The sequence below is a fragment of the Streptomyces sp. SID12501 genome, from assembly GCF_010550245.1.
Taxonomy (GTDB): Bacteria; Actinomycetota; Actinomycetes; order Streptomycetales; family Streptomycetaceae; genus Streptomyces.
In genome coordinates, this window is sequence record NZ_JAAGLU010000052.1 from 1 (window position 1) to 47,525 (window position 47,525).

Below are 47,525 nucleotides of genomic sequence, written 5' to 3' on the forward strand. Positions count from 1 at the left end.
CCCAGCCCTTCCGTGAGCGCCGCCAACTCCTCGGCCCAGCCATCGACTTGCTCAAGACTCACATCAACCAGCATGTCCAGACAACGTCAGCAACGATCAGAAGTCACATGATCTGAGGCTGTAGTACTAGTCCAACCGCAGTACGGCAGTCGGGTGGCTCACCGGCCGAAAGTGTGCAACTGCCAGAATACCGCCATGTCCAACTCGTATGCGCAACCCATCCTTAGAACAACGGACCTCTCAGAAGGATTGCGAATTGTCGAGCGGTTGCTCAGGATCGCCAACCTCAGAGAACTTGAAGTCGATTTCGAGGCACAAGTCTCCTCGACGCAAACCCTTTCAGCACTGCTGGAGTTGCTGCCGGATGTCGAGTGGGGGACACAAGGAGACGCGGGAGGCTCATCCAGGAAGGGGGACGATCCGTCGGAGCATCTCCCGATCTGGCTGCGGGCCTGGGCCATGCCACCAGAGACTGTGGAGCCGTTCATCAAGGCGGTGGGCGACAGCCCAGCCACGGTGCGGTGGGACTTCGCGGGCTGGCCCGAGGCCCCTGAAGTGGGGCTGAATGCGGGCGGCACCAGGGGCGCGTTCGTAACGCTTTGCGCAAATGTCCGCGACCTCGAACTGGAGGAGCCCGCGACCGATCACACGGTTTTCGTCCACGTCAAACAGGTCGAGGCCGAACGCGCACCGTGGCTCGCGACTCAGGTCGGCCTGACGGTGATCGGCGATCTGGTGGAGGCTCCGTACTGAGCTCCTGCCCGTGCACACGCACGCAGCAGTCGGGGGGCCCACCGGTCGAAGACGCGCGAGTGGCAGAATACCGCCATGTCCAACTCGTATGCGCAACCCATCCTTAGAACAGCGGACCTCTCAGAAGGATTGCGAATTGTCGAGCAGTTGCTCAGGATCGCCGACCTGCGGGCTCTCGAGGTCGATTTCGATGTTCGAGTTTCTTCGACGGAGGTTCTTTCACCGTTGCTGGAACTGATGCCGGACGCCGATTGGTGGGCTGAAGGGGGCCGGGACGGCTCTTCGGACGAAGGGGCCGATCCAGCGGCGTGTCTCCCCATCCGCCTGCGCGGCTGGGCCATGCCGCCCGAGGCGGTGGAGCCGTTCCTCAGAGCGGTGGGGGACAACCCTGCCTCGGTTCGATGGGATTTCAACGCCTGACCCGAGGCTCCTGAAGTGGGTCTGGATATCGGCGGCACAAGAGGTGCTTTCATGACGTTGTGCACAAACGTCCGCGATCTCGATCTGAAGGAGCCCGCGACCGACCACACGGTCTTCGTCCACGTCAAACAGATCGAGGCCGAACGCGCTCCATGGTTGGCGGCTCAGGTCGGCCTGACAGTGATTGGCGATCGGGTGATGGCTCCGTACTGAGGTACCGGGAATCAAGCCGGTGGATCCGGGCTCAGCCAGACCGAACTTGATTATCTGACACCCTGCCCAAACTGACCGGCATCTTCCGAAACGAACCGGACCGCGGGATTTGCCGGATCGAACCGCGGAAGGCCAGGAGGTAGGACCGGGGCCAGGACATCGAACGTCCTGCGCATTGCCTCGTCCGAGTACCCCGAGATCGTCTCGGTCGCCTGCAGGACGGCTCCACCCGACCCTAGAGGGACGACTCGGTAGAAGGCGCCGGTCCGCTCCAAGGAGTCAGCCCCGCCCAACTCTTCAGTCAGCTCTTCGGGGCACACCGTGACCCAAGCGTAGCCGCGAAGGAAATGCCGCGCATCGGCAACAGACCTCCAGATTTTTTTCCTCAAGACTGCATCGAGGTTCGTCTTTTGCTTCATCGGTTCACCTACGCAGACCCGACCGAATGCGGGGTTGACCGAGTTCAACGCCGAGACAAGGAAGTTGACGATGGAGGTGCAGAATACTACGTCGTGGACTCTCGACGTATTGTCTCCGCCCAGCAAAAGCTGGATTTCGACGTTAGGCTGCCTCACCAGAATACTCGAACTATGTACATGCACCGCCGGCCGCTCCGAGTCCGAGAGCGTGATCAGTACATCCGCGACTTCAGGGGCACGCATCAACTCCTGGCGCATCGAGCCCCATTCACCCAAGGAAAGCGAGAACTCCTTAAACTTCTCACTTTCCCGCATCTGCGACGTCGCCAGTGATGTGGCGGAGTCTCTGCGCTCAAGTTCCAGGAATTCCGCCAGCGGCCCGGCGAGAGCCGCCTCGAACCAGGACGCGATTCCCTTTCCCACCCCGCCTTCCGCCCTGGAATCGAGGGTCACACTCACTAGCAAGCTCACCGAAGACCTCCTTGTTCACACCGTATGCCGTCAGTGCACACCCGATCCATCTGCCAATGGACACCTCTGATGCGATTCGGGCAGCTCTTGCACCCGTCTCTCAGCTGGCCCAACGGCCCATGCAAGTGTGCACGTCCGTACGAGGCGGCTCCCGAGGCGCCCGATGTCCAACGGCCGACCAAGAGCCATCAGAAACGTTCTAAGCAGCGAGTTCATAGAGGATAGTGGCCCCGGCACCAATGCCACGGCCCGCTGGCGTCATCAGCACAAACCCCCCAAGAGCAGACAGAACCTGAGCAGTCTCCGTGCCCCAGAACGATCCCTGTCCCGGCGGAAGCGTCTCGTAGAAACCCGTGGTTGATGGCGAAGGGCCAGCAGTCGGCTGACTCGACGAGCGAGGGATTGCCTCCGCGTTCGGGCTGGCCCCGGGCGTGGGACTCGGAACTGCGGACCTCTGCTTCCTCCTGTCGCTGTCGGTTCCGTAGTAGCGCATCCCCTCGTAGCTCTGATCGGACCACACTCTCCCTTTTTTGTTCGCCCCATACATGAAACTCCCGGAGGTGAGCGCCGGGCCCACATCGACCTCTCGATCGTCCCCCTGCCCCTCCAAAAGCTCCTGCAGCTTGTTGACGTAGCGCTCAAGCTGCTGCGGGCCCTTCACAAACGAGTACTGGTGTTCCTTGGACTTCGCCGCGGTCTTGCTGGCGTTCGGCTTCACTTCCCAGATGTAGACCTCCCCCTTCGCCCAGAAGATCACATCCGCATGGCCCTTACCCCCCAAGCCATCGGCCTTGGCGCCCGGAATCAGGTTGGCATCCCTCCCGCCAAGGCCGACATCAACGGTCACATATCCCTCGATGCCATTCGTCTGCGCCCAGCTCGCAGCGGCGAACCCAGTCGTGCAAACCGCCGCGTCATGCGCGCTCGACTGCATCGACAGGCAGTTTCCGAGGTTCGTCCTGCCTCCATTACGTTCGACCCCGGTGGTGTTGCCGTCCCCGCCAGATACAGTCTCCCCAGCAGGACCACCAGGGGTCGCGCTCTCGGAGCCAGAAGATCCGTTGGAACGTGGTTCGCTGTGACCGCTTCCGTCGTCGATCCACAGACCCGTCGGGTCTGAGTGGGAGACCGGGCTGTTGTTGGAGTATGCGTACCCGTTCATCTGGAGCGGGTCGGCGAGATCGATGACCGGGTCGGCCGAGAGGAAGCGCCCCGATTTCTGGTCGTACTCCCGAGCCCCGATGTGCGTCAGACCAGTTGCCGCGTCGTCGATGCCGACGCCCAGGTAGCTGCGCTTGTTGGGCCACGTCGTCGGTTGAGCGCCCCGCACCTCGCCATACGGCTTGAACGCCCGCCTCGTGACCGCCTGGCCGCTCGACAGTTCTACCGACGTGTTCGCCGTACCCAGATGGTCCGCGAGAAGCAGGTTCAGCTTGTGGCCCGTCGTCGCGCCGTTGCTCGTCGTGCGGACCACCGTCGGGGCACCCGGGTGGGCATAGGAGCGGGAGGCTCGTGTGATCGTGCCGGTGGAGTCCGTCGTCACCTCGGTCTCGCCCAGATGGAGGGTCGAGCCCGTCGGGGAGTTCTCCAGGACGCGGTTGCCGTCGGCGTCGTAGACGTAAGTCATCTTCTTGCCATCGTCCGTGATCGTCTGAAGCCTGTTCTCGGACGTCCAGGTCAGATCCTGGGTCGTGGAGGCGAGGTCACGGACGGTGGTGTTGCCCGTCGCGTCGTACTGGTAACTGCTGCCCTGGCCTGTCGGGTTGGAGACGACGTAGCCCAACGTGTGTGGCTGCTTGCCCCCGTCGTGGCCGTAGCCGTACTGAAAGGTGACGGTCTTGCTCGCGTCCGCCGGGTCGTGTTCCGTCAGCGTGGTCCGGTTGCCGAGCCAGTCGAAGGTGAACGACTGGCGGTAGGACGCGCCGCCCGTGGCGACCGTGCCCTCGGCCGGAGCCGCCGCGGCCAGAGTCGAGGTCAGCGAGGCATCCGGGTTCGATGCGTCCGCCAACGCGTCGGGGGCATCCGCCACCGGGCCCGACGACAGCGCATAGTCGTCGCGGGGGCCCCACGTCGTGCCGCCCGCCGACTTGCAGCCGATACCGGTCGTTCCGTCGGGCCTAATGTTCGACGTCCAGGCGTTGACCATCTCGCCCAGCGCGTCGTACGTGTAGCACTGGGTGTCCCAGGTCTCGCCCGAAGAGTCCTGCATCAGGCGAGCGTTGGACGTGATCGTGCCGGAGGCATCGTAGGAGTAGGCGGCGTCCGTGATGCGGTGCGGGCCTGTGGTCTCCCGGTCCGCGATCGTGCGCTGGAGACGGCCGGTGTGCGGGTCTACGAAGTTCGTCGTCCAGACACGGTAGGGCTGCGCCCCGGACACCGTGCGCAGGGGCTCGCCATACGGCGAGTAGGTCACATCCGACGTGTACCAGGCCAGACCGGACGTCGACTCCGCCAGACCATCGCCGTTGTAACGGGTGACCACCTTCTCCCTCGGCAGCCCGCCCACCGCCGGCAGCGTCACCGACGACAGCTTCCCCGTGGGGGTGTAGCTGAACGAATACGCGTAAGTGCCAGCCAGTCCCGTCGTCATGCTGCTGGGAGGAACGACCGTTTCGTGGCCGGTTGGCCGGTAGCCCACGTCGTAGCCAGTGACGCGGTTTATGTAACTGCCGTTCTCAGTGCGCCGGGTCGAGGATGCCTGCTGACCGAGCCCACCGGGCAGGGAGTCGTAGGTGAACTCCTTAACAGGCGTGGCGGTTTCGGAGCCCTCACGGATCTTGGTGATTCGGTTCAGGACGTCGTACTCCATGTACGCCGTCTGCTGGCGGGCGTTGGTCAGCTTCTTGGTTCGGTCCGCCTCGTCGTACTCAGTGCGGGTGGTGCCGGTATCCGGGTCGGTGGTGGACATGAGCCTGCCGCGGGCGTCGTACATGTAGGTCCAGGCGTTGCCCGCCGGGTCAGTGACCTGATCACGGTTGCCCCGGGCGTCGTACTCGTACGACGTCGTGCGCCACTGACTGGAGTTGGTCTTCGTGAACTGCTGGACAGAGGCGACCCGGCCGAGCGCGTCGGTGAACGTCTTGTACGACGGTGCGGTCTGTCCGGGCGGGTCGACGAAGGTGCTGGTGTCGCCGTGCGTCGTGTATGTCCCGTACTTGAAATTGCCGTCATGGTACGTCGACTGGCGGACCTGGCGCTCCAGCCCGTCGTAGCGCAGTTTGACCCAACTGGGGATCAGCGTCTTGGACTTGGGGGCAAAGAGTGCGGCGGCCGGTTCGCCCTTGGCGAGGTAGGCGCCCGTCTGCTCGTCGGGCAGGCCATGGTCGTTATAAGTTACGTCGGTGACGATCCGGCCTGGGCCGTGGGCCTCGGACTGAGTCTGGACCTGACGCATCAGACCGTCATAGATCGTCACCTGGCGGCTGTAGGAACCGTCGTCCTTCAACGTGCTGGTCATGATCGTGGCGGGGCGTGTCGTCTCGGACGTCGCGATCGCGGCCTGGTACTCGATCTCGACATCCGGTGTCTGTGTCCCTGTAGATCGTGCCGTCGACCAGCCCTTCACCAGACGTCCGAGAGCGTCGTACGCATTGCGCGTGACATGGCCGTTGGGGTCGGTGACCGTGAGCGCCAGGCCGCGCCCCGGGTCGAAGGCCATCGTTGTCGCGTGATCCTTGGCATTGATCGTCTTGATCTGCGTAACAGGACCACCCGCATCAGCAGGGGTGTACTGGGTCTCGCTGGTACCCACGCCCGGGCTGGTCACGGTGCGGAGCCGCCCCAGCGGGTCGTAGGTGTTTCTCGTGATGACCGAGTGGGATGTCCCTGTCCCATCGATCTCGGCCACCGAGGTGGGCATGCCTTGAGTCGGAGTCGCTCCGTGGGCCAGGTTGTCGTAGTCGGCCTGTACCGAACTGATCAGCTGAGTGACAGGGTCGCCCGTGTCGTAGCCCGAGCATGGCGTGGCGGTAGTGCGGCGCTCCTTGGCCAGGCCGATCAGCCAGGCGGATGTGTTGTGAACGTAGAAAGTCTTGGAGCAGGTCCGTTCGGAGAGAGTCTCGGCCGTCCCGTTCGGCTTGACCACGGCCGTCTCCACCTGGACCGGCAGGCCGTACGTGTCCTCGACCGACGTCAGCGTCCGCACGGCCTGCCAGTCCGTGCTGGTCGGCTGCGCCTTGTTCCCGACCGTCTGGATGGCGTCGGTGCGCTTGATGCCGCTGCGGTGGGCGAGCAGCGGGTCCATGTCCACGCCGGTCTCGGCCTCCCGTGGTCGGGACGCGGTCTGTTTCGACCACGGGTAGTTCAGGGTGCGCTTGAGGATCCGTTTGTCGGAGCTCGCGTACTTGATGGTCTCCGCAGTCATCCCCGCGTACTGCCGTGCGTCGTCCGCGAGGAGCGTGTATGTGCCGGTCGAGTCCTTCACCTCACCTCCGGTGCCTTGGAAGTACCTGGTCACTCCGTACGACTGGGACTGCGGATCTCCGATCTGGGAGGTCGACTTGCTCCCCTTGGTGACCGCGACCTGGCGGTAGCCGCGCCAGTCGCTGAACGTGCGCAGGGCGGGGCGCGTGAACTCGTCGTCCGACTTTGACCAGGCCGGGTCCGTGTAGGTGTACCTGGTGTGGACCGGCTTGCCGTGAGACGTGACCTTGTCCGTTTCCGTCACGGAGTGGACCACATATTTGTTGAACCACGACTTCGCGGGGGTCTTCTCGTCGCCGTCGGGGGACCAACGGACCGGGTAACAGGTGCCGTTGTCCTTGCCCTTGTCCGTGGACGGTTCGGTTCCGCAGCCGCCCTTGTACTCGACCTCGATGTCGCCGCCGTACTCCGTGGCGACCGTGCCGATCCGAGGCCGGGTGAAGCCGGGACGCTGGTCGTTCGAGCCGCTGGGGACCAGGTTCGGAAGCTGGCGGTCTTTCAGACGGCCACGCAGGGGCGAGGTCGAACCGACGGTGTACTGGGCGAAGCTGATGCCGGCCTCGGACTGGAGGGTGCCGGTGGTGTCGCCGGGGGCGAAACCACGGCGAGTGATCGAGTTGAGCCAGAGGCCGGGGGACGTGTCGTACCAGTCCTCCGGGAAAGACTGGTGGAGCGTGTACGTGTCAACCTTGCCCAGGCCACTCTGGGCAGCGCGAGCTGCCTTCGTCGTCACCGTGTCCAGGCGCCACTGCGTCCAGAAGGACGGGAAGGCGGGGCACAGCTTCGACGTGGACTTACAGTTGAGGTTGCCGGGAGTGTCCCACCAGGGGCGGTACGCACCCGGGTCGTCCGTCTTGGCGAAGTTGGTGGCCGTACAGACCGTCTCCGACTTGAGGCAGCGCTGCTTGACGCCGAAATCAACCGTTGCGGACGGCTTCGTCAGGTCGGCGCGCATGCCGTACTCGATGGTCGTGGGGTAAGCGTAACGGTCGTACTGCTCAGGTACCGTGAACTTCTTCTTCACGGCGTAGTAGTTCTTCTCCTGGTTCCAGCTGACGACCAGGGCGTTGCCGTGGACGTCGACGACCTTGTCCAGGCCCCAGCGCCAGGCCTGCTTCTTGCCCGCGCCGCAGCGGGAGTCGGCGAAGGCGGCGGACATGGCAGGGTTCACCCAGGTGGTTGCCGAAGACAGGAACGGTGGAGACAGAGTTGGTGTCGGCGTGGCCGCCGCCGACTGCGTTGAGGCCGTAGTAGTAGTTCGTGCCGTCCGTGGTGGTGACGATCCAGTACTCGCCGTTGTTGTCGCCGTTGCTGCCGCCGCTCCGGTGCTCGACCCGGGTGCCGTCGTCCTGCTGCGGGCGGTAGATCTCGGTGTCTTCTTCCGGTTTGCTGCCCAGGTCCAGGGGGGCGACACGCACCAGTTCCGTGGTCTTGCCCATCAGCGACATCACCGCGTTGAACGACACCCAGCACAGGTCGGACGTCTTGTCCTTCTTGGCCGTGTTGTTTGGCGTGCCGGAGTTCAACGTCTTGCGGTCGTCCTGGCAGGCCCGGTAGCGGCGCTCGATGTGGCCGGGGTCGAAGTCCCAGCCCTCGCCGATCCAGGAGGCCTGGGCCGAGGAAACCGCCGTACGGCCGTCAACCGTCTGGGAGTTGTAGGTGAAGGAGATGTTAGGCGCCGGGCCTGCGGGGGCAGCCGGAACGGTCAGCGGGTACGACCAAGTGAACGCGCCCGAGGAGCCGCCGGCCTCCCATTTGCCGTTGGAGGCGAGCGGTGTGGCCTTGAACGAACCTCCAGCGCCGCCGCCTGAGTCGACTGCCCCGATGACCGCGGTGTCGCCACCGGCAGCGACCTGAGTCGCCGAACTCCGGTAGGAAACCTGCGCTATTGACGGCCCGCCAGCACTAGAGTCCGCAACGGCAGCCTGAGTAACGGTGCCGTCCGCCGCGGTGTCGACCGTGGCCGTGATGGCCTGGGCCTTCGTGTCGTTGGCCGTGTCCAGTTCCTCGTACTCCTGGCACGCCTCGACGTCCGGGGTCGTCAGGTAGCACTCGGGGAATTGCACGAAGCGCAGGCGCGAGGCCCAGTCGGCACCATAGAGGTTCTTGAACTTGGTGTAGTCGAGCTTGACCGAGAGCGGGACGGAGCCGGTCGCCGGGGCCTGGACGGTGACGACGGCACCATCGACGCCCTGCGAGACGGCTGCGGTGCGGTCGAAGACCTTGACCTGCCAAGTGCCGGTGGGCGCCGCCTGGTCGGGCGCCTGTCCGAGGCTGACGGGCAGGTCTTCGACAGGCGTCAGGGCGACTTGTTGGGCGGTCGCGCCCGCACGTGCCGCAGCCTGTCCGACGGTAGTGCTCGCGGCCGAGCCGAAGCTGACCGTCCCGGTGTCGGCCGGAGGCACCACAGCTGTCCCTGTCGGTGCCTGTTCCAGGTCCTCGGGGACGTCGACCTTCAAGGTCTCCAGGTCCCGCTCGAAGACCTTGCCCGTGACGGGCTCCTCCTCTTCGAGCGTCTCCAGCTCCAGCGTTTCGCGGCCTTCCGAGGCAACGGTCGGGTCTGGCGGCACCGCCAGCGACTGAGCGGGCAGCAGGCCCACGAGCAGGACTGCTCCGATGGCGGGTACGAAGGCCGTGCGCAGTCGGCGCACATGACCCGCACGGCGACGACGGGCAGGCGAAAGGCGACCGAACACGACGAGATCCCCCCGGACCACGTAAAGCGGGACCAGGATGCGGACCACGCGTGATGGCGTAACAGATGTCGCAGATTCTGTGACGGCTCTGTGGTGTTTCGCTAGATCACCTGTGCGGATGTGATGATCGCCACGGTACGTAACATCTTGCAACGGTTGGTGATGGGCGGAGTGTGACCTACCCGAGGTAAAGGAATGCACTGCCCCTTTGTGATCTACTACGCAATTCTTAACTTCCCTTTACAAATACCGCCCAAAACGGGGAAGTTAAAGATGTTTCATGGCGATTTGACGTCACAGGATCGCGCCACAAGACAGTTGTCAGCGGGCGGAGGCAATCACCAATACGTGCTCGGCGATTGACGTACTCAATCCGACCCCGCCTTCGCAAAGCGTGACGACAGCCGACTCGTGGGCCATCATCGGCGGGTCCGGGCGCCCCCTTGTCTCGCGCCCGGTTCCAAGGGGGAAGGGGAACTCGCCCGATGACGCGCAACCCGCGCAGCACGCGCGACCGGCGCCGCATGCCTGGAAGTCGGACCACCGCCGCCGTACTCACTGCGGCCCTCGCCGCCACCGGCGTGGTCTTCGTAGGCCTCGGCCTGGACGATGCCGACTCCGTCGGTGAGGCAGACCGTGCCCGGAACCCGAAACCGGTCACCGAGGCCGCAGCGATTACACACGCCGCGAAATCCGGGAAGCCTGTCGAGGTCACCGCGCTGCGCACGGCGCGCTCCAGCACCTGGGCCCGGCCTGATGGCCGCATGGCCAAAAAGCTGTACTCCTCGCCGATCCGGGCCAAGGTCGGCGGTGAGTGGAAGCCCATCGACTACGACCTGCGCCGCACCAAGGCCGGCTGGGAACCCGAGGCCACCAACACCCGGATCGTGTTCTCGGCCGGTTCCGAGAGCGCCGAGGCACGCGGGCAGGAGCGCTCCTCACGCGGCACCGTACGCCGGGTCTCTCTGCTCAAAGGAGTCAAGAACGCGACCACAGCCGTGTCGGACGAGACCGCGACTCCCCTGGTCACTCTGACCGTTGAGGGGGGCTACGACATCCAGCTCACCTGGCCCGGCGCCGTTCCCGCCCCCATCATCGACGGCTCGCGGGCCCTGTACCCGGAGATCTTCCCGGGAGCCGATCTGGTCCTCACCGCCGAGGACGACGGCTTCGCCCAGCTCATCGTGCTGAAGAACCGCCAGGCCGCCGCCGATCCACACGTCCAGCAGCTCTCGTACGGCATCAGCGCCCCGGACCTGACCTTTCGGCTGGACCCGATCACCGGCATCCTCACCGCAGAGAACGCCTCTGCCGCCGAAGTCGCCATGTCGCCAACCCCGTTGATGTGGGACAGCAGCGGAGCGCCGGCCGTCACGGACGGCGGTGTGGGCGCCACCGCGCAGCCGACGGCGCCCGAGTCCCCTGTCCCCACCGACGAGACCGTTGCCACGCCCAGCGACAGTGCCAGTGCGACTGAGGAAGAGTTGGTCGAGTCGGACGAACAGACGGACGCCGACCCGGAGGACCTGCCGTCGGCCTCCGACGGCCCCGCGCCGACCGTGTCGGAATCCCCGCTACCGTCCGCACCGCCCGAGCCGACTCCCGCCCCCTCGCAGACCGGCTCGGCCGCCACGCTGAGTCTGCCGTCCCTCGACGGGCCGTCCCCCGACTCACACGGCGAGCTGGTCGAGACCGACCTGTCCGGGACGAACTGGCTCCTCACCCCCGACCAGGACTTCCTCGCCGACCCGGCCACCACCTACCCGGTGTTCGTGGACCCGTCGGTGAAGAAGCACACCCAGAACTGGACCACGGCCTACAGTCGGCACCCCAACGCGACCTTCTACAACGGCAAGGGCTTCAACAAGGGCGGGACGCACGAGGCCCGCGTCGGCTTCGAGTCCGACACCTGGGGCACCTCACGCTCGTACTTCAACATCGCCTTCGACAAGGACCTGAAGGGGACGAAGATCGAGAGCGCGAAATTGCGCCTGCTGGAGACGTACTCCTGGTCGTGCAGCGCCCGTTCGATGACCGTGCACCTCACCGGCGAGATCAACTCCCGTACCAACTGGAAGAACGCTCCTCGGCTGCATGACGGCAACAAGTTCGCGACCAAGAGCTTCGCCCACGGCTACAAGTCCGGCTGCCGGGACGCGTACGAGACGTTCGACGTGCGCAAGGCGGCGCAGCAGCGTGCCGACAAGGGTGACGACACCATCACCTTCGGCATGCGCGCGAGCGACGAGCACTCCCAGTACGGGTGGAAGAAGTTCCAGGCCAACGGCGAGAACGCGCCCGTATTGGAACTCGTCTACAACCGCAGGCCGACCGCTCCCGATGCACTCGACCTCGGCCCCGACGCCAAGTGCACCACCACCAAGCCGTACGTCCGTATGGGCGCCGGCAGTGTGACCTTCACCGCCAGGGCGTCCGACAAGGACAAGAACCTCGACTACCTGGACTTCGACCTGTCTCCGACCGGAAAGTGGAGTACCACCGGCGACATGCTCGGCGCCACAGGCACGGTCTCCGTCGGCGGCGACAAGGGGACGGCGCTGCGCACCACAAGCGCCTTTCCGACCAGCAAACTGACCAACGGCACCCTGTACTCCTGGCGGGTACGGGCCTTCGACGACGCGGGCACTTCCTCGAGCTTCTCGCCGGCGAAGACGCCGTGCCGTTTCATCCTCGACCTCTCGGCACCCAAGCCGCCCAAGGTGAGTTCCACCGACTTCCCCAACGCCGACGGCAATGAGAACGGCTTCGGCAACGGCGCCGAGGACGCGAACTGGAGCACCAAGAAGTTCGGCACACCGGGCTCCTTCACGGTGCGCGCCCTCAACACGGACGTGGTGCGGTACGAATACGGGTTCAACTCGCCCAGCTATGCGTTCACGCTCAACCGCACAGCCGGAACCGCCGTCACGGTCAGCGCGATCCTCGCGAACGCCAAGCCCCCGGCCGCCGGTCCGAACGTGCTGTACATCCGAACCGTGGACGGCGCGGGCAATGTCTCCGATCCGACGAAGTACCTCTTCTACGTCACGCCACGCGACCAGGCCGACGCGCCCGGAGACTTCACCGGTGACAAACTCGCCGACATGATGGTCGTCACCGGGGCCGGCAATCTGGGGATGTATCCCTCCCAGGCCACCGCCACCGACCTCACCCAGGGCACCGGCGACCTCGTCGACTACTCAATGCCCGGCGGCTACCGGGGCAACCCGGACAAGGACCCCAACGGCGACGACCTGCCACCGTTCGTCCAGGCTCCCGACGGGCACTTCAAGGGCGCCTTGATCACCCACAACGGTGACATCTACGGCGGCGACGGGCTCCAAGACCTCGTCGTACGCCTCGGCTCGAAGCTGTGGGTGTACCCGGGCGACGGGTACGGCGCCGTCAACATCGACAAACGCCGGGAGATCCTGCTGCCGGAGGGCGCGCCGAGCCCGTCGACCCTGACCCAGATCGTGTCCGCGGGTTTCGCCACCGAGTTCGGACACACCGACTTCATTGGCACCATCGGCGACCAGTTGTGGGCCTTCACCGGCTACCACGGGGCGACCGTTGGCGGGACGGTCCGGCTCTCGACGTCGGGCTGGACCAACCGGGATATCGTCATCGCCCGGGACGTCAGTGGTGACGGCATCACCGACCTCCTCTTCCGGGACAACGTCACGGGCAAACTGTGGCTCCGAAAGGGCGTCGCCGCCACCACCGGCGGAGTCGACCTGACCTCACTGGGCAAGGAAGGCACCGACACCGAGTACGGCGCGGCCGGCTGGGGCAACACCAACATGTTGCACCTGATGGGCACGCCCGACGTCAACGGCGACTCCATCCCCGACATCTGGGCCGTACGCTCCGACGGCACCGTGCGGGTCTATTCGGGTGGTAGGACGAGTGTCGTGGCGGGATCCGGCAAGGAGGTCATCGGCGCGGCACCCTGGTGGCAGAACCGGATCGCCGTCGGCTGATCGGTCGAGGTGCTGCGAGTACCGAATACACCGTCGTGGGCCTCGTTTCCTGCGGAAACGGGGCCCTCCGGCGTGCCAGGCACACAATCGGGTGACGTGGCCTGAAGGGGACACACCTGTTCCTCACGGCCTACGATGTTGGACTCGACGCCAGGCCCACAGGAGGCACGTGATGTCCGCAGCATCCGTCGAGCGGCACCATGGCGACCGTCCGCTGATCGCGGAGGCGCACCGCCTCATGGAACGCAATCCGGGCAACCGCGTCGAGATCATCGGAGGCCAGATCCTCGTGTCCCCGTCCCCGGGCGGCCCACACGCAGATGCTCTGACGAGTCTCACGGTTCCCTTCCTGGCGGCAGGACTGCACGGACCGGAGTCACGGGTGCTACAAGAAGTCGGACTGTGGCTCCCCGCTGGTCCGGAGGACTACGCGATCCCTGATCTCGCGGTGGTGGACGCCGACTACAGAGACAGCCATGTCGAGAACAGCTGCTACGACCCCATCTGCTTCCGCCTCGTCCTGGAAGTCACGTCCAGCAACTACCAGACAGACCTGCGTACCAAGGTCGCCGCCTACGCCGGCGCCAAGGTCCCGGTCTACGTCATCGTCGACCGTAAGCACCAGCGCCTCCATGTACTCACTGACGCGGCCGAGAACGACTACGGCAGTCACCGCATCCACGCCCCCGGCGAACTCGTCACCCTCCCCGACTCCATCGGCGCCAAAGTCACCCTCGACGTGGCTGCGATCCTCGACGCCGGGCAGCCGAAGCGGACTCCCTGATCACGTACGTCACAGCGCCCGTCTGCCCGCCCCAGCCTCCCGAGATTCCGCCGACCATCCCCTTACCCTGACGCCATGTCAGATGACGAGTCGTACGAACTGCTCGGTTTCGACAACGTGCTGCTGCCCGTCGGTGAGCTCGCCGAGGCGGTCGCCTTCTACGAGCGTGCCGGGTTCGGTGTCACCGCTCGGGTCGACGAGGCCGGGATCGCCGTGCTGAGGGTCGGGGCCGAGACGCCGGGGCTGCTGCTGCGGGTCGAGGAGGCGCTCGGGCACCGGGAGCCGCCGTGGGCCTCTCCCCGGATCTGGCTGGAGGTGCCGGACGCCAAGGCGGCGGCCCGCGCTCTGGCCACGGCCGGCATCACCCCGCTCGACGCCCCGATGTCCGTGGCCACGGGCTGGACCGTCGAGATCGCCGATCCCTGGGGCAACGTCATCGGCTTCACCGATTACACGAAGCGGCCGGAACTCGCACGGTCGTGAACCCGGGCGATCATGAACCCGGGCGGCGATTGATCGCCGTCAGGTCGATGTCGATGTCGAAGGGCACGGCCAGCTTGAGGCGGTCGTGGAAGATGCCGGTGAGGGCGTAGGCCTTGGTGGCGGGGTCGAGTTCGTAGACGTAGACGACGGGGAGCCCCTTGTCTGCGTCCTGCTCGACCCGCCAGAAGTGGGGCACCCCGGCCGCCGCGTACTTGCGCGGCTTGACCTCGCGGTCGCGGTCCCGGGTGTCCGCGGCGACCACCTCCACCGCCAAGAGGATGTCCTCCGGCTCGTACCAGGTCTGGTCCGGGCCGGCGTTCGCTGTCTCCGGGAAGACGATGAGGTCCGGTTCGGGGCGGTTCTTGAGGTCCAGCTTGACGGTCATTCGCGCCAGGACGTCGAGGTGGCCAGGAGCCTGTTCCAGCAGAGCGTGCTCCAGCAGGCGCAGCGTGCGGGAGTGGAAGCGTGTCGGCGGGCTGACGAAGACCAGGCTCCCGTCGAGCAGTTCCGTGTGCCTTGGGAGACCGGGGATGCGGTCGAGGTCGTCGGCGGTCCAGCCCTCCGGGGGCGGGATCGGCCAGCGGTACGGCGGTTCGGGGTCGAACCACTCATCCCTCTCTTCTTTTTCGCGTGTGGCGCTCACATCTGTCCAAACGCCGACAGCCCACCCCGGTTACTACTTGAACGTGTTCAAAAACAGGTCTACAGTCTCCCCCGTAAGCACTTTTGAACGCGTTCAAGTCGTTCAAGAGGCTCGGGGAGAAGGACGAGACATGGACCTCACAGTCGTCGCATACGTCATATACCTGCTGGTCAGCGTCGCGTTGACCGTCTGGGTCGCGCGGACCCTGAGCAGCAATGGGCGGGTTTTCCTCGCCGATGTGCTGCAGGGGAACGAGAAGCTTGCCGATGCCGTCAACCATCTGCTGGTCGTCGGGTTCTATCTCGTCAACCTCGGGTTCGTGGCCCTCTATCTCAGCGGTGACGGGGACATCGCCAGCACCCGGGAGGTCTTCGAGGCGCTCTCGACCAAGCTCGGTGTGGTGCTGCTCGTGCTGGGCGTCATGCACCTCGCCAACGTGTTCGTCCTCAGCAAGATCCGCCGGCGGAGTGTCATGGAGCGGGAGCAGGTCCCGCCCGTCGCGCCGCAGGGCTGGGTCACTCCCGCGGCCGGGGCGTGACCACGATGAGCCACATTGAAGCGGTGGGGTCGGGGGACAACACCACCGCCCGAGCGGACCGGGACGCCACGGGGGGCGTTCCGGTCCGCCGGCTCACCGTCCTGTACGACGCCGAGTGCGAGCTGTGCACGTTCGTGCGCGAATGGCTCGCGCGTCAGCCCCAGCTGGTGCCGCTGGCGTTGGTTCCGGCGGGCTCGGAGCGGGCACGAGCGCTGTTTCCGACCCTCGACCACTCCGCCACCCTCGCCGACGTCACCGTCGTCGGGGACTCCGGGCAGGTCTATCGCGGCGCCGGTGCCTGGGTCGTCGTGCTGTGGGCGTTGCGTGAGTACCGGCCGCTCGCCCATCGGTTCGCCACCCCGGCCGGGGCCCTGCTCGCCAAGGGTGCCGTTCTCGCCGCCGCCAAGTGGCGCGGGAGCCGGTGGGGTACCGACAGCAGTGGCCGCCCCTTGTACCGGCGGCCCGACGGGTGGTCGTACGATCCCCGCTTCGGGTGGGTCCACAACCCGCCTGGCACCCAGCCCGGCTGTGACAGCGGCACCTGCTCCACTGGTTAGGCTCCTTCCGTGTCAGCAGCGAAAGACAGCCCCGAATCCTCCGAGTCCCCTGAGTCCCTTGAGCCCTCCGCTCCTGCTCCCGCCAAGAGTGAGCAGACCCGTGCGCTGATCCTGGAGACGGCCATGCGGCTGTTCAAGGAGCGGGGGTACGACAAGACGACCATGCGGGCCATCGCCAAGGAGGCCGGGGTCTCCGTCGGCAACGCGTACTACTACTTCGCCGGCAAGGAGCACCTGATCCAGGGCTTCTACGACCAGCTGGCCCGCGAGTACCAGGAGGCCGCGCGGGAAGTCCTGGACCGGGAGACGGAGTTGGAGGCGCGGCTGGCCGGGGTGTACCGGGCCTGGCTCGATGTGTCCGCTTCGTACCACGAGTTCGCCGTGCAGTTCTTCAAGACCGCCGCCGACCCGAACAGCCCCCTCAGCCCCTTCTCGCCCGAGTCGGAGCACGCGCGCACGCAGGCCATCAACGTGCACAGGGAAGTGCTCGCCGGGTCCAAGGCCAAGGTTCCGGAGGAACTCCGGGACGTGCTGCCCGAGTTGATGTGGCTGTCCCAGATGGGCATGGTCATGTACTGGATCTACGACCGTACGGAGGGCCGTGAGCGCACCTACCGGCTCGCCGGGCGCGGCGCCCGGCTCACCGCCCGTGGTGTGTCCCTGGCCCGCTTCCGTGTGCTGCGCCCGCTCGTCCACGAAGTCCACGACCTGTTCAGCGACTTCCTGCCGGGCATGACCAACGCCCTTCCCGAGGACCCCGGGAAGGGCGAGAAGGCCAAGTAAGCCGCAGGGAAGGTCAGTTCACCGCGTCCGCTTCCTCCTCCGACGACTTCGACGTCTCCGACAGCTCCGACGCCTCCGTCAGCTCGATGTCGTACACCAGCGGGCCGTCCTCCACCGTCACCTGTCGTGCCCGGGAGCCGTACGAGAGCGCTGTCGCCGCCAGCAGGTACGTGCCAGGGGCCGGGACGGAGAGGATGTACGAGCCGTCCGCCAGGGAGGTGACCCGGTCCAGTTGGCGTCCGCCCTTCGACCGGAGGGTCACCGTCGCGCGCTCCACCGGCGCGCCCTCGACGTCACGTACGTAACCGTGGACCACCGAGGCGCTGCCCGCCTGTCGGAAGGGTTCCGTTGTCTCCGGTTCCTCCTTCGGCTCCACCGCCAGGTGCGGCAGGCGCTTCTCCAGGCCCGTCGGCAGCCACCAGTTGGAGTTGCCGAGCAGGTGCATCGCGGCCGGCACCAGGGCCGTACGGAGGATGAACGCGTCCAGCGCCACCGCCGCGGCGAGGCCGATGCCCGCCATCGCGCCCTCCAGGTCGCCGCTCAGGACGAAGGCCGAGAAGACGCAGATCATGATCAGGGCCGCGCAGTTGATGACCCTGCTGGTTTCCGCGAGGCCGACGCGGACCGCCCGTGCGTTGTCCTTCGTGTGGACCCATTCCTCGTGCATGCGGCTCACCAGGAACACCTGGTAGTCCATCGAGAGGCCGAAGAGGAGGGAGAGCATGATCACCGGGAGGAACGCCGTGATCGGGCCCTCCTTGCCGATGCCGAGCAGTTCCGTGCCCCAGCCCCACTGGAAGATCGCGACCAGGACGCCGAAGGAGGCCGCCGCCGCGATCAGGTTCATCAGCGCGGCGGTCAGGGGGACGATCAGGGAGCGGAACGCCACCATCAGGAGCAGGAAGCCCAGCGAGATGATCGCCGCCACGAAGTACGGCAGGCGGTCGCCCGTCACCGCCGCGAAGTCCTTGAAGATCGCCGTCACCCCGCCGACGTGGGCCTCGGCCCCGGAGGCCGGGATGACCTCGTCGCGCAGACGGTCGATCAGCTGGTCCGTGGCCTTCGACTGGGGTGACGTCGTCGGGACGACCTGGATCACCGTGATGCCCTGCGACGGAGGCGCCGCCGCTGCCTGCGCCACGCCCTCCGTCGTACGGATCGTCGCGACCAGCGCGTTCGCGTCGCCCTTGGCCACCACCACCTGGAGCGGGCCGTTGAAGCCGGGGCCGAAGCCCTCCGCCAGCAGGTCGTATGCCTGTCGGGTGGTCGTCGACTCCTGGTGGTTGCCCTGGTCGGTCGCGCCGAGCCGGATGGACAGGACGGGAAGCGCGAGGATCAGCATCGCCAGCAGGGCCATCGCCGCGGTGGAGCGCGGGCGCCTTTCGACGTACGACGACCAGCGCGCCGCCAGCCCGCTCGCCTCGGCCGACTCCGGTCCCGTCGCGGCCAGTCGGCGGCGCTGCCTGCGGCTGAGGACCCGCATGCCGAGGAGGCCGAGGAGCGCCGGGAGGAGGGTCGTCGCGGCGAGGACGCTCAGGACGACCGTGAGGGAGGTCGCGACGACCACGCCGTCCAGGAAGCGCATGTTCATCACGAGCATGCCGGCGAGGGCGATACACACCGTGCCGCCCGCGAACAGCACTGCTCGGCCTGAGGTGTTGAGCGCCGTCACCGCGGATTCCTCGGGCTTCATTCCGCGCAGGATGCCCCGGCGGTGCCGGGTGACGATGAACAGCGCGTAGTCGATGCCGACGCCCAGGCCGATCAACGAGCCGAGCAGCGGAGCGACTTCGGGGACGTCGGTGACATGGCTGAGGAGGGAGGTGGCCATCAGACCGGTGCCGAGGGCAGCTATCGCGACGACGAGCGGCAGCAGCATCGCGAAGAGGGAGCCGAAGGCGAGGAACAGGACGACCGCAGCGGCCAGGATGCCCACAGTCTCGGCGATGCCGGCGGGCGCTTCCTCAGTCCTGGCGATCGCCTGGCCGCCCAACTCGACCTGGAGTCCGTCGCGTTCGGCGGCCTGGGCGGTCTCGACGACGTCCTCGACCGTCGCCTTGGGCACCCCGTTCGCCTGCTCGGTGAAGGTGATCTGGGCGTAGGCGATCCGCCCGTTCTCGCTGATCTGGGCGGCGCCGTCGGCGGCGTATGGGCTGGTGACCTCGCCGACCCCCGCCATCTTCGCTATCTCCGCCAGCTTCGGCTCGATCCGGGACCGTACCGATTCGTCGCGTACCGTGCCGTCGTCGACCTTCCACACGACCGTGTCGGTGTCGCCCGAACTCTGCGGGAAGGCCTTCTCCATCAGGTCGTACGCACGCGTGGAGTCCGTGTTGGGGAGGGAGAAGGTGTTCGCGTAGTCCGTGCCCGCGGCGGAGCCCGCGAAGCCCAGTCCGAACACGGCCCCCACCCATATCAACAGGACCACCAGCCGGTGCCGATAGCACCACCGCGCCAATGTCTCCACGCTCAACACCCCTTGTTCGTCAGGTTGGTCGGTCTGGTCGGTCCCCCAGGTCCTGGGCAACAGGATTGGTGGTGACGCGCGGGCGTGGACACCGGCCGGCCATGACTCTCAAGGAACTCCAAAGCGCGAACCGGGTCCGGCTGCCGGTGGCCCCGCCGATACTGGGGGCATGACCGCTACAGGCACCGTGCTGGTGGTGGAGGACGAGCCGAGCATCGCGGACGTCCTCGCCATCGCCCTGCGCTACCACCGCTTCGAGGTGATGGTCGCGGGCACCGTCCGCGAGGCGCTCACGCTCGCCGGGCGCACCCGCCCGGACGTCGCGCTGCTCGACATCATGCTCCCGGACGGCGACGGGCGGGCCCTCGGGCGTGAACTGCGCGACCGCAGGCCCGAGTTGGCTCTCGTCTTCCTGACCGCGCGGGACGCCCCGGGGGAGATCGTCGGCGCCCTCGGCTTCGGCGACGACTACATCACCAAGCCGTTCAACATCGATGAGGTGGTAGCGCGGATCACCGCCGTGCTGCGGCGGACCCGGCCCGCCGACGTGCTGCCCCAGCGGCCTCCGCTGCGCTACGGCGACCTGGAGCTGGACGAGTCGACGTACAGCGTGCACCGCGCGGGCGGCACCGTCGAGCTGACCCCCACGGAGTACGCGCTGCTGAGGTTCCTGGTGCGCAACGGCGGCCGGATCGTGCCCAAGGAGCAACTCCTGCGGCACGTCTGGCAGTACGAGCACACGCCGCACGAATCGACCATCGTCGAGACGTACATCAGCTATCTGCGGCACAAGCTCGACGCACTCGGACCGCCCGTGATCACCACCCGTCGCGGTGTCGGATACGGGCTGGCATGAGTCTCCTCGCGATCGGAATGGGATGGGGGCGCGCCTTCGGGGCGGGATGGGGTCGCACCTTCCACTGCAAGCGTGGTATCCACTCCCTGCGCATCAAGCTGACGCTGGCCAACGTGGTGCTGCTCGCCCTCGGCATCGTCGTGGCGACCTCCGTGAGCGTGATGGGCATGCGGCTGTATCTGCTGGACAGCGTCGACACCCAGCTGATGGGCTCCCGGGACTCGATCGGCAGTTCCCGGGTCACGCTGGAGCAGATCGACTCGCTGACCGCGTTCGCCGCCCTCACCGACAGGTATCGGCACGCCTCCGGTGACGGTGACGGCGGTGGCAGTGGCAATGGCAGTGGCAGTGGCAGTGGCAGTGGCAGTTCAGGGGAGTCCGGCTCCACGAACGGCGGCTCCACGGCCACCGGTTCCAGGACCACCGGCCTCTCGAACGCCGACTCCCTCGTGTCCGACGGCATATTCGTCGTCGTCGGCGAGAAAGGGCAGGCCATGCCCGTCGCCAGGTTCGAGGCCACCGCCGCCCAGCGCGCCCTCGCCGCCGCCGTCTCCGACCCGGCCGCCCTCGCCCGCGACGACGAACCCCACGACATCCGGGTACGGGACGCCCCCTACCGCGTCACCGCCGCCCACCTCGCCGACGGCAAGACCGTGCTCCTGGCCACCTCGACGGACGCCCTGCACGACGTCCTCGGCAAGGCCCTGAAGCTCGATCTCGCCGTCGGGACACTGCTGTTGGCGCTGCTCGCCGTGCTCACGATGTTCAGCGTGAGCCGTCGTATGGCGCCCCTGGAGGACATGGTCGAGACGTCGACGGCCATCGCCGAGGGCGATCTCACCCGCCGTGTCCCCTCCAGCCGTGACGCCACCCTCGAGGTCGAACAGCTGCGGGTCGCCCTCAACACCATGCTCCACCAGGTCGAGTCGGCGTACCGCACCCGCGAGCGCAGCGCGGCCCAGCTCCGCCTCTTCGTCGCCGACGCCTCGCACGAACTGCGCACCCCGCTGTCCGCGATCCGCGGCTACCTCCAGCTGTACGACAAGGGTATGCTGACCGACCCGCAGGAACGCCGGCGTGCCTGGGACCGGATGAACGGCGAGGCGGACCGCATGGGCCGTCTGGTGGACGAGCTGCTGACACTGGCCCGTCTCGACCAGCAGCCCGAACTTCGGCTGAGAAACGTCGACTTGAGCCGCCTGGTGCGGGACGCGGCGGAGGATCTGCGGGTCCAGGAACCGGACCGGCCGATCAGTGTGGCCGCCGACGGGGCGATCCTGGTGCGGGCCGACGAGTCGGGGCTCAGGCAGGTCCTGGGCAACCTGGTGGGCAACGTCCGTACGCATACGTCCGCCGATGTGCCGGTGCGGCTCGGTGTGGAGCGGGTGGACGGTGTCGTACGGCTGTGTGTCGCGGACCGGGGGCCCGGGCTGGCGCGGGAGGATGCGGCGCGGATGTTCGACCGGTTCTTCCGGGCGGGGGGTGGCGCGGGGAGTGGGCTGGGGCTGGCGATCGTGCAGGGGGTTGTGCTGGCGCACGGCGGGGAGGTGAGTGTGCGGACCTCGCGGGGCGAGGGGCTGGCTGTGACGGTTACTTTGCCTGAGCGGGTTGTTTGTCCGTGAGTGGGGGGCGAGTTGGCCGGTTTGTCGGCTGCCGGTCCGTCGTGGCTGGTCGCGCCCACGCGGCGGAGCCGCAGAATGACACAGCCCCGCGCCCCTTCGGGGGCGCCCCTAAAGGGGCGCTGTGACCAGCGCCCATACCGTCTTGCCGTGTCGTCCTCTGCTCCATACTCCCCATGCCTCCGCGATGTCCTCGACCAGGTGGAGGCCGCGGCCGTGTTCCTCCCAGTCCGTCACCTGGCGGAGGCGGGGTTCTGTCGTGCCCTCGTCGGAGACCTCTATGAGGCAGGAGCCGTCGGAGAGTGCGGTCACGGCGACCTCGAACTCCGGCTCCAGGAGGGGGCCGTGGCGTACGACGTTGGTCGCCAGCTCGGAGACGAGCAGGACCGCGTCGGCGAGCGCCGGGCCGTCGGTGCGGTGTCCCCAGTCGGCCAGATGGTCGTGCACCCGGCGCCGGGCGAGCTCGACGGACGCCGGGTGCCGGGGCAGCCGGAAGGAGTTGCGCCTCAACACGTCTGCTCCTCACCCGGTCCACACCATCAGCACATCTGATGCTGCGTTGGGTACCCTCCCAGCGTCACCTAGTCCGCGTCAGCCGTTCGGGGTCAGATCCAGTCGAGGTTCCAGAGCCGGAAGACCCCGGTGCCGTCCGAGAGATACTGGCTGCCGCCGACGTCCACACTGCTGACGACGTACTCCTTGCGCTGCCACAGCGGGATGACGGGCACGTCACGGGCGATCAGTTGCTGGAGTGCGCGGAAGTCCTGGGCGGCGCGGGCGCGGTCGGCGTACTGGCGGCTGTCCAGGATCAGCCGGTCCACCTTCTTGCTGCTGTACTCGTTCTTCATGCTGTTCCCCGTGCCGACGATCGGACCGGTGAACGTGTCGGGGTCGGGGAAGTCGGCGACCCAGCCCACGGCGTAGGCGTCCAGCTTCCCTGCCGCGTACCGCTTCTGGTAGTCGGTCCACTCGTAGCCCTTGACGGTGACCTTGAACAGGCCGCCCTTCTCCAGCTGCCGCTTGAGCAGGGCGGCCTCCTCGGCGGCGACGCCGCGCCCCTTGGCGTAGCCGTAGGTGAAGCGGACGGGGAGTTCCACGCCGGCCTCGGTGAGCAGGGCGCGGGCCTGTGTGACGCTGGACTTGGGGTAGTCGTCGAAGAACGAGGTGGTGTGGCCGGTGAGGCCTGCCGGGATCAGCGAGTAGAGGGGCTCGGCCGTCCCCTGGTACACCGTGCCGACGAGTTCCTCCCGGTCGACCAGCCAGGCCAGGGCGCGGCGGACGAGCGGGTCGTGGAGGGGGGAGCTCGCGCGGACGTTGAGGACCAGGTTGCGGGTCTCGGCGCTGTCGGCCTCGATGACCTGCTGGCCGGGGTCGCTGGGCGAGAGGCCCGCGAGGACCTTGGGCGGCAGCTGGCGGGTGGCGACGTCGATCTGCTTCGCCTTCCAGGCCTTGTCGAGGGCCGGCGGATCGGCGTAGTAGCGCAGGCGGATGGGGCGGCCGGTGCTCTTCACGGCGCCCTTGTAGTGCTCGTTGGGTTCGAGGAGCGCCTGCTTCTCCTTCGTATACGTCTTCAGGACGTACGGTCCGGTGCCGTCGGCGCCGGTGTCGGTGCGCAGGCCGTCCTTCGGATAGCGCTCACGGTCGACGATCGCACCGGCTCCGGTGGCCACCTTGAACGGGAAGGTGGCGTCGGGCGAGTTGAGGTGGAAGGTGACCGTCAGGTCCTTGGCGTCGACCGAGGCGAGGGTGCCGAGCAGGGACGCGGGGCCGACGTCGGAGTTGATGCGCTTGACGCGCTCGAACGAGAACTTCACGTCCTCGGCGGTCATCTTCCGGCCGCTCGGAAAGTCGAGGTCGTCGCGCAGGACGCAGACGTAGGTGCGCAGGCCGGAACCCTTGAAGCCACAGCTCTTCGCCGCGTCCGGGACAGGGGCCGCGCCGTTCGGCCGGTAGGTCAGCAGTGACTGGAAGACGTTGCTGAACAGGGCCCAGGAGCCGGCGTCGTAGGCGCCGGCCGGGTCGATGGCGGTCACGGCGTCGGTGGTGCCGACGGTGATCGTCCTGCCGTGGTCGGCCCCCGTCGGCCTCAGCTGCCAGCCGACCGCCCCCGCGGCCGACACAATGAGCAGCGCCGCGAGAATCCGCATGCGTACCGAGCGCATCGGTGTGCCCTCCCCAGACCCCCTGCACAGGCGACTCCCCTGTGGCGTCGATCACCTAATCACAGGTGTTTGACGTCGGGGAAGGGGCTTCTTGCGAGATGGGAAAGACGTTACCGACGACCTGTTACCGGCGGGTTTCCGTGCTCGGTCAGCGCTCGGTGAGCACTTGGTCAGTGATCGGTCAGTGCTCGGTCAGAGCCGCCCGCACATGGCGTTCCAGGGTGCCCGCAATCACCCAACTCGCCCCGCTGTCAAGGCGTTTCCAACTGGTCGTGGGCCGGCAGGTGATGACCGCGACGGCACTGCCCCCGGTGACGGCGATGTCGATGTCGATGGACACCTGGACCCGAGGGCCGTACGGCGTCCCGCAGATCAGGGAAACCTTCCCGTGCCCCAGCTCCAGGACCTCGGCGATCACCGGGGTCTGTGCCTTCTTGATGGTGTGCAGGACACTGTCGGCCAGCTGGAACGCCGTGACGCCCGGTGTGTCGGCCGTGACGCGGCGGACGGCGGGCAGACGCGCCGCCGCCGGTTCCAGCGACAGCCCGTAGTGGGAGGCCGTGCGGGCGGCGGCGACCGTGTCCGGCACGGGTACGACCAGCAGGAAGGCGACACCGCAGATCAGCCCGGCGAGCGCGCTCTGTCCGAGCGCGGAGGCGACGGGCGCCCCGTCGCCCACGAGCGACGCCGCGAGCATGGCGCCGCCGACCACAAAGGCGACCAGCCCGGCGACGGGCGCGACACGGCGGACCACCGCCGACCAGTACGCGACCGTCGACCGCATTTTCGTACCTCCCTGCCCGGCGTGATCATCGCTGACTGTGATCAGGCCTGCCGGGACGCCAGCTCCACCACGGTGATGTCCGAAGGCGCTCCCACCCGCGTCGGCGGGCCCCACGCGCCGGCGCCCCGGGAGACGTACAACTGCGTGTCCCCGTACCGTTCCAGGCCCGCGAGGGTGGGGTTGGCGAGGTCGGCGACGAAGTTGCCGGGCCACAGCTGACCGCCGTGGGTGTGGCCGGAGAGCTGGAGGTCGACGCCGAAGTCGACGGCGTCGTGGATCTGCACCGGCTGGTGGGCCAGCAGCACGCTCGCCCGTGAGGTGTCCCGGTCACCGAGCGCCTTGGTGAAGTCGGGGCCCTGGCCCTCGCTCTCACCGGCGATGTCGTTGACACCGGCGAGGTCGAAGGCGGGCAGTTCGACGCGCGCGTTCTCCAGCGGGCGCAGACCGAGCCGCCGTACCTCCTCGACCCACTGCTCGGCGCCGGAGAAGTACTCGTGGTTGCCCGTCACGAAGAACGCCCCGTGCCGCGCCCGGAGTTGGGCGAGAGGTGCGGCTGCCGGACCGAGGTCCTCGACGCTGCCGTCGACCAGGTCGCCGACGACAGCGATCAGATCGGGCTGGGTGGAGTTGATCGTGTCGACGACCTTCTGCGCGAAACCCCGGCCGAGGACGGGCCCGAGGTGGATGTCGCTGACGACGGCGATCCTGAACCCGTGGGCGCCGCGCGGGAGTTTGGCCAGCGGCACGGTGACGCGCTTCACGCGAGGGCCGCGTACGACGCCGTACGTGCCGTATCCGACGGTCCCGGCGGCGGTAGCGGCTGCGGCACCGGCCACGACACGCGAGACGAAGAGACGCCGGGAGGGGGCGGCGAGAAGACGGGGGGAATCCGGGGTCTCGGGGGCGGCTTCCGGGGTCTCGGACGCTCCCGCCGGGACGGTCTCCGCCTTCCGGAGCGGTACGGGCGGCGATACGGGTGCCGCGGCCGGCCGGCGCCGCTCCAGGAACCGTCGCAGCAATGGCCGTACGAGCTCGCCCGCGATCAGGGCCAGCCCCAGGTACACGAACAGGGCCAGCCACAGGAAACCCGGCCAGGCCAGCGTGCGCTGGAGCCAGAAGGGCGCGCCGCCACGCTCGGCGGCCAGGGCCGCGACCATCATGACGGGCAGGGCGACGAACACCACCGTGCCGACGCGGCGGGCGAGGCCGGGGCCGGGGGTCGTGTCGCGCACCAGGCGTCGCCAGACGTACCGGTGCAGCCCCACCAGAGCGGCGACGGCGACGAGCAGGAAAACGATGACCATGCGGGTGTGTCCCCCGTTATGAGGTCTGGCGCAAAGCGCGCAGTCCGCGCAACCCGATGCCCCCGACGATCGTCCCCAATACGAACGAGACGACGGCCAGCACCAGATGCACCCAGAAGTACGCCGTCGGAGTGCCCGCGTCATCGAACGCGAGCCCGCTGCCGTCCTTGACCAGATTCTTGATGAAAGTGACCCAGATGACCCAGCTCCACACCCCGAAGGCGAGCAGGAACCAGGAGACGGGGCGGCTGAGCTTCATGGGTTCAGTATCGCCGCCCGGTACCGGGGCCCGCGGCCGGGGTGGGGAGGGCGGTTCGCGGGTTCGTCCCGGGGGCGGTACGACTTCACGGGCCGGTACATGTACGTTCTCCGACGTGTCCGCCTCGAAAAAGACCGCCAAGCGAGCCTTGCTGGTCACCTCCGCCACCCTGTTGTCCGCCGCGCTGACCGCGCCCGTCCCGGCGTTCGCGGCCCCCAAGCCGACGCCGAGCGCCTCACCGTCGGTGACTCCCCCGGCGAAGATGTCGGCCGTGGGCGGGGAGCGGCTCGGGCAGGCCGGGACGCAGGTGAACCTCTCCGACGGGGTGCCGGTGATCCCCAAGGACATCAGCGCCCGCTCGTGGATCGTCTCGGACGCCGAGTCCGGCGATGTGCTCGCCGCCCACAACGCGCACTGGCGGCTGCCCCCGGCGAGCACCCTGAAGATGCTGTTCGCCGACACCGTGCTGCCCAAGTTCCCCAGGACGCTGAAGCACAAGGTCACGTACGCCGACCTGGCGGACGTCGGCGCCGGCTCCAGCATGGTCGGCGTCAAGGAGAAGGAGACGTACACGGTCCACGACCTGTGGCTCGGCGTCTTCCTGCGCTCCGGCAACGACGCGGTGCACGTGCTCTCCCACATGAACGGTGGCGTCGCCGCCACGGTCAAGGAGATGAACGAGCACGCGGAGGAGCTCCAGGCCCTCGACACGAACGTGGTGAGCCCCGACGGCTACGACGAGCCGGGGCAGGTGTCGTCGGCGTACGACCTGACGCTGTTCGCCCGCTCCGGGCTGCAGAAGAAGGACTTCCGCGAGTACTGCTCGACTGTTTCGGCCAAGTTCCCCGGCGAGACGAAGAAGAACAAGAAGGGCAAGCTGGTCCGCGGGTCCTTCGAGATCCAGAACACCAACCGGCTGCTCGCCGGTGCCTCGGACGTCCCTGTGTACCAGGGCATCGCGGGCGTGAAGAACGGCAACACCACCAACGCGGGCGCGACCTTCACGGGGGTGGCCGAGCGGGGTGGCAAGGTGCTGCTGGTCACGGTCATGAACCCGGAGAAGAGCGAGCACAACGAGGTCTACAAGGAGACCGCACGGCTCCTCGACTGGGGCTTCAAGGCAGCCGGGAAGGTGCAGCCGGTGGGTGAACTGGTCGCGCCCAAGGGGGCGGAGGGGGCCAGTGCCCAGCCCGGCTCGACCGACGGCCCGGACTCCGGTTCCGACTCCGGAGAGGCGGGGGGCGGGTCGGGCGACGGGTCCGGCAAGGGTGATTCCTCCGCGTCCCCGGTCACGAAGGCGTCCGCCGAGTCCGGGACGGACCGGGGCGGGATGGGCGTCGCGCTCGGGATCACCGGTGGTGTGGTGGTGCTGCTGGCGGGGGGCGCGTTTCTGATCAACCGGCGGTGGCCGCTGCGCCGGCGGTGACGGCGGTGACGGCGGTGACGGCGGATCGCGCCCCCGCCGCCCCTACCCGTCCCATCCTGTTCCTGGGGGGCCGCGCCCCCGGACCCCCGCTGTCGGCCCTGAAGGGGCCTCGTCCTCAATCGCCGGACGGGCTGGAAGCTCCGGCCGAGTCCTCCGCCGTCCAGGACGCGCAGAACAGGATGAGCTTCGACGTGAAGTTGATCCACAGCAACAGGGCCACGGGGACGCCGAACGCGCCGTACATGCTCTTCGCCGCCACCCCCTGCATATAGCTGCTGAGCAGCAGCTTCAGCAGTTCGAACCCGGCCGCGCCGATCAGCGCGGCGACGAACAGCCGACGCCGGGTGGGTTCCACACCGGGCAGCAGGGTGAGGACGTACAGGAGCAACAGGAAGTCGGCGAGTACGGCGACTGTGAACGCCGCGAGGCGGAGGAGGACCGCGCCCCAGCCCGCCTCGTCGATGCCGAGTCCCCGTGCCGTCCAGCCGATCGCCGCCGAGGCGACGGCGGACGCGGCGATGGTGACGAGGACGGCGCCGCCGAGCCCGACCAGCACACCGGTGTCCTTGACCTTGCGCAGGACGGGGTTCCCCTCGTCCTCGGGCAGCTCCCACACCGCCCGCAGACACTCCCGCATCGAGCCGACCCACCCGATGCCGGTGAACAGCAGCACGGCGCCGGCGATCACCCCGATCGTGCCCGCGTTCTGGACCAGACCGTTGATGTCCAGCTGCTCGGAGATGCCGGGCACCTGCTCGGCGATCTTCTCCTGGAGCTCGTTCTGCCGCCCGGTGCTGAGCGTGGCGGCGGCGATCGCGGCGGCCACGGTCAGGAGCGGGAACAGTGCCACGAAGCTGATGAAGGTCATCGCCGCGGCCAGTCGCGACCACTTCACGCGGTCGAGACGCTCGTACGACCGCCACACGTGCGTGACCGTCAGACGGACGACGATCGGTCCGACGCCGGGGAGCTTCTTCAGCCAGTCCATGGTGATTGTTGTACCCCGGAAGCGCCTGACCGTGATCGTTCTTGGTGGTTCCGGTTCTACCTGGTCGGAAGCGTGTCGCGGTCCACATGGGCCGCCTGAGGCGGGACGACGGCCGCGCCGAAGGTGTACTCGCGCAGCTTGCGCCACACCTCGTCGGGCCCCCGCTCGTAGAGCGCGAAGCCGGTGCAGGGCCAGTCGGCCTCGTAGTCGGCGAGTTCCGCGAAGGCGCGGTCCATCGCCTCCTCGGCGATGCTGTGCGCGACCGTCACATGCGGGTGGTACGGGAACTGCAGTTCGCGCGCCACCGGCCCGGAGGCGTCACGGACCTGCTTCTGCAGCCAGGTGCAGGCCTCCGCGCCCTCGGCGATCTTGACGAACACGACGGGCGACACCGGCCGGAAGGTGCCCGTCCCGGAAAGCCGCATCGGGAAGGGCCGGCCCGTGGCGGCCACCTCTACGAGATATGCCTCGATGGCGGGCAGCGTCTCGGAGTCGACTTCGGTGGGCGGCAACAGGGTCACATGAGTGGGGATACCGTGTGCGGCGGCGTCGCCGAAGCCCGCACGCCGCTGCTGGAGCAGGCTGCCGTGTGGCTCCGGGACCGAGATCGACACACCGATCGTTACGGTCCCCACGTCGTCTCCTGTTCGTCGTCCCGGTGTTGCTCGTGCGGTGTCGCGTGTGCGGTGTTGCTGGTGCCCGTATTGCTCATATGGGCTGTTGCTCGTACCGGTCGGCTATCGACTGTACGGCCACGGCGGGTCTGCGGGCAGGCGCAACCGTAGTGATGTGCAGCGCTCTGGTGCCGCGTCGTGCGCCGTGCGGTGGTACAGGTACCCGTGCGGCGACGGTTCAGTGCTTCTTCGTGTTCGTCGGCGCTTCTCAGTGCTTCGCGGGGAGGAAGCCGACTCGCCCGTACGTCTGGGCGAGCGTCTCCGCGGCGACGGCCCGTGCCTTCTCCGCGCCCTTGGCCAGGATCGAGTCGAGCGTCTCCGGGTCGTCCAGATACTGCTGGGTCCGCTCCCGGAACGGCGTCACGAAGTCGACCACGACGTCGGCGAGGTCCACCTTGAGCGCACCGTAGCCCTTGCCGTCGTATGTCCGCTCAAGTTCGGCGATATCCGTGCCGGTGAGGGTGGAGTAGATGCCGAGCAGGTTGCTGATGCCGGGCTTCTCCTTCGGGTCGAAGCGGATCACGGTGTCCGTGTCCGTGACCGCACTCCTGATCTTCTTGGCGGTGGTCTTCGGCTCGTCGAGGAGGTTGATGAGGCCCTTGGGCGTGGACGCCGACTTGCTCATCTTGATCGACGGGTCCTGAAGGTCGTAGATCTTCGCCGTTTCCTTCAGGATGTACGGCTTGGGGATCGTGAAGGTCTCGCCGAAGCGGCCGTTGAAGCGCTCGGCGAGGTCACGGGTCAGCTCGATGTGCTGGCGCTGGTCCTCGCCCACCGGCACCTCGTGCGCCTGGTAGAGCAGGATGTCGGCGACCTGGAGGATCGGGTACGTGAACAGCCCGACGCTCGCCCGGTCGGCACCCTGCTTGGCGGACTTGTCCTTGAACTGGGTCATCCGGGAAGCCTCGCCGAAGCCGGTGAGGCAGTTCATGATCCAGGCGAGCTGGGCGTGCTCGGGGACATGGCTCTGGACGAACAGCGTGCAGCGGTCGGGGTCGAGCCCGGCCGCGAGGAGCTGGGCGGCGGCCAGCCGGGTGTTGGCCGTGAGTTCCTTCGGGTCCTGCGGAACCGTGATCGCGTGCAGGTCGACGACCATGTAGAAGGCGTCGTGGGACTCCTGCAGGGCCACCCACTGGCGCACGGCGCCGAGGTAGTTGCCGAGGTGGAACGAGCCTGCGGTGGGCTGGATTCCGGAGAGCACGCGGGGACGGTCTGAAGCCATGCTCCCCATTCTCTCAGGTATCGGGGCCCGCTCCGGTACGGGTACGGACACGGGTCGACCACTGATCGGAAACTGCTTGGACGCGGGTGGGAACCGATCCGGGTCGAGCGGTGTACCAAAGATGTGAGGACGCGGGAGGGGGGCCGCATCGTCGATGAGGCTGCGGTGATCGCACGCGTACGCGCCGGAGAGCCGGAGGCGTACGCGGAGCTGGTCCGCGCTCATACGGCTCTCGCACTCAGGGCGGCCACGGCTCTGGGCGCCGGTGCGGACGCGGAGGACGTGGTGCAGCAGGCCTTCGTCAAGGCGTACTGCGCGCTGGGGCGATTCAGAGACGGCGCGGCGTTCAAGCCGTGGCTCCTGTCGATCGTCGCCAATGAGACGAGGAACACAGTCCGGACGGCGGCGCGCCAGCGCACGCTCGCCGGGCGGGAGGCATGCCTGGTGGGCGCAGAGCCGCTGATACCGGAATCGGCGGACCCGGCGCTGGCGACACTGGAATCGGAGCGCCGCGCGGCCCTCCAGTCCGCCCTGGAACGGCTGAGCGAGGAACACCGCCTGGTCGTCATCTACCGCTACCTGCTGGAAATGGACGAACCCGAAACGGCTCAGGCCCTGGGCTGGCCCCGCGGCACGGTGAAGTCCCGCCTCAACCGGGCCCTGCGGAAGCTGAGCCGACTGCTGCCGGATTTCCGGCCTCGGGATCGGGACGGGGCTGGGGAGGGAGGTAGTGAGCGTGGGTGACAAGAGCATGGGGCACGAGGGGCGCGAGGTGCACGGCGGCGAGGGCGGGCTGTCCGGAGAGGCGGGGGGCCCGGGGCCGGGGGCGGACAGCCCAGGGGGTACCGGGGCCGGTTCCGGTTCGAGTGGGGCTCGCGGTATCGGCGTAGCCGGGCAGTCGGGCGGCACGGCGGACGGGGCGGACGGCCTGGAGGAGGCCGGTTCCGGGGGCGCTCGCAGCGCCGGCGCGAGGGAACTGCCGGGCGGCGTCGGCCAGGGGGCGGGCGACAAAGACACGTCTCGTTCGGGCGCGGCTTTCGGTACGGGCGTACCGAAGACGTCGGGCGGTGCCGGTGTACGGGGCAGCTCTCGTGGTGGGTGGTGGAGGGCCTGCTCCCGAGGGACCGGCGGTGGGACGGGGCTGCGCGGGGCTGGGGAGGCGCGCGGCGAGGTGTCCCGGCTGCCCGAGGAACTACGGGCGCTCGGGCGGTCGTTGGACGCGCCGGGCGAGGCCGGTTCCGAGACCATGGTCGAGCGGGTGCTCGGACAGATACTGGCCGAGCACCTGCCCATGCCGGTGGCCGAGCCGCCGAGGACCGGAGCATCGGGGGCGGACCTGTCCGGGATCGGCGCGTCCGGGATCGGCGAGCGCTGGCGGACGGTCCGGCGCTGGGCGCGGGTGCGCAGGCGAACGCTGGTAGCCGCCCTGTGCGGTCTGCTGACGGTGCTCGTGCTGACGCCCCCGGTCCGGGCCGCCGTCTTCGACTGGTTCGGCTTCGGCGGTGTCGAGGTGCGGTACGACCCGTCGGCGGCGCCCTCGCCGGGAGCCGAGGCGCCCGGATGCGGACGGTCGGTGTCGCTCGCTCAGGCCGAGGAGCGCGCCGGATTCGCCCCGCTCGTGCCGGACGCTCTCGGTGCTCCGGACACCGTGGAGGTCACCCGCGAGCCCGAAGGGCGGTTCCTGATGAGCCTGTGCTGGCACGAGAACGGACGCACGATCCGGCTCGACGAGTATCCGGCGCGGCTGGACATCGGGTTCACGAAGACGGTGCAGGAGCAACCGGCGTGGCTGTCGCTGAGCGGCGACGCGTCGTCCGACGGCAACCCGCGGGACCTTGCCCTGTGGTTCCCCCGCCCGCACCTGCTGAGCCTCTGGCTGGTGGACGAGACGGGCGAACACTTCACCCGCTCGCGGCGGACGGCGGGGCCGACGCTGCTGTGGACCCACGCGGGGGCGGCGGGCGACACCGGGGACGCCGGGGGCCCGGGAGACTCCAGGGATGTGACGGTGACGCTCCGACTGGAGGGCGTGGCTTCGCAGGCCCGGGCGCTGGAAATCGCGAAGTCCGCCGATTAGGCCGATGAGGTCGATCGGTGGGTGCGGAGTGGGAACCTCGGCGGGTTGAGCGGTGTACCAGAAGTGACAGGCGGCGTGCGGGCGGTTCGTACGCGGCTCGACTGCTGGTTGGTAGGGGGTTGGGATGCGCGGGATTCGTGAACTGGCTGCGGCGACAGGGGCGTTGGCTCTGGCTCTGGCCGGGGTTCTGCTGGCGGCACCGTCCGCGGTGGCGGGCGGGCCGACCAGCGTCCTGGTGGTCTCACCGCAGAGCGCGGAGAGCGCGGCACTGTACTACTCGCACGAGGAGTACGGCGAGTTGGTCCGCCTGCTGGGCGCCTCGACCGCCGACGTCCTCGAAAAGCCCAAGGAGTTGGAAGAGGAGGCCGGGCAGCAGATCAACGTCACATGGATGGCCCACGACATAACGCCGTGGCGCTACGACCGTGTCTATCCGAAGCTGCCGGGCAACAACAAGGACGTCTGGATCCACACGACGGACGACATGGAGTCCTTGACCGGCTACTGGCACAAGGCCGACCGACCGGCCGAGCTGCGCGCGCTGTTCAGGCAGCTCGGAGTGCTGGGCAAAGCGTCCCCCGAAGGGTCAGCAGTAGTTCCCCCGGCACCGCAGGAGCCGGCGGCCGAGGACGCCACCGCACCGACCGCGGCACCGGCCACCCCGACCCGCGCGGCCCACGCCACGGAGTGGTGGTGGGCGATACCGGGCGCGGCGGCCGGCGCGGTTCTGGCGCTGGTGCTTCGACCGTTCGCCTCGCGGATCCAGCCGACCGGGTGGGGCAAGGGACGCCGACCGGGGCCTCGTCAGGAGTTGATCGACTTGTAGCGCTGCCCGAGGGGTGCCCTCGAAAGGGCACCCCGGCGGGACTCCAGGACCGCTACGCCTCCTGGGACGCGTCCGCCTCAGCCGAGGTCGATCTCCGGGTACAGCGGGAAGCCGGCCACCAGGTCGGTCGCGCGGCGGGAGATCTCGTCCGAGACCTTCGGGTCGAGGATGTGCTGGGCCTTGGAGGGGATGCCCGACTTGGTCGTGCCGGGCTCCGTGGCGGTGAGGACGCGGTCGATCAGGCCGGCCACCTCGTCCATCTCCGCAGTTCCGAGGCCCCGTGTGGTGAGGGCGGGTGTGCCGATGCGGATGCCCGACGTGTACCAGGCGCCGTTCGGGTCGGCCGGGATGGCGTTGCGGTTGGTGACGATGCCCGAGTCGAGGAGCGCGGTCTCGGCCTGGCGGCCGGTGAGGCCGTAGGAGGAGCCGACGTCGATCAGGTTGAGGTGGTTGTCGGTGCCGCCGGTGACGAGGGTGGCGCCCCGGCTCATCAGGCCCTCGGCGAGCGCGCGGGCGTTGTCGACGATGCGCTGGGCGTAGTCCTGGAAGGCGGGCCGCCTGGCCTCGGCGAGGGCGACGGCCTTGGCGGCCATGACGTGCGGGAGGGGGCCGCCGAGGACCATCGGGCAGCCGCGGTCGACCTGGTCCTTGAGCGAGTCGTCGCACAGGACCATGCCGCCGCGCGGACCGCGCAGCGACTTGTGGGTGGTGGTCGTCACGATCTGGGCGTGTGGGACCGGGTCGAAGTCACCGGTGAGGACCTTGCCCGCGACCAGGCCCGCGAAGTGCGCCATGTCGACCATGAGGGTCGCGCCGACCTCGTCGGCGATCTCGCGCATGATCCGGAAGTTCACCAGCCGGGGGTACGCGGAGTAGCCCGCGACGATGATCAGCGGCTTGAAGTCGCGGGCCGACGTGCGCAGCGCCTCGTAGTCGATGAGGCCGGTCGCCGGGTCGGTGCCGTAGGAGCGCTGGTCGAACATCTTGCCGGAGATGTTCGGGCGGAAGCCGTGGGTGAGGTGGCCGCCGGCGTCCAGGGACATGCCGAGCATGCGCTGGTTGCCGAAGGCCTGGCGCAGCTCGGCCCAGTCGGCGTCGGAGAGGTCGTTGACCTGGCGGGCGCCGGTCTTCTCCAGGAACGGGACCTCGACGCGGTCGGCGAGGACGGACCAGAAGGCGACGAGGTTGGCGTCGATGCCGGAGTGCGGCTGGACGTAGGCGTGCCGGGCGCCGAAGAGTTCGCGGGCGTGCTCGGCGGCGAGGGACTCGACGGTGTCGACGTTGCGACAGCCGGCGTAGAAGCGGCGGCCGATCGTGCCCTCGGCGTACTTGTCGCTGAACCAGTTGCCCATGGCCAGCAGGGTGGCCGGGGAGGCGTAGTTCTCGGAGGCGATCAGCTTGAGCATCTCGCGCTGGTCGGCGACCTCCTGGCCGATGGCGTCGGCGACGCGCGGCTCGACGGCGCGGATCACGTCGAGGGCGCTGCGGAAGGCGGTGGATTCGATGGAGAGAGGCTCGGTGGAGAGGGGCTCGGTGGAGAGGGGCTCGGCTGACATGGGGACCTCCGGACGTGGCGTTCGGCGTTCACGGCTCGGCCCAGGCGCACGGCACTCACTCACGGACCCCGGCAACGGGTTGCGACGGGTCCTGGGGCCGCTTCCCGATGGTCGGTCCCATCCCAGCGCGCCAGTCACGGCCCGCCGGTCAGCCTACCGGGCAGGCCGGAGGGCCGAGCCGCCCTGTCCACCATACGAGCGACGCCCGCCCGCACAGGTGCGGCGGGCGTCAGAGGATCACGTGGGGCAGGAAGCGGGCGTACTCGTCCGTGATCGGGCCGGCCGACTCGCGGATGCCGAGCCCCGCCGACTCGTTCTCGACGACCCAGGCGCCGAGGACCACGTGGTTGCCGTCGAAGGTGGGAAGGGGCGCCAACTCCTGGTAGCAGCAGGGCTCTTCGGCGCTTGCGAGGACGGATGTGGCGGCGGATGCGGCGCTGGGGGCGGGGGCGGTGTCCGGCTCGTGGATCGTCACGCCGGCGCCCTCCCGGCCGAGGAGCGGCTTGGCGACGTAACCGGTCGTGTGCGCCAGTTCCCGTGGCCCGTCCAGGTAGGCGGGGAGGAGGTTGGGGTGGTCCGGGTAGAGCTCCCAGAGGACGGCGAGGAGGGCCTTGTTGCTGAGGAGCATCTTCCAGGCCGGTTCGATCCACAGGGTGCTGCCCGTGCCGCCGCCGTTGTCCAGGGTGTCGAGGACGTGGTCCGCGAACTCGTCGGTGGTGAGCCACTCCCACGGGTAGAGCTTGAAGCAGCTGCGGATGAAACGGAGTTGGTTGTCGACGAAGCGGCCGGAGAGCGGGTCCCAGCCGATCTCCTCCACGGAGATCCAGTCGGTGTCGAGGCCCGCCTGCTCCGCGGTCTCCTTCAGATAGGCGACGGTCATCAGGTCCTCGCCGAGCTCGTCGGCGGCGGAGTGCGCGAAGTGGAGGGGGCTGCCGGGCGGGAGGAGGGCGGCCTGCTTCTGCCAGGCGGCGATCAGACGTTCGTGGAGCGAGTTCCACTGGTCGGCGCCCGGGAAGCGGTCCTCCATCCAGAACCACTGGGGCGAGGCCGCCTCCACGAGGGAGGTGGGGGTGTCGGCGTTGTACTCGATGAGCTTCGCGGGGCCCGTGCCGTCGTAGCGGAGGTCGAACCGGCCGTAGACGGACGGGAGTTCGGCGCGGCGGTGCCAGGCCTCGGCGACCGCTGCCGCGATGCGCGGGTCGGTGATGCCGAGGTCGGCGAAACGGTTCGCGGTGACGATGTGGTCGGCCGCCGCGAGACACATGCGGTGGAGTTCCTCGACGGTCTCCTCCAGCGCCTCCACCTCCGGGAGCGAGAAGACGTAGTACGCGCTCTCGTCCCAGTAGGGGCGCAGGGAGTCGTCGGGGTGGCGGGTGAGCGGGTAGATGAGCCCCTGCGCCTCGACGGTCCGCTGCCAGTCGGGACGGGGTTCGATCGTGCGACGCTTCATGGCGGGCTCAGCTGCCCGAGCTGCCGTCGCCGCCGCCGAGGCCGCCTCGGGAGACGCCGGTTTTGCTGCTGTCGTCGTCGCCGCTGCCACCGCTGCTGCTCGAACTGCCGCTGCCCTTGCTGGACTTGGTGAAGGAACCGCCCTTCACCCAGCCGGACTTCTTCTTACCGCCGTAGTAGTGGGCGCCGTTGACGGTCGTGGTGGTCTTGCAGTTCTTCTCGGCGACGACCTTGTAGCCCTTGGCCGCGTTGTAGCTGTCGCGGTCGACGCAGCGCTTGTCTGGCTCGTCGGAGGAGCAGGCGGTGAGGGCGGCGGCGAGCAGGCCCATGCCGCCGAGTACGACGGTGCCCGAGCGGAACTTCCTGCCCGGTTGTCTGCGTGCGTCAGCCATGTCCGTGTCTCCCCGTTGGCGTTCGGCTCGGTTTGAGTCGGCCCAGCTTAAAGATCGCCTGCGGCCGGTGCTCAGGTGACCCCCTGCCCCCGCCCGCTCCCCGTCCACCTAGAGTCGCTTTGTGCTCTTTGGAATGGTGTGCGCGCTCAGCGCGGCGGTCTGCTTCGGTACGGCGACGGTGTTGCAGGCGGTGGCCGCGCGGGCGGCGGTCGGTACCGACCCCTCCGGGGGCGGCGGTCCGGGTGGCGACGCGGCATTGCTGCTGCGGGCGTTGCGGCAGTGGCGGTACATCGCCGGACTGGCCCTGGACGGGCTCGGCTTCGTCTTCCAGATCGCCGCGCTGCGGTCCCTTCCGATCTACGCCGTCGGCGCGGCGTTGGCCGCGAGTCTCGCCGTCACCGCGGTGGTCGCCGCCCGGCTGCTGCGGGTGCGTCTGAGCGGGCTGGAGTGGGCCGCGGTGGGGGTGGTCTGCGCCGGGCTGGGGATGCTGGGGCTGGCGTCGGGGACGGAGGGCGAGCGGGCGGGGTCGGACGCGCTGAGGTACGCGATGCTCGCGACCGCCGTGGGCGTGCTGGCGCTGGGGTTCCTGGGCGGGCGGTTGCCGGAACGGGGACGGGGGCTGGTGCTCGGGTTGGCGGCCGGGTTCGGGTTCGGGGTGGTCGAGGTGTCGGTGCGGCTCATCGACGACGTGTCGGTGGGGGCGCTGGTGGCGAACGCGGCGGTGTACGCCCTGGTGGTGGGGGGTGGGGCGGCGTTTCTCGCGTTGACGTCGGCGTTGCAGCGGGGTGCTGTGACCGTGCCGACGGCGGGGATGGTGATCGGGGAGACGATCGGGCCGGCGTTGATCGGGGTGGTGTGGCTGGGGGACCGCACTCGGGAGGGGTTGGGGTGGCTGGCGGTCGCGGGGTTCGGGGTTGCCGTGGTGGGAGCGCTGGCGTTGGCCCGGTTCGGCGAGGCACCGGAATAGGTCTCGCTCTCGCCGCTCCTACCCGCCTGATCCCGTTCCTGGGGACTGGGGACTGAGAACCGGGAGCTGGGAGCCGATAGCCGGGAAACGGGAGCTGGGAAACGGTCACTACAGCCCCTCCAACACCCCGTCCCACAACCGCACCCTCGCCTCCAGCGCGTCCGTCGCCGTCTCCGCCGCCTCCGCCCAGTGCGCGTCACTCGTACCGCACAGGTCGGCGACCATCTGCATCGCCATGGGCGTGTGCTCCTCGCCGTCGACCTCGATGTGGCGGGACAGGTAGTCGCGGAACAAGGGGAACCGGTCCATGCCCTCCTCCTTGATGACCTGGTCGAACATGTCCGGGATGAGATCCTCGCGGGAGAAGGCGAAGGCCGCGGCCCGGCAGTGCAGTGGCCTGTCGTTGATGATCTCGAACGTGGTGCGGACGAACTCGGCCGCCGGACCGGGGACTTGGGCGACCCGCAGCGCCGAGCTCACGTCGTGCCCCTCTCCCACCAGGGCGACGAACGTGTCGATACGGGACGGGTCCGCCGCCGCCTCGCTCATGCCGGCCCGGTACAGCTCGAAGTGGCTGGTGAAGCCGCCGTTCAGCTCGTCGCTCTCCTCCACGAGCACGATGTCGTTGATGAGGCGCCGGCTCACCTCCGACCCGCGCGGCATCCAGGGGACGTCGACACAGGTGAGCTCCCGTTGCAGCGACTTGAGCAGGGACATGAAATCCCACACCGCGAACACATGGTGTTCCATGAACGTCGCCATGCGTTCCCTGGTGTTTATCCGCTGGTAAATCGGGTGGGCGGTCACCTCTTTTCGTACGGGTTCGATCACGGACCGGGCCCGCTCGATCCCTTCGTGGGTCATATCCCAGTCGTACCTGGACATGAAATCTCCCTCACATCAGTCGAACGACGATCGAATGGCGATCGTGCAGCTTTCCCGCTCCTCCGGGCAAGCCCTTTCCTGAATTCCAGAAAAGTTACCCCGGGTATCACTCGAAAGAGCACGGCAAGCCGACCTAAAAGCCGATAAAAAGTAACCTTCCGGACATCCTCGCGGAGGTTTCGAAAATCTTCGTTGAAGATTTGAGCGTGATCGGTTCTTGCTGCGTATACGACAGTGTGACCAGGAATCCCGTCACCGTGACGGTGGCGTATCAAGTGATCCCGGGCCGCGAGACCGAGTTCCACTCCTGGGGGTGGGCCGTGCTGCGTGCGAGGGCGCGTGAGCCTGGTTTCCTGGGGGGTGGAGTGCTTGTCGACGGAGAGGCGGAGTGGCATGTGGTCTACCGCTTCGACAGTGAGAGTACGGCCCTGGCCTGGGAGAACTCCGCCAGTTGGGCGCAGTGGGCGGCCAGGGCGGAAGGGCTCGCCCGGGAGGCCGGGCGCCGTACCGTCCAGGGCTCCAAGGTGTGGTTCGAATCCCAGACGGACACTCAGGCCACCACCCCGGCACCGGCCGCTCCACCGCGCCCGCCGGACAAATGGAAGCTGTGGTTCGTGAATATGAGCGCGGTTTTTCCGCCTGTGCTCATATTCAATCTGACCATTCTTCCGTTCCTCGGTGGCGTAAATGCGCTCATTCGCACTCTACTGCTGTGTCTGGCCGTGACGGCACTCGTCACCTGGATTCTCATGCCGCGTCTTCAGCGTTTCTTCAAGAAATGGCTCTACCCGCCGCTCCAGGCACTTCGTGGACGGCACAAAAGGCGAACCGCATGAACGGCGACATGAACGATGCAAGGGAGGTGGGCGCGGGTGAAGACCCTGCTCATCGACAATTATGACTCGTACACGTACAACCTGTTCCAGCTGATCGCGGAGGTCAACGGCGAAGAGCCCACGGTGATCCGCAACGACACGCTGACCAGCAGAGTCGACAGTCTGCTGGAATTCGACAAGTTCGAGAACGTGGTCGTCTCCCCCGGACCCGGGCACCCCGCCGCCCCCCGCGACTTCGGGATCAGCGCACGTGTACTCGCCGAGTCGCGGATACCCGTACTCGGCGTCTGCCTCGGTCACCAGGGCATCGCGCTCGGCGAGAGCGGTGGGATCGTGCCCGCCCCCGAGCCCCGTCACGGGCATCTCTCCACGATCCGGCACGACGAGCGGGACCTCTTCAAGGGGCTGCCGCAGAACTTCACCGCCGTGCGCTACCACTCCCTCTCCGTGCGCGAGCCGCTCCCCGACACCCTTGAGGCCACCGCCTGGGCCGAGGACGGCGTCCTGATGGGCCTGCGGCACCGTACGCGCCCCCTGTGGGGAGTGCAGTTCCACCCGGAGTCGGTCCTCACCGAGTACGGGCGCCGCATGCTCATGAACTTCCGCAACCTCACAGCGGAACGCGCCCGCAAGCTCCGTACGAAGAACACCGCGGTCACCCGCACCGCGGCGGCCATGCCCGAGCGTTCCTCCCCGGTACTCATCCCCCGTACCGCCCGCATCCCCGCGCAGCGCCGCTCGCCGCAGCAGCGGCCCACCCACCGGCTGCACACCCGCCGGATCGCCACCGCCGTGGACACGGAGGCCGCCTTCGGCCGGATGTACGCCGACTCGTCGCGCGCGTTCTGGCTGGACAGTTCGCAGGTCGAGAAGGGGCGGTCGCGGTTCTCGTTCTTCGGGGACGGGTCCGGTCCGCTCGCCGAGTTCGTGCGGTACGACGTCACGAGCGGCGTCTGTGAGATCGAGCGGGACGGTCGGCCGACGCGCAAGGTCAGGGCGAGCGTCTTCGACTACCTGAAGCGGCAGTTGACGAACCGTCATGTCGACGCCACCGGCCTGCCCTTCGACTTCACCGGCGGCTACGTCGGCTACTTCGGGTACGAGACGAAGGCCGACTGCGGAGCCTCGCCAGGCGTCCACCAGGCCCAGACCCCCGACGCCTGCTGGCTGTTCGCCGACCGGCTGATCGCGGTGGACCACCAGGAGGGCTACACGTACGCCGTCTGCGTGGCCGAGGACAGTCCGCAGGCCACGCTGGAGGCCGCCGACTGGCTCGACAGCGCACTGGCCCAACTGTCCTGCGTGTCCGGTCAGCAGCCGCCGCTGCCCGTACCGGCCGCCGACCCGGACCCCGCCTCGGCGGAACCGTGGCTGGTGCGCGACCGGGCCACCTACCTCGCCGACATCGCGGCCTGCCGACGGGAGTTGACGGCCGGCACTAGCTACGAGGTCTGCCTGACCAACGCGGCCCGGCTGCCCGCCCCGACCGACGCGTACGACTACTACCGGGTCCTGCGTCGCGTCAACCCGGCACCGTACGCGGCCTTCCTGCGGTTCGGGGACCTGGAGGTGGCCGGCTCCTCCCCCGAGCGGTTCCTGCGGATCACCCGGGACGGCATGGCCGAGGCCAGGCCCATCAAGGGCACCGCCCCGCGTGGACACGACCCGGAGGAGGACGACCGCCTCCGGGACTCGCTCGCCGCCGACGACAAGACCCGCGCCGAGAACCTGATGATCGTCGACCTGCTCCGCAACGACCTGGGCCAGGTCTGCCGCACCGGCACGGTACGCGTCTCCCGGCTCATGGTCGCGGAGACGTACGCCACCGTGCACCAGCTCGTCTCCTACGTCGAGGGACGGCTGCGCGAGGGCACCGACTCGGTGGACGCGGTACGCGCCTGCTTCCCCGGCGGCTCCATGACCGGCGCGCCCAAGCTCCGCACGATGGAGATCATCGACACGCTGGAGACCGAGGCCCGTGGCGTGTACTCCGGGGCCCTCGGCTACCTGGGGTGCAGCGGCGGCGCGGATCTCAGCATCGTCATCCGGACCGCCGTGATCGCCGACGGCGAGATGCAGTTGGGCGCGGGCGGCGCGATCGTCCTCGGCTCGGACCCGGTCGCGGAGTACGACGAGATGCTGCTGAAGACGGCCGCGCAGATGCGGGCCTACGAGGAGTACCAGCAGCACCAGGAGGACCCGGAGTACCCGGAGTACGAGCAGTTCCCGCAGCCCTCGTCCTGGTCGGCCGCCGCCGAGGAGGCCGCCCGATGACGACTCACCCGTCCACCACCGCTCCCCCGGCTTCTGCCCCCGTGTCCGCCCCCACCCCCTCTCCCGCCGATGCCGATGCCGATGCCGATGCCCCCGGCAACCTCGCCGCCCATCTCGCCGCCCTCGCCGAGCGGCGCGGCTGGAGCGGCCGGGCCGCCTTCCACCAGAGCCGTCAGGGGCACCGTTCCTGGACGCACGGCGAGGTGCACGAGCTGGCCGCCCGTACGGCGACGGTGCTCGCCCGGCACGGGGTGCGGGCCGGCGACCGGGTGCTCCTCGCGCTGCCCGACGGCATCACCTGGGTGACCGTCTTCCTGGCCGCCGCCCGGCTCGGTGCGGTGGCCGTCCTGGTCAACCCCGAACTCCCGTCCGCCGACCACGCGTTCATGACCGAGGACGCCGAGGCCGTGCTGTGCGTGACCGGTCCCGGCCTGGAGGACGGCGACGGAGGAGAGGGACGTTTCGCGGGGCGGCCTCTCCTGGGCGCCGACCAGCTCGCCGCCCTCGCCCCCACCGCCGAACCGGCCACCAGCGCCCACCCGGTGGACGCGCACACGCCCCTGTACGTGCAGTACACGTCCGGAACCACCGGGCGCCCCAAGGGAGTTGTGCACTGTCACGGCGACCCGAAGACCTACCACGACCTCATCGGGCACCGCCTGCTGCGGATCACCCAGGACGACGTCACTCTCTCGGTCTCGAAGCTGTACTTCGCGTACGGCTTCGGCAACGCCTTCGTCTTCCCGCTCTTCTCCGGCTCGTCGGCCGTCCTGGTGGACCGGCGTCCGGCCCCGGCCGCCGTCGACGAACTCGTGGCACGGCACCGGGTGACGCTTCTCTACTCCGTGCCGTCCGCCTACGCCGCCCTGGTCGCCGACCGGGGCAACGGCCACCAGGCCTGCTTCGCCTCCGTACGGGCCGCCGTGTCGGCCGGCGAGGGGCTGCCGGACGGGCTCGGGCAGCAGGTCGGCGAGCTGCTCGGAGCGCCGGTGCTGGAGCAGATCGGCTCGACAGAGGCCGGGCACGCCTTCTGCGCCAACAGCCTCGATCACAACCACCCCGGTACGGTCGGCCGTCCCGTCCCCGGTTTCGAGGTCGAGCTGCGCGACCGCGCCGGGCTTCCGTTGTCCGACGCCGACGAGGGCGCCGAGGGTGAACTCTGGGTGCGTGGGCCCACCGTGACGAGCGGCTACCTCAACCGGCCCGAGGAGACCGCCCGTTCACTGGTCGGCGGCTGGCTGGCCACGCGGGACCGGGCGGTGCGTGAACCGGACGGCTCCTACCGGCATTTGGGCCGCGCCGACGACATGGAGATGGTCGGCGGCATCACGGTCTCACCGCTGGAGGTGGAGGCCGTACTACGTACCCACCCGGCGGTGAAGGAGGTCGCCGTGGCCGCTCTCACGGACGAGCGGGGCCTCAGCAGGCTGCGCGCCTTCGTCGTCCCGGTCGGGCAGGTCCGGGCGGGCCTGGAGACCGAACTCGTCGAGCTGGCCCGCGCCCGGCTCGCCGCCTTCAAGGTCCCCCGGAGCGTCTGGTTCGTCCCGTCACTGCCCCGCACCTCGACCGGGAAGCTCCGCCGCCATCTGGTCCGCCAGGGCGCCTGGTGACCCCCGCAGCCACCACACCCTCCACGACTGCCTGCCGTACTTCAGAAGGGAACGGGCGCATGCCACAGCCGCAGCCCCTGCTCGCCGACCGCGGTTTCTATCTGGGCCCGGTCTTCCGGCGGGCCGCCGACCGGCACGGAGCGGTCTTCGTCACCCTGGACCGGCCGCTGGACGTCGGCCCCGATCTCGGGGTCAACCTCAGCTATCCCCAACTGGCCGATCTGGTCGAGGAGTTGTCGGCCCAGCTGTGGGCGGCCGGAGTGCGACCGTCCGAGCAGGTGGTCGTCCACAAGACGGACAACGTCGACATCGTGCTGCTGACCTGCGCCGTCTCCCGGATCGGCGCGGTCCCCGTGCTGCTGTCCCCCGGCCTCGTCGGACCGGTCGTCGGCCAGCTGCTGGCCCGCCTGCACCGCCCCTGGCTGCTCACCGACAGCGCCAAACTCACCGGCCCGCTGAGCGAGTTGGACCTCTCCCCGCTCGTACGCCGGACTCTCGCCGTGAACGCCGATGCCGGCGCCGACGCGCCCGGTGCCGAGCCGCTGGCGATGTACGCGGGTGCCGAGCCCGTCGCCGCCGTCCGCCTCCACCCCCGCGAACCCGCCCTGATCACCCACAGTTCGGGCACCACCGGTCTCCCCAAGCTCGCCGTGCACTGCGCGAACACCATGTGGAACCGTCTCGTACCGCAGCAGGCGATGGGCTGGCCCACGCGCGGTGAGACGGCCGCGCTGCACATGTCGTTCGTGCACTCGCGCTTCTACCATCTCCTCGGCGTGCTCCTGCACTTCGGCAGCCCGCTGCTCCTGATCACCGACCCGACCCCGGCCGCCGTGGGCCCGCTGCTCGCCCGCCATCGCCCGGGCATCGTCGAGACCCACCCCAACACCTTCGTCCTGTGGGAGGAGTTGGCGGACGCACCGGGTCAACCCCTGTCGCGCGTACGGTCGTACGGGTCGACGTTCGACGCGATCCACCCGCGTACCGTACGACGGCTGCTGGGTGCCTCGAAGCGCCGTAACGCCTGGCTGATCCAGCTGTACGGGCAGAGCGAGACCGGGCCCGTCGCGTTCCAGTGGTTCACCCGGCGCAGCGTCGCGAAGGCGGACGGCCGCCGGGTCGGGATCGGGATACCCGGCTTCACCCGGGTCCGGGTCACGGACGACAACGGCAGGCCCGCCGCACCCGGAAAACCGGGTCGCATCGAGGCCCGTACGCGCGGGCGCATCCTCACCTACCTCGGCGCGCGCGAGCAGTACCAGCGCCAGCTCGACGGCGACGGGTGGTGGCAGATGGGCGACATGGGGTACCGGAGCAGGCTCGGCGCGCTGTACCTCATCGACCGCGAGATCGACCAGATCGACTCCGTGCACAGCAACCTGGAGGTCGAGGACACGCTGATGGACCGGCTGGAGGAGCTACGCGAGGTCGTCATCGTGCCGGGCGCCGACCGTGAGCCGGTGCCCGTGGTCTGCGTACGGGACGAGATGCCGCTGGACCCGGACCGCTGGCGTCAGGCGACCGCCGATCTGCCGACGATGGCCGAGCCCCGTCAGTGGCGGTTCGAGGAGCTGCCGATGACGGCGACGTGGAAGGTGAAGCGCGTGGAGATCACCCGCATGCTCGCCGAGGGCGCACGCACATGAACCCCCCTGATACCGATACCGATACCGACCGGGTACTGGTCGTGGGCGCGGGTCCCGTAGGCCTCTCCGCCGCCCTCGGTCTGCGCGCCCACGGGCTGCCCGTCGTCGTTCTGGAGGCGGACCCCGAGGACCGTGAACGACCGGGCAGCCGCGCCCTGTTCGTGCACCGCGAGACCCTGCGCCTGCTGGACGGGATGCGCCCGGGCCTGGCCGCCGAGTTCGCGTCGTACGGGCGGACATGGCACACCCGGCGCACGCTGTACCGGGGCCGTGAGGTCTACTCCCGCACCTTCCCCGAGCAGCCGAAGTCGCCCGCGATCACCCCGCCCTTCACCAGCCTGCGCCAGGTGGACACCGAGCGCCTGCTGCGGGCCGCCTGCCGGGACGCCGGCGTGGAGTTCGCGTGGGGTGTACGGGTGACGGGCGTCCGGTCGTCGCCGACCGGGGTCACCCTCACCGACTCCGACGGCGGCGTCTGGCACGGCACGCACGTCGTGGCCGCCGACGGCGCCCGCTCCGCCGTACGCGCGGAGTTGGGGATCACCATGGACGGCACGCGTTCGGAAGGGTTCCACGTGGTCGTGGACGTCGCCGACATCCCCGGCGCCGAACTCCCCCTGGAGCGCGTCTTCCACTACGAACACCCGGGCGTGGGCGGCCGAAGCGTGATGCGAGTGCCCTTCACCGGCGGCTTCCAGGTCGACCTCCAGTGCCGCGACGACGACTCGCAGGAGGCGTACGGCACGGAGGAGGCCGTACGGGACTGGCTGCCGTCGGTCCTGGAGGCACCCGGGTACGGGTCCCAGATCCTGTGGGTGTCGACGTACCGCTTCCTGCGCAAGGTCGCGGACGCGTTCACCGATTCGCACCGGCGGGTGCTGCTCGCCGGGGAAGCGGCGCACCTGTTCCCGCCGTTCGGGGCCCGCGGGATGAACAGCGGGATCGCGGACGCGGCTGCTGCGGCCGAGGCGATCGCGGCGGTGGCCAGGACGGGGCTGGTGGGAGCGGTCGCGGAGTTCGCCGAAGTACGGCACGCCGCGGCCGTGTTCAACAGCGCCGCCGCCGGCAACGCGCTGGACCATCTGCGGCCACGGCGGCGGATCGTCCGGGCCAAGCAGCGCGCGGCTGCGGCCCTCGCACCGGTGCTGCCGTGGTGCGGATCGTGGCTGGAGCACGCGCCGTACGGGCCCCGGAACGGGGCACCGGCGGTGGCGGGCCGCAAGTACTGACCGAGGTATCAAGGAAAAGCAAGAAAGAGCACTTGATGACGCGAACAGCAACACAACCAACAGCCACCGAAGGGCTGTTGGCTTGGTCGCCGCGCCGGGGCCTGACCGGGCCGGACGCACAGAGCTACGTGCCGACGGTCGGTGAGCGACTGGCGGTCGCCGATTCCTGGCTGCTGCGCGACGGCCGGGTACGCGGCCTCGGCCGCCACCGGGAACGTTTCCTGCGGGCCTGTGGCGACTCCGGCGGACCCTCGCTTCGCCAGCTGGTGGACTTCTGGCGGGACATGACCGTCGCACTGCCGCGCACCGGGGAGTGGTTCCCCCGGGTCGAACTGGGCGCGGAATCAAGGGAGTTGAGGCTCCTCCTCCGCCACGCGCCACCACTCGGCACCGGCGTGCGGGTCTGGTCGGCCGGCCAGTCCGACCCGCGTACCGTCCCCCGCCGCAAGGGCCCCGACCTGGACATCCTGGCCCGGCTACGGCAACGGGCGATCGCCGAGGGCGCGGACGAGGCGGTGCTGATCGCCCCCTCGGGCGTGGTCCTGGAGGGCATCCACTCCAGCGTCCTGTGGTGGGAGGACGACACCCTGTGCCTGCCCTCGCCACAACTCCCCGTCCTGGCCGGAGTCACCGTCGCCCTCATCCAGGAACGCGCCCAGCGCACCGGCGTCCGCGTCGCCCACCGTGAACGCACCCTCGCCGACCTGGACGGCCGCGAGGTGTGGCTAGTACTACAGCCGGTGGTTTCACGGTGAGTGAGCGCGGGCGGTTCGGGTGCGGTAGTGGCTGGTTCGGGCTCGGGTCTGGTGGCGGGTGCGCCAGCGGTGCCAGTGCATGGCCAGCCAGGTCCGG

37 protein-coding genes and 1 pseudogene are annotated in these 47,525 nt (G+C 68.7%); 22 read left to right on the forward strand and 16 right to left on the reverse strand.

What is annotated here, in order from left to right; genetic code table 11:
• Nucleotides 1-195: 195 nt before the first annotated feature.
• From G3I71_RS40365 to G3I71_RS51780, 3 genes are all read left to right on the forward strand, one after another.
• Nucleotides 196-753, forward strand: coding sequence for a hypothetical protein (locus G3I71_RS40365; protein WP_164323064.1), 558 nt, complete (start codon nt 196-198; stop codon nt 751-753).
• Nucleotides 754-828: 75 nt separating this feature from the next.
• Nucleotides 829-1,173, forward strand: a complete 345-nt coding sequence (locus G3I71_RS51775; RefSeq protein WP_239149642.1) for a hypothetical protein — start codon at nt 829-831, stop codon at nt 1,171-1,173.
• Between the two features lie 15 nt (nt 1,174-1,188).
• Entirely contained in the window at nt 1,189-1,386 is a 198-nt protein-coding gene (locus G3I71_RS51780) for a hypothetical protein (RefSeq protein WP_239149643.1), read from the forward strand.
• A 50-nt stretch (nt 1,387-1,436) separates the two neighbouring features.
• Here the strand turns inward: G3I71_RS51780 and G3I71_RS40375 are convergent, their stop codons facing one another.
• A complete protein-coding gene (locus tag G3I71_RS40375) occupies nt 1,437-2,276 on the reverse strand; it encodes a DUF3396 domain-containing protein (RefSeq protein WP_164323066.1) in 840 nt (279 codons plus the stop codon).
• Between the two features lie 1,102 nt (nt 2,277-3,378).
• Nucleotides 3,379-9,340: pseudogene (locus G3I71_RS40380) on the reverse strand (RHS repeat-associated core domain-containing protein); the annotation flags it as partial.
• A 539-nt stretch (nt 9,341-9,879) separates the two neighbouring features.
• On the opposite strand from G3I71_RS40380, the gene G3I71_RS40385 reads away from it, so the two are divergent.
• From G3I71_RS40385 to G3I71_RS40395, 3 genes are all read left to right on the forward strand, one after another.
• The gene (locus G3I71_RS40385; protein WP_164323068.1) at nt 9,880-13,377 is read left to right on the forward strand and encodes a DNRLRE domain-containing protein; all 3,498 of its coding nucleotides are present in this window, start codon (nt 9,880-9,882) and stop codon (nt 13,375-13,377) included.
• Nucleotides 13,378-13,549: 172 nt separating this feature from the next.
• Nucleotides 13,550-14,161, forward strand: a complete 612-nt coding sequence (locus G3I71_RS40390) for a Uma2 family endonuclease (protein WP_164323070.1) — start codon at nt 13,550-13,552, stop codon at nt 14,159-14,161.
• Nucleotides 14,162-14,236: 75 nt separating this feature from the next.
• Nucleotides 14,237-14,644, forward strand: coding sequence for a VOC family protein (locus tag G3I71_RS40395; RefSeq protein WP_164323072.1), 408 nt, complete (start codon nt 14,237-14,239; stop codon nt 14,642-14,644).
• Between the two features lie 10 nt (nt 14,645-14,654).
• Here G3I71_RS40395 and G3I71_RS40400 read toward each other — a convergent pair whose 3' ends face one another.
• Complete coding sequence (locus G3I71_RS40400; RefSeq protein ID WP_343243223.1) at nt 14,655-15,287, reverse strand: Uma2 family endonuclease; 633 nt, start codon at nt 15,285-15,287, stop codon at nt 14,655-14,657.
• 130 nt (nt 15,288-15,417) lie between these two features.
• Here G3I71_RS40400 and G3I71_RS40405 point away from each other — a divergent pair, with 130 nt between their 5' ends.
• From G3I71_RS40405 to G3I71_RS40415, 3 genes are read left to right on the forward strand one after another with little or no spacing between them, the layout of a single operon-like run.
• Nucleotides 15,418-15,825: a hypothetical protein gene (locus G3I71_RS40405; RefSeq protein WP_164323074.1), complete on the forward strand. Its 408-nt coding sequence runs from the start codon at nt 15,418-15,420 to the stop codon at nt 15,823-15,825.
• A 5-nt stretch (nt 15,826-15,830) separates the two neighbouring features.
• The gene (locus tag G3I71_RS40410; RefSeq protein WP_164323076.1) at nt 15,831-16,382 is read left to right on the forward strand and encodes a thiol-disulfide oxidoreductase DCC family protein; all 552 of its coding nucleotides are present in this window, start codon (nt 15,831-15,833) and stop codon (nt 16,380-16,382) included.
• Between the two features lie 9 nt (nt 16,383-16,391).
• Nucleotides 16,392-17,165: a TetR family transcriptional regulator gene (locus tag G3I71_RS40415; RefSeq protein ID WP_164323078.1), complete on the forward strand. Its 774-nt coding sequence runs from the start codon at nt 16,392-16,394 to the stop codon at nt 17,163-17,165.
• A gap of 13 nt (nt 17,166-17,178) precedes the next feature.
• Here the strand turns inward: G3I71_RS40415 and G3I71_RS40420 are convergent, their stop codons facing one another.
• Entirely contained in the window at nt 17,179-19,623 is a 2,445-nt protein-coding gene (locus tag G3I71_RS40420) for an MMPL family transporter (protein ID WP_164323119.1), read from the reverse strand.
• A 178-nt stretch (nt 19,624-19,801) separates the two neighbouring features.
• Between G3I71_RS40420 and G3I71_RS40425 the strand changes: the two genes are divergently transcribed.
• Together G3I71_RS40425 and G3I71_RS40430 are read left to right on the forward strand one after the other, a co-directional pair.
• The gene (locus G3I71_RS40425; protein WP_164323080.1) at nt 19,802-20,488 is read left to right on the forward strand and encodes a response regulator transcription factor; all 687 of its coding nucleotides are present in this window, start codon (nt 19,802-19,804) and stop codon (nt 20,486-20,488) included.
• A gap of 17 nt (nt 20,489-20,505) precedes the next feature.
• Complete coding sequence (locus G3I71_RS40430) at nt 20,506-22,110, forward strand: HAMP domain-containing sensor histidine kinase (RefSeq protein WP_239149647.1); 1,605 nt, start codon at nt 20,506-20,508, stop codon at nt 22,108-22,110.
• A gap of 108 nt (nt 22,111-22,218) precedes the next feature.
• On the opposite strand, the gene G3I71_RS40435 is transcribed toward G3I71_RS40430, so the two are convergent.
• From G3I71_RS40435 to G3I71_RS51785, 5 genes are all read right to left on the reverse strand, one after another.
• A complete protein-coding gene (locus G3I71_RS40435) occupies nt 22,219-22,620 on the reverse strand; it encodes an ATP-binding protein (protein WP_164323082.1) in 402 nt (133 codons plus the stop codon).
• A 92-nt stretch (nt 22,621-22,712) separates the two neighbouring features.
• The gene (locus G3I71_RS40440) at nt 22,713-24,269 is read right to left on the reverse strand and encodes an ABC transporter substrate-binding protein (RefSeq protein ID WP_164323084.1); all 1,557 of its coding nucleotides are present in this window, start codon (nt 24,267-24,269) and stop codon (nt 22,713-22,715) included.
• Nucleotides 24,270-24,450: 181 nt separating this feature from the next.
• Nucleotides 24,451-25,053, reverse strand: a complete 603-nt coding sequence (locus tag G3I71_RS40445) for a hypothetical protein (protein WP_164323086.1) — start codon at nt 25,051-25,053, stop codon at nt 24,451-24,453.
• A gap of 41 nt (nt 25,054-25,094) precedes the next feature.
• A complete protein-coding gene (locus G3I71_RS40450; RefSeq protein WP_164323088.1) occupies nt 25,095-26,357 on the reverse strand; it encodes a metallophosphoesterase in 1,263 nt (420 codons plus the stop codon).
• 16 nt (nt 26,358-26,373) lie between these two features.
• On the reverse strand, nt 26,374-26,616 hold the full coding sequence (locus G3I71_RS51785; RefSeq protein WP_239149644.1) for an SCO4848 family membrane protein: 243 nt from the start codon (nt 26,614-26,616) through the stop codon (nt 26,374-26,376).
• Between the two features lie 115 nt (nt 26,617-26,731).
• On the opposite strand from G3I71_RS51785, the gene G3I71_RS40455 reads away from it, so the two are divergent.
• Complete coding sequence (locus G3I71_RS40455) at nt 26,732-28,042, forward strand: D-alanyl-D-alanine carboxypeptidase (RefSeq protein WP_343243224.1); 1,311 nt, start codon at nt 26,732-26,734, stop codon at nt 28,040-28,042.
• Nucleotides 28,043-28,157: 115 nt separating this feature from the next.
• Here G3I71_RS40455 and G3I71_RS40460 read toward each other — a convergent pair whose 3' ends face one another.
• The 3 genes from G3I71_RS40460 to trpS all read right to left on the reverse strand — a co-directional run bounded on the left by G3I71_RS40460 (nt 28,158) and on the right by trpS (nt 30,926).
• The gene (locus G3I71_RS40460) at nt 28,158-29,030 is read right to left on the reverse strand and encodes a YihY/virulence factor BrkB family protein (RefSeq protein ID WP_164323092.1); all 873 of its coding nucleotides are present in this window, start codon (nt 29,028-29,030) and stop codon (nt 28,158-28,160) included.
• Nucleotides 29,031-29,086: 56 nt separating this feature from the next.
• Complete coding sequence (locus tag G3I71_RS40465) at nt 29,087-29,665, reverse strand: 2'-5' RNA ligase family protein (RefSeq protein WP_164323094.1); 579 nt, start codon at nt 29,663-29,665, stop codon at nt 29,087-29,089.
• 247 nt (nt 29,666-29,912) lie between these two features.
• Nucleotides 29,913-30,926 carry a tryptophan--tRNA ligase gene (gene trpS / locus G3I71_RS40470; protein ID WP_164323096.1) on the reverse strand — a complete coding sequence of 338 codons (1,014 nt, stop codon included), beginning with the start codon at nt 30,924-30,926 and terminating at the stop codon, nt 29,913-29,915.
• A 165-nt stretch (nt 30,927-31,091) separates the two neighbouring features.
• Here trpS and G3I71_RS40475 point away from each other — a divergent pair, with 165 nt between their 5' ends.
• From G3I71_RS40475 to G3I71_RS40485, 3 genes are all read left to right on the forward strand, one after another.
• On the forward strand, nt 31,092-31,670 hold the full coding sequence (locus tag G3I71_RS40475) for a sigma-70 family RNA polymerase sigma factor (protein ID WP_164323098.1): 579 nt from the start codon (nt 31,092-31,094) through the stop codon (nt 31,668-31,670).
• Between the two features lie 397 nt (nt 31,671-32,067).
• The gene (locus G3I71_RS40480) at nt 32,068-33,003 is read left to right on the forward strand and encodes a hypothetical protein (protein WP_164323123.1); all 936 of its coding nucleotides are present in this window, start codon (nt 32,068-32,070) and stop codon (nt 33,001-33,003) included.
• A gap of 124 nt (nt 33,004-33,127) precedes the next feature.
• Nucleotides 33,128-33,829: a hypothetical protein gene (locus G3I71_RS40485; RefSeq protein WP_239149646.1), complete on the forward strand. Its 702-nt coding sequence runs from the start codon at nt 33,128-33,130 to the stop codon at nt 33,827-33,829.
• A gap of 77 nt (nt 33,830-33,906) precedes the next feature.
• On the opposite strand, the gene G3I71_RS40490 is transcribed toward G3I71_RS40485, so the two are convergent.
• The 3 genes from G3I71_RS40490 to G3I71_RS40500 form a co-directional block, all read right to left on the reverse strand.
• Nucleotides 33,907-35,385, reverse strand: coding sequence for a glycine hydroxymethyltransferase (locus tag G3I71_RS40490; RefSeq protein ID WP_164323100.1), 1,479 nt, complete (start codon nt 35,383-35,385; stop codon nt 33,907-33,909).
• 229 nt (nt 35,386-35,614) lie between these two features.
• Complete coding sequence (locus tag G3I71_RS40495; protein ID WP_164323102.1) at nt 35,615-36,835, reverse strand: glutathionylspermidine synthase family protein; 1,221 nt, start codon at nt 36,833-36,835, stop codon at nt 35,615-35,617.
• Between the two features lie 7 nt (nt 36,836-36,842).
• Complete coding sequence (locus tag G3I71_RS40500) at nt 36,843-37,226, reverse strand: hypothetical protein (protein ID WP_164323104.1); 384 nt, start codon at nt 37,224-37,226, stop codon at nt 36,843-36,845.
• Between the two features lie 133 nt (nt 37,227-37,359).
• Between G3I71_RS40500 and G3I71_RS40505 the strand changes: the two genes are divergently transcribed.
• Nucleotides 37,360-38,193 carry a hypothetical protein gene (locus G3I71_RS40505; RefSeq protein ID WP_164323127.1) on the forward strand — a complete coding sequence of 278 codons (834 nt, stop codon included), beginning with the start codon at nt 37,360-37,362 and terminating at the stop codon, nt 38,191-38,193.
• 108 nt (nt 38,194-38,301) lie between these two features.
• Here the strand turns inward: G3I71_RS40505 and G3I71_RS40510 are convergent, their stop codons facing one another.
• Complete coding sequence (locus G3I71_RS40510) at nt 38,302-39,078, reverse strand: DUF3050 domain-containing protein (RefSeq protein WP_203732635.1); 777 nt, start codon at nt 39,076-39,078, stop codon at nt 38,302-38,304.
• Between the two features lie 200 nt (nt 39,079-39,278).
• Between G3I71_RS40510 and G3I71_RS40515 the strand changes: the two genes are divergently transcribed.
• From G3I71_RS40515 to G3I71_RS40540, 6 genes are read left to right on the forward strand one after another with little or no spacing between them, the layout of a single operon-like run.
• Entirely contained in the window at nt 39,279-39,914 is a 636-nt protein-coding gene (locus G3I71_RS40515) for an antibiotic biosynthesis monooxygenase (RefSeq protein ID WP_164323106.1), read from the forward strand.
• 36 nt (nt 39,915-39,950) lie between these two features.
• Nucleotides 39,951-42,188, forward strand: a complete 2,238-nt coding sequence (gene pabB / locus G3I71_RS40520; protein WP_164323108.1) for an aminodeoxychorismate synthase component I — start codon at nt 39,951-39,953, stop codon at nt 42,186-42,188.
• Nucleotides 42,185-43,798 (forward strand): benzoate-CoA ligase family protein, encoded by a 1,614-nt coding sequence (locus G3I71_RS40525; RefSeq protein WP_203732639.1) that lies wholly within the window; start codon nt 42,185-42,187, stop codon nt 43,796-43,798. The genes pabB and G3I71_RS40525 overlap by 4 nt, the downstream gene beginning before the upstream one ends.
• A gap of 59 nt (nt 43,799-43,857) precedes the next feature.
• Entirely contained in the window at nt 43,858-45,444 is a 1,587-nt protein-coding gene (locus tag G3I71_RS40530; protein ID WP_164323110.1) for a class I adenylate-forming enzyme family protein, read from the forward strand.
• Nucleotides 45,441-46,673, forward strand: coding sequence for an FAD-dependent monooxygenase (locus tag G3I71_RS40535; RefSeq protein ID WP_164323112.1), 1,233 nt, complete (start codon nt 45,441-45,443; stop codon nt 46,671-46,673). Before G3I71_RS40530 ends, G3I71_RS40535 begins: the two co-directional genes overlap by 4 nt.
• A 35-nt stretch (nt 46,674-46,708) precedes the next feature.
• Nucleotides 46,709-47,428 (forward strand): aminotransferase class IV, encoded by a 720-nt coding sequence (locus G3I71_RS40540; protein ID WP_164323115.1) that lies wholly within the window; start codon nt 46,709-46,711, stop codon nt 47,426-47,428.
• The last annotated feature ends 97 nt before the right edge of the window (nt 47,429-47,525 follow it).

Bases quoted from the DNA above. Each gene is read 5' to 3' on its own strand.
- G3I71_RS51785 (WP_239149644.1), bottom strand. From the start codon at position 26,616: ATGAAGCTCAGCCGCCCCGTCTCCTGGTTCCTGCTCGCCTTCGGGGTG.
- G3I71_RS40410 (WP_164323076.1), top strand. From the start codon at position 15,831: ATGAGCCACATTGAAGCGGTGGGGTCGGGGGACAACACCACCGCCCGA.
- G3I71_RS40460 (WP_164323092.1), bottom strand. From the start codon at position 29,030: ATGGACTGGCTGAAGAAGCTCCCCGGCGTCGGACCGATCGTCGTCCGT.
- G3I71_RS40510 (WP_203732635.1), bottom strand. From the start codon at position 39,078: ATGTCCAGGTACGACTGGGATATGACCCACGAAGGGATCGAGCGGGCC.
- G3I71_RS40450 (WP_164323088.1), bottom strand. From the start codon at position 26,357: ATGGTCATCGTTTTCCTGCTCGTCGCCGTCGCCGCTCTGGTGGGGCTG.
- G3I71_RS40505 (WP_164323127.1), top strand. From the start codon at position 37,360: ATGGTGTGCGCGCTCAGCGCGGCGGTCTGCTTCGGTACGGCGACGGTG.
- G3I71_RS40540 (WP_164323115.1), top strand. From the start codon at position 46,709: ATGACGCGAACAGCAACACAACCAACAGCCACCGAAGGGCTGTTGGCT.
- G3I71_RS40445 (WP_164323086.1), bottom strand. From the start codon at position 25,053: ATGCGGTCGACGGTCGCGTACTGGTCGGCGGTGGTCCGCCGTGTCGCG.
- G3I71_RS40390 (WP_164323070.1), top strand. From the start codon at position 13,550: ATGTCCGCAGCATCCGTCGAGCGGCACCATGGCGACCGTCCGCTGATC.
- G3I71_RS40490 (WP_164323100.1), bottom strand. From the start codon at position 35,385: ATGTCAGCCGAGCCCCTCTCCACCGAGCCCCTCTCCACCGAGCCTCTC.
- G3I71_RS51775 (WP_239149642.1), top strand. From the start codon at position 829: ATGTCCAACTCGTATGCGCAACCCATCCTTAGAACAGCGGACCTCTCA.
- G3I71_RS40430 (WP_239149647.1), top strand. From the start codon at position 20,506: ATGGGATGGGGGCGCGCCTTCGGGGCGGGATGGGGTCGCACCTTCCAC.
- G3I71_RS40495 (WP_164323102.1), bottom strand. From the start codon at position 36,835: ATGAAGCGTCGCACGATCGAACCCCGTCCCGACTGGCAGCGGACCGTC.
- G3I71_RS40385 (WP_164323068.1), top strand. From the start codon at position 9,880: ATGACGCGCAACCCGCGCAGCACGCGCGACCGGCGCCGCATGCCTGGA.
- G3I71_RS40395 (WP_164323072.1), top strand. From the start codon at position 14,237: ATGTCAGATGACGAGTCGTACGAACTGCTCGGTTTCGACAACGTGCTG.
- G3I71_RS40530 (WP_164323110.1), top strand. From the start codon at position 43,858: ATGCCACAGCCGCAGCCCCTGCTCGCCGACCGCGGTTTCTATCTGGGC.
- G3I71_RS40440 (WP_164323084.1), bottom strand. From the start codon at position 24,269: ATGCGCTCGGTACGCATGCGGATTCTCGCGGCGCTGCTCATTGTGTCG.
- G3I71_RS40500 (WP_164323104.1), bottom strand. From the start codon at position 37,226: ATGGCTGACGCACGCAGACAACCGGGCAGGAAGTTCCGCTCGGGCACC.
- G3I71_RS40425 (WP_164323080.1), top strand. From the start codon at position 19,802: ATGACCGCTACAGGCACCGTGCTGGTGGTGGAGGACGAGCCGAGCATC.
- G3I71_RS40485 (WP_239149646.1), top strand. From the start codon at position 33,128: ATGCGCGGGATTCGTGAACTGGCTGCGGCGACAGGGGCGTTGGCTCTG.
- trpS (WP_164323096.1), bottom strand. From the start codon at position 30,926: ATGGCTTCAGACCGTCCCCGCGTGCTCTCCGGAATCCAGCCCACCGCA.
- G3I71_RS40365 (WP_164323064.1), top strand. From the start codon at position 196: ATGTCCAACTCGTATGCGCAACCCATCCTTAGAACAACGGACCTCTCA.
- G3I71_RS40405 (WP_164323074.1), top strand. From the start codon at position 15,418: ATGGACCTCACAGTCGTCGCATACGTCATATACCTGCTGGTCAGCGTC.
- G3I71_RS40525 (WP_203732639.1), top strand. From the start codon at position 42,185: ATGACGACTCACCCGTCCACCACCGCTCCCCCGGCTTCTGCCCCCGTG.
- G3I71_RS40535 (WP_164323112.1), top strand. From the start codon at position 45,441: ATGAACCCCCCTGATACCGATACCGATACCGACCGGGTACTGGTCGTG.